Origin of the sequence: Sorangium sp. So ce836 (assembly GCF_028553905.1) — a bacterium.
Lineage (GTDB): Bacteria > Myxococcota_A > Polyangia > Polyangiales > Polyangiaceae > Sorangium > Sorangium cellulosum_D.
The window spans coordinates 7,128,529-7,186,199 of record NZ_CP102233.1 but is presented as its reverse complement, the minus strand read 5'-3'; the positions used below and the strand labels follow the sequence as shown (position 1 = coordinate 7,186,199).

Genomic DNA, 57,671 nt, shown 5'->3' with positions numbered 1-57,671 from the left:
CGATGGCTGCAGGACGGGCGCGTCGGCGAGGAGGCCTCGCTTGCCACCCTCGTACCGACCTACCCGAACGCCCACGACGTGGCGCCCTTGCACCCGATCCTGCTGGACAACGGCTTTGCGGTGGGCCTGCTGGCAACCCGGCGCGAGCCGGAGGACGACGGCACGCCCCCGCTGCCGTTCGCCGTGGAGCGGGTGCGGTGGTGGCGGGCGCCGGTTGGAAGGGTGCGGTGTGGCGGCGTGCCACTGTCGCAGGCATTCGGTGTCTCGAGCTTCGTGCTGGTCGACGAAACTGGCGAGGTGGTCGCCGAGGTGGAGGGATTTGTTTGCCGCCGGGCGCCGCGGGAGGCGTTCCTGCGGCAGGAGTCGGGCGCGTCGACGGCAGCCTTGTACCGCCTCGACTGGCCCGAAGCGCCCTTGCCCGATGCGCCCGCGGAACGGATCGAGGAGAGCTGGGTCGTGGTGGCAGCGCCTGGCTCGGAGATGGCCGCGGCGCTGGCGACACGGCTCAACCGCTGCGTCCTCGCCGAACCCAAAGGCCTCGAGACGGCCCTCGCGGGGGTGTCTCCCGCAGGTGTGATCTGCCTCTGGGAACCTGGAGCCCACGAGGAAGCTCCGGCGGCGGCGCAGCGTGTGGCGGCCGAGGGCCTCTCGGTGGTGCAGGCGCTCAGGGACCGCGCGGTGCGCCTCTGGTGGGTGACCACGGGCGCAGTGGCTGTCGAGGCCGGCGAGCGGGTGCAGGTCGCCACAGCGCCGGTGTGGGGCCTGGGCCGGACAGTGATGCAGGAGCGCCCGGAGCTCAGCTGCACTCTGGTGGATTTGGAGCCGGAGGCCGATGCCGCGCGCTCAGCTGACGTTCTGTTGCGGGAGCTCGGTCGCGCTGACGACGAGACCCAGGTGGTTTTCCGTTCCGGAAAGCGCCGCGTAGCGCGGCTGGTCAAAGCGACAACCCCCGAAGGGCTCTTGGTCCCTGACGCAGAATCCTATCGACTGGAGGCTGGGCAGAAGGGCACATTGGACCAGCTCCGCCTCGCGCCGGCACAGCGCCGGGCACCTGGCCCGGGCGAGGTCGAGATCAAGGTAACCGCCTCGGGGCTCAACTTCCGGACCGTCCTCGCTGTGCTGGGAATGTATCCGGGCGACGCTGGGCCGATGGGCGGAGATTGTGCCGGTATCGTCACGGCGGTGGGCCAGGGGGTGCACCACCTCTCGGTCGGCGATGCTGTCATGACGCTGGGGACGTTGCATCGATTCGTCACGGTCGACGCGCGGCTGGTGGTCCGGCAGCCTGCAGGGCTGACTCCCGCGCAGGCAGCTACGGTGCCGGTTGCGTTCCTGACGGCCTGGCTCGCTCTGCACGACCTGGGGAATCTGCGGCGCGGCGAGCGGGTGCTGATCCATGCTGCGGCCGGCGGCGTGGGCATGGCCGCGGTGCAAATCGCCCGATGGATAGGGGCCGAGGTGTTCGCCACGGCGAGCCCGTCCAAGTGGGCAGCGGTTCAGGCCATGGGCGTGCCGCGCACGCACATCGCCAGCTCGCGGACGCTGGAGTTTGCTGAGACCTTCCGGCAGGTCACCGGCGGCCGGGGCGTGGACGTGGTGCTCAACGCGCTGGCCGGCGAGTTCGTGGACGCGAGCCTGTCCCTGCTGTCGACGGGCGGGCGGTTCCTCGAGATGGGCAAGACCGACATACGGGATCGAGCCGCGGTCGCGGCGGCGCATCCCGGTGTTCGCTATCGGGTATTCGACATCCTGGAGCTCGCTCCGGATCGAACTCGAGAGATCCTCGAGCGCGTGGTCGAGGGCTTTGCTGCGGGACATCTGCGCGCATTGCCGGTGCATGCGTTCGCGATCACCAAGGCCGAGGCAGCGTTTCGGTTCATGGCGCAAGCGCGGCATCAGGGCAAGGTCGTGCTGCTGCCGGCGCCCTCCGCAGCGCCCTTGGCGCCGACGGGCACCGTACTGCTGACCGGTGGGCTGGGAGCGTTGGGGCTCCACGTGGCCCGCTGGCTCGCCCAGCAGGGCGTGCCGCACATGGTGCTCACAGGTCGGCGGGGCCTGGATACGCCGGGCGCTGCCAAAGCCGTCGCGGAGATCGAAGCGCTCGGCGCTCGGGTGACGATCGCGGCGTCGGATGTCGCCGATCGGAATGCGCTGGAGGCTGTGCTCCAGGCCGTTCCGGCGGAGTGGCCGTTACAGGGCGTGATCCATGCAGCCGGAGCGCTCGATGATGGTGTGCTTGATGAGCAGACCACCGACCGCTTCTCGCGGGTGCTGGCACCGAAGGTGACTGGCGCCTGGAATCTGCATGAGCTCACGGCGGGCAACGATCTCGCTTTCTTCGTGCTGTTCTCCTCCATGTCGGGGCTCTTGGGCTCGGCCGGGCAGTCCAACTATGCGGCGGCCAACACCTTCCTCGACGCGCTGGCCGCGCATCGGCGGGCCGAAGGCCTGGCGGCGCAGAGCCTCGCGTGGGGCCCATGGTCGGACGGAGGCATGGCAGCGGGGCTCAGCGCGGCGCTGCAGGCGCGGCTCGCTCGGCATGGGATGGGAGCGCTGTCGCCCGCTCAGGGCACCGCGCTGCTCGGGCAGGCGCTGGCTCGGCCGGAAACGCAGCTCGGGGCGATGTCGCTCGACGTGCGTGCGGCGAGCCAAGCTTCGGGAGCGGCAGTGCCGCCCGTGTGGCGCGCGCTGGTGCGCGCGGAGGCGCGCCATGCGGCGGCTGGGGCGCAGGGGGCATTGGCCGCGCGCCTTGGGGCGCTGCCCGAGGCGCGTCGCGCCGACGAGGTGCGCAAGGTCGTGCAGGCCGAGATCGCGCGCGTGCTTTCATGGAGCGCCGCGAGCGCCGTGCCCGTCGATCGGCCGCTGTCGGACTTGGGCCTCGACTCGCTCACGGCGGTGGAGCTGCGCAACGTGCTCGGCCAGCGGGTGGGTGCGACGCTGCCGGCGACGCTGGCATTCGATCACCCGACGGTCGACGCGCTCACGCGCTGGCTGCTCGATAAGGTCCTGGCCGTGGCCGAGCCGAGCGTATCGTCCGCAAAGTCGTCGCCGCAGGTCGCCCTCGACGAGCCCATTGCCATCATCGGCATCGGCTGCCGTTTCCCAGGCGGCGTGGCCGATCCGGAGTCGTTTTGGCGGCTGCTCGAAGAGGGCGGCGATGCCGTCGTCGAGGTGCCGCATGAGCGATGGGACATCGACGCGTTCTATGATCCGGATCCGGATGTGCGCGGCAAGATGACGACACGCTTTGGCGGCTTCCTGTCCGATATCGACCGGTTCGAACCGGCCTTCTTCGGCATCTCGCCGCGCGAAGCGACGACCATGGATCCGCAGCAGCGGCTGCTCCTGGAGACGAGCTGGGAGGCGTTCGAGCGCGCCGGGATTTTGCCCGAGCGGCTGATGGGCAGCGATACCGGCGTGTTCGTGGGGCTCTTCTACCAGGAGTACGCTGCGCTCGCCGGCGGCATCGAGGCGTTCGATGGCTACCTGGGCACCGGCACCACGGCCAGCGTCGCCTCGGGCAGGATCTCTTATGTGCTCGGGCTAAAGGGGCCGAGCCTGACGGTGGACACCGCGTGCTCCTCGTCGCTGGTCGCGGTGCACCTGGCCTGCCAGGCGCTGCGGCGGGGCGAGTGTTCGGTGGCGCTGGCCGGCGGCGTGGCGCTGATGCTCACGCCGGCGACGTTCGTGGAGTTCAGCCGGCTGCGAGGCCTGGCTCCCGACGGACGGTGCAAGAGCTTCTCGGCCGCAGCGGACGGCGTGGGGTGGAGCGAAGGCTGCGCCATGCTCCTGCTCAAACCGCTTCGCGATGCGCAGCGCGATGGGGATCCGATCCTGGCGGTGATCCGCGGCACCGCGGTGAACCAGGATGGGCGCAGCAACGGGCTGACGGCGCCCAACGGGTCGTCGCAGCAAGAGGTGATCCGTCGGGCCCTGGAGCAGGCGGGGCTGGCTCCGGCGGACGTCAGCTACGTCGAGTGCCACGGCACCGGCACGACGTTGGGCGACCCCATCGAAGTGCAGGCCCTGGGCGCCGTGCTGGCACAGGGGCGACCCTCGGACCGGCCGCTCGTGATCGGGTCGGTGAAGTCCAATATCGGACATACGCAGGCTGCGGCGGGCGTGGCCGGTGTCATCAAGGTGGCGCTGGCGCTCGAGCGCGGGCTTATCCCGAGGAGCCTGCATTTCGACGCGCCCAATCCGCACATTCCGTGGTCGGAGCTCGCCGTGCAGGTGGCCGCCAAACCCATCGAATGGACGAGAAACGGCGCGCCGCGACGAGCCGGGGTGAGCTCGTTTGGCGTCAGCGGGACCAACGCGCACGTGGTGCTGGAGGAGGCGCCAGCGGCGGCGTTCGCGCCCGCAGCGGCGCGTTCAGCGGAGCTTTTCGTGCTGTCGGCGAAGAGCGCCGCGGCGCTGGACGCGCAGGCGGCGCGGCTTTCGGCGCATGTCGTTGCGCACCCGGAGCTCGGCCTCGGCGACCTGGCGTTCAGCCTGGCGACGACCCGCAGCCCGATGACGTACCGGCTCGCGGTGGCGGCGACCTCGCGCGAGGCGCTGTCTGCGGCGCTCGACACAGCGGCGCAGGGGCAGGCGCCGCCCGCAGCGGCTCGCGGCCACGCTTCCACAGGCAGCGCCCCAAAGGTGGTTTTCGTCTTTCCTGGCCAGGGCTCCCAGTGGCTGGGCATGGGCCAAAAGCTCCTCTCGGAGGAGCCCGTCTTCCGCGACGCGCTCTCGGCGTGTGACCGAGCGATCCAGGCCGAAGCCGGCTGGTCGCTGCTCGCCGAGCTCGCGGCCGATGAGACCACCTCGCAGCTCGGCCGCATCGACGTGGTGCAGCCGGCGCTGTTCGCGATCGAGGTCGCGCTCTCGGCGCTGTGGCGGTCGTGGGGCGTCGAGCCGGATGCGGTGGTGGGCCACAGCATGGGCGAGGTGGCGGCCGCGCACGTCGCCGGCGCCCTGTCGCTCGAGGATGCTGTAGCGATCATCTGCCGGCGCAGCCTGCTGCTGCGGCGGATCAGCGGCCAAGGCGAGATGGCGGTCGTCGAGCTCTCCCTGGCCGAGGCCGAGGCAGCGCTCCTGGGCTACGAAGATCGGCTCAGCGTGGCGGTGAGCAACAGCCCGCGATCGACGGTGCTGGCGGGCGAGCCGGCAGCGCTCGCAGAGGTGCTGGCGATCCTTGCGGCAAAGGGGGTGTTCTGCCGTCGAGTCAAGGTGGACGTCGCCAGCCACAGCCCACAGATCGACCCGCTGCGCGACGAGCTATTGGCAGCATTGGGCGAGCTCGAGCCGCGACAAGCGACCGTGTCGATGCGCTCGACGGTGACGAGCACGATCGTGGCGGGCCCGGAGCTCGTGGCGAGCTACTGGGCGGACAACGTTCGACAGCCGGTGCGCTTCGCCGAAGCGGTGCAATCGTTGATGGAAGGCGGTCATGGGCTGTTCGTGGAGATGAGCCCGCATCCGATCCTGACGACATCGGTCGAGGAGATCCGACGGGCGACGAAGCGGGAGGGAGTCGCGGTGGGCTCGTTGCGGCGTGGACAGGACGAGCGCCTGTCCATGTTGGAGGCGCTGGGAGCGCTCTGGGTACACGGCCATGCGGTGGGCTGGGAGCGGCTGTTCTCCGCGGGCGGCGCGGGCCTCCGCCGCGTGCCGCTGCCGACCTATCCCTGGCAGCGAGAGCGGTACTGGGTCGAAGCGCCGACCGGCGGCGCGGCGAGCGGCAGCCGCTTTGCTCATGCGGGTAGTCACCCGCTCCTGGGTGAAATGCAGACCCTGTCGACCCAGAGGAGCACGCGCGTGTGGGAGACGACGCTGGATCTCGAACGGCTGCCGTGGCTCGGCGATCACCGGGTGCAGGGGGCGGTCGTGTTCCCGGGCGCGGCGTACCTGGAGATGGCGCTTTCGTCTGGGGCCGAGGCCTTGGGTGACGGTCCGCTCCAGGTCAGCGATGTGGTGCTCGCCGAGGCGCTGGCCTTCGCGGATGATACGCCGGTGGCGGTGCAGGTCATGGCGACCGAGGAGCGACCAGGCCGCCTGCAATTCCACGTTGCGAGCCGGGTGCCGGGCCACGGCCGTGCTGCCTTTCGAAGCCATGCCCGCGGGGTGCTGCGCCAGACCGAGCGCGCCGAGGTCCCGGCGAGGCTGGATCTGGCCGCGCTTCGTGCCCGGCTTCAGGCCAGCGCACCCGCTGCGGCTACCTATGCGGCGCTGGCCGAGATGGGGCTCGAGTACGGCCCAGCGTTCCAGGGGCTTGTCGAGCTGTGGCGGGGGGAGGGCGAGGCGCTGGGACGTGTGCGGCTCCCCGAGGCCGCCGGCTCCCCAGCCGCGTGCCGGCTCCACCCCGCGCTCTTGGATGCGTGCTTCCACGTGAGCAGCGCCTTCGCTGACCGCGGCGAGGCGACGCCATGGGTACCCGTGGAAATCGGCTCGCTGCGGTGGTTCCAGCGGCCGTCGGGGGAGCTGTGGTGTCATGCGCGGAGCGTGAGCCACGGAAAGCCAACACCCGATCGGCGGAGTACCGACTTTTGGGTGGTCGACAGCACGGGCGCGATCGTCGCCGAGATCTCCGGGCTCGTGGCGCAGCGGCTCGCGGGAGGTGTACGCCGGCGCGAAGAAGACGACTGGTTCATGGAGCCGGCTTGGGAACCGACCGCGGTCCCCGGATCCGAGGTCACGGCGGGCCGGTGGCTGCTCATCGGCTCGGGCGGCGGGCTCGGCGCTGCGCTCTACTCGGCGCTGACGGAAGCTGGCCATTCCGTCGTCCACGCGACAGGGCACGGCACGAGCGCCGCCGGGTTGCAGGCACTCTTGACGGCGTCCTTCGACGGCCAGGCCCCGACGTCGGTGGTGCACCTCGGCAGCCTCGATGAGCGTGGCGTGCTCGACGCGGACGCCCCCTTCGACGCCGATGCCCTCGAGGAGTCGCTGGTGCGCGGCTGCGACAGCGTGCTCTGGACCGTGCAGGCCGTGGCCGGGGCGGGCTTCCGAGATCCTCCGCGGTTGTGGCTCGTGACACGCGGCGCTCAGGCCATCGGCGCCGGCGACGTCTCCGTGGCGCAAGCGCCGCTCCTGGGGCTGGGCCGCGTTATCGCCTTGGAGCACGCCGAGCTGCGCTGCGCTCGGATCGACCTCGATCCAGCGCGGCGCGACGGAGAGGTCGAGGAGCTGCTTGCCGAGCTGTTGGCCGACGACGCCGAGGAGGAAGTCGCGTTTCGCGGCGGTGAGCGGCGCGTGGCCCGGCTCGTCCGAAGGCTGCCCGAGACCGACTGCCGAGAGAAAATCGAGCCCGCGGAAGGCCGGCCGTTCCGGCTGGAGATCGCTGGGTCCGGCGTGCTCGACGACCTGGTGCTCCGAGCCACGGAGCGGCGCCCTCCTGGCCCGGGCGAGGTCGAGATCGCCGTCGAGGCGGCGGGGCTCAACTTTCTCGACGTGATGAGGGCCATGGGGATCTACCCTGGGCCCGGGGACGGTCCGGTTGCGCTGGGCGCCGAGTGCTCCGGCCGAATTGTCGCGATGGGCGAAGGTGTCGAGAGCCTTCGTATCGGCCAGGACGTCGTGGCCGTCGCGCCCTTCAGTTTCGGCACCCACGTCACCATCGACGCCCGGATGGTCGCACCTCGCCCCGCGGCGCTGACGGCCGCGCAGGCAGCCGCGCTGCCCGTCGCATTCATGACGGCCTGGTACGGTCTCGTCCATCTGGGGAGGCTCCGGGCCGGCGAGCGCGTGCTCATCCACTCGGCGACGGGGGGCACCGGGCTTGCTGCTGTGCAGATCGCCCGCCACCTCGGCGCGGAGATATTTGCGACCGCTGGTACGCCGGAGAAGCGGGCGTGGCTGCGCGAGCAGGGGATCGCGCACGTGATGGACTCGCGGTCACTGGACTTCGCCGAGCAAGTGCTGGCCGCGACGAAGGGCGAGGGGGTCGACGTCGTGTTGAACTCGCTGTCTGGCGCCGCGATCGACGCGAGCCTTTCGACCCTCGTGCCGGACGGCCGCTTCATCGAGCTCGGCAAGACGGACATCTATGCAGATCGCTCGCTGGGGCTCGCTCACTTCAGGAAGAGCCTGTCCTACAGCGCCGTCGATCTTGCGGGTTTGGCCGTGCGTCGGCCCGAGCGCGTCGCAGCGCTGCTGGCGGAGGTGGTGGACCTGCTCGCACGGGGAGCGTTGCAGCCGCTTCCGGTAGAGATCTTCCCCCTCTCGCGGGCCGCGGACGCATTCCGGAAAATGGCGCAAGCGCAGCATCTTGGGAAGCTCGTGCTCGCGCTGGAGGACCCGGACGTGCGGATCCGCGTTCCGGGCGAATCCGGCGTCGCCATCCGCGCGGACGGCACCTACCTCGTGACCGGCGGTCTGGGTGGGCTCGGTCTGAGCGTGGCTGGATGGCTGGCCGAGCAGGGGGCTGGGCATCTGGTGCTGGTGGGCCGCTCCGGTGCGGTGAGCGCGGAGCAGCAGACGGCTGTCGCCGCGCTCGAGGCGCACGGCGCGCGTGTCACGGTAGCGAGGGCAGACGTCGCCGATCGGGCGCAGATCGAGCGGATCCTCCGCGAGGTTACCGCGTCGGGGATGCCGCTCCGCGGCGTCGTTCATGCGGCCGGTATCCTGGACGACGGGCTGCTGATGCAGCAAACCCCCGCGCGGTTCCGCGCGGTCATGGCGCCCAAGGTCCGAGGGGCCTTGCACCTGCATGCGTTGACACGCGAAGCGCCGCTCTCCTTCTTCGTGCTGTACGCTTCGGGAGCAGGGCTCTTGGGCTCGCCGGGCCAGGGCAACTACGCCGCGGCCAACACGTTCCTCGACGCTCTGGCACACCACCGGAGGGCGCAGGGGCTGCCAGCATTGAGCATCGACTGGGGCCTGTTCGCGGACGTGGGTTTGGCCGCCGGGCAGCAAAATCGCGGCGCACGGCTGGTCACCCGCGGGACGCGGAGCCTCACCCCCGACGAAGGGCAGTGGGCGCTCGAGCGTCTGCTCGACGGCGATCGCACCCAGGCCGGGGTCATGCCGTTCGACGTGCGGCAGTGGGTGGAGTTCTACCCGGCGGCGGCATCTTCGCGGAGGTTGTCGCGGCTGGTGACGGCACGGCGCGTGGCTTTCGGTCGGCTCGCCGGGGATCGGGACCTGCTCGAACGGCTCGCCACCGCCGAGGCGGGCGCGCGGGCAGGAATGCTGCAGGAGGTCGTGCGCGCGCAGGTCTCGCAGGTGCTGCGCCTCCCCGAAGGCAAGCTCGACGTGGATGCGCCGCTCACGAGCCTGGGAATGGACTCGCTGATGGGGCTAGAGCTGCGCAACCGCATCGAGGCCGTGCTCGGCATCACCATGCCGGCGACCCTGCTGTGGACCTACCCCACGGTGGCAGCGCTGAGTGCGCATCTGGCTTCTCATGTCGTCTCTACGGGGGATGGGGAATCCGTGCGCCCGCCGGATACAGGGAACGTGGCTCCAATGACCCACGAAGTCGCTTCGCTCGACGAAGACGGGTTGTTCGCGTTGATCGATGAGTCACTCGCGCGTGCGGGAAAGAGGTGATTGCGTGACAGACCGAGAAGGCCAGCTCCTGGAGCGCTTGCGTGAGGTTACTCTGGCCCTTCGCAAGACGCTGAACGAGCGCGATACCCTGGAGCTCGAGAAGACCGAGCCGATCGCCATCGTGGGGATCGGCTGCCGCTTCCCCGGCGGAGCGGGCACTCCGGAGGCGTTCTGGGAGCTGCTCGACGACGGGCGCGACGCGATCCGGCCGCTCGAGGAGCGCTGGGCGCTCGTAGGTGTCGACCCAGGCGACGACGTACCGCGCTGGGCGGGGCTGCTCACCGAAGCCATCGACGGCTTCGACGCCGCGTTCTTCGGTATCGCCCCCCGGGAGGCACGGTCGCTCGACCCGCAGCATCGCTTGCTGCTGGAGGTCGCCTGGGAGGGGTTCGAAGACGCCGGCATCCCGCCCAGGTCCCTCGTCGGGAGCCGCACCGGCGTGTTCGTCGGCGTCTGCGCCACGGAGTATCTCCACGCCGCCGTCGCGCACCAGCCGCGCGAAGAGCGGGACGCGTACAGCACCACCGGCAACATGCTCAGCATCGCCGCCGGACGGCTATCGTACACGCTGGGGCTGCAGGGACCTTGCCTGACCGTCGACACGGCGTGCTCGTCATCGCTGGTGGCCATTCACCTCGCCTGCCGCAGCCTGCGCGCTCGAGAGAGCGATCTCGCGCTGGCGGGAGGGGTCAACATGCTTCTCTCCCCCGACACGATGCGAGCTCTGGCGCGCACCCAGGCGCTGTCGCCCAATGGCCGTTGCCAGACCTTCGACGCGTCGGCCAACGGGTTCGTCCGTGGGGAGGGCTGCGGTCTGATCGTGCTCAAGCGATTGAGCGACGCGCGGCGGGATGGGGACCGGATCTGGGCGCTGATCCGAGGATCGGCCATCAATCAGGACGGCCGGTCGACGGGGTTGACGGCGCCAAACGTGCTCGCCCAGGGGGCGCTCTTGCGCGAGGCGCTGCGGAACGCCGGCGTCGAGGCCGAGGCCATCGGTTACATCGAGACCCACGGGGCGGCAACCTCGCTGGGCGACCCCATCGAGATCGAAGCGCTGCGCGCCGTGGTGGGGCCGGCGCGAGCCGACGGAGCGCGCTGCGTGCTGGGCGCGGTGAAGACCAACCTCGGCCACCTGGAGGGCGCTGCCGGCGTGGCGGGCCTGATCAAGGCGACGCTTTCGCTACATCACGAGCGCATCCCGAGGAACCTCAACTTTCGCACGCTCAATCCGCGGATCCGGATCGAGGGGACCGCGCTCGAGTTGGCGACCGAGCCGATGCCCTGGCCGCGGACGGGCCGGACGCGCTTCGCGGGAGTGAGCTCGTTCGGGATGAGCGGGACCAACGCGCATGTGGTGTTGGAGGAGGCGCCGGCGGTGGAGCCTGGGGCCGCGGCCCCCGAGCGCGCAGCGGAGCTGTTCGTCCTGTCGGCGAAGAGCGTGGCGGCGCTGGATGCGCAGGCAGCCCGGCTGCGGGACCACCTGGGGAAGCATGTCGAGCTTGGCCTCGGCGATGTGGCGTTCAGCCTGGCGACGACGCGCAGCGCGATGGAGCACCGGTTGGCGGTGGCCGCGAGCTCGCGCGAGGCGCTGCGAGGGGCGCTTTCGGCCGCAGCGCAGGGGCATACGCCGCCGGGAGCCGTGCGTGGGCGGGCCTCGGGCGGCAGCGCGCCGAAGGTGGTCTTCGTGTTTCCCGGCCAGGGCTCGCAGTGGGTGGGCATGGGCCGAAAGCTCATGGCCGAAGAGCCGGTCTTCCGGGCGGCGCTGGAGGGTTGCGACCGGGCCATCGAGGCGGAAGCGGGCTGGTCGCTGCTCGGGGAGCTCTCCGCCGACGAGGCCGCCTCGCAGCTCGGGCGCATCGACGTGGTTCAGCCGGTGCTCTTCGCCATGGAAGTAGCGCTTTCAGCGCTGTGGCGGTCGTGGGGAGTGGAGCCGGAAGCGGTGGTGGGCCACAGCATGGGCGAGGTTGCGGCGGCGCACGTGGCCGGCGCGCTGTCGCTCGAGGATGCGGTGGCGATCATCTGCCGGCGCAGCCGGCTGCTGCGGCGGATCAGCGGTCAGGGCGAGATGGCGCTGGTCGAGCTGTCGCTGGAGGAGGCCGAGGCGGCGCTGCGTGGCCATGAGGGTCGGCTGAGCGTGGCGGTGAGCAACAGCCCGCGCTCGACCGTGCTCGCCGGCGAGCCGGCGGCGCTCTCGGAGGTGCTGGCGGCGCTGACGGCCAAGGGGGTGTTCTGGCGGCAGGTGAAGGTGGACGTCGCCAGCCATAGCCCGCAGGTCGACCCGCTGCGCGAAGAGCTGATCGCGGCGCTGGGAGCGATCCGGCCGCGAGCGGCTGCGGTGCCGATGCGCTCGACGGTGACGGGCGGGGTGATCGCGGGTCCGGAGCTCGGTGCGAGCTACTGGGCGGACAATCTTCGGCAGCCGGTGCGCTTCGCTGCGGCGGCGCAAGCGCTGCTGGAAGGTGGCCCCACGCTGTTCATCGAGATGAGCCCGCATCCGATCCTGGTGCCGCCCCTGGACGAGATCCAGACGGCGGTCGAGCAAGGGGGCGCTGCGGTGGGCTCGCTGCGGCGAGGGCAGGACGAGCGCGCGACGCTGCTGGAGGCGCTGGGGACGCTGTGGGCGTCCGGCTATCCGGTGAGCTGGGCTCGGCTGTTCCCCGCGGGCGGCAGGCGGGTTCCGCTGCCGACCTATCCCTGGCAGCACGAGCGGTGCTGGATCGAGGTCGAGCCTGACGCCCGCCGCCTCGCCGCAGCCGACCCCACCAAGGACTGGTTCTACCGGACGGACTGGCCCGAGGTGCCCCGCGCCGCCCCGAAATCGGAGACAGCTCATGGGAGCTGGCTGCTGTTGGCCGACAGGGGTGGGGTCGGCGAGGCGGTCGCTGCAGCGCTGTCGACGCGCGGACTTTCCTGCACCGTGCTTCATGCGTCGGCTGACGCCTCCACCGTCGCCGAGCAGGTATCCGAAGCTGCCAGTCGCCGAAACGACTGGCAGGGAGTCCTCTACCTGTGGGGCCTCGACGCCGTCGTCGATGCTGGGGCATCGGCCGACGAAGTCAGCGAGGCTACCCGCCGTGCCGCCGCACCCGTCCTTGGGCTGGTTCGATTCCTGAGCGCTGCGCCCCATCCTCCTCGCTTCTGGGTGGTGACCCGCGGGGCATGCACGGTGGGCGGCGAGCCAGAGGTCTCTCTTTGCCAAGCGGCGTTGTGGGGCCTCGCGCGCGTCGTGGCGCTGGAGCATCCCGCTGCCTGGGGTGGCCTCGTGGACCTGGATCCTCAGAAGAGCCCGACGGAGATCGAGCCCCTGGTGGCCGAGCTGCTTTCGCCGGACGCCGAGGATCAACTGGCGTTCCGCAGCGGTCGCCGGCACGCAGCACGCCTTGTAGCCGCCCCGCCGGAGGGCGACGTCGCACCGATATCGCTGTCCGCGGAGGGAAGCTACCTGGTGACGGGCGGGCTGGGTGGCCTTGGTCTGCTCGTGGCTCGGTGGCTGGTGGAGCGGGGAGCTCGACATCTGGTGCTCACCAGCCGGCACGGGCTGCCAGAGCGACAGGCGTCGGGCGGAGAGCAGCCGCCGGAGGCCCGCGCGCGCATCGCAGCGGTCGAGGGGCTGGAAGCGCAGGGCGCGCGGGTGACCGTGGCAGCGGTGGATGTCGCCGAGGCCGATCCCATGACGGCGCTGCTGGCCGCCATCGAGCCCCCGTTGCGCGGGGTGGTGCACGCCGCCGGCGTCTTCCCCGTGCGTCCCCTGGCGGAGACGGACGAGGCCCTGCTGGAGTCGGTGCTCCGTCCCAAGGTGGCCGGGAGCTGGCTGCTGCACCGGCTGCTGCGCGACCGGCCTCTCGACCTGTTCGTGCTGTTCTCGTCGGGCGCGGCGGTGTGGGGTGGCAAAGGCCAAGGCGCATACGCCGCGGCCAATGCGTTCCTCGACGGGCTCGCGCACCATCGCCGCGCGCACTCGTTGCCGGCGTTGAGCCTCGCCTGGGGCTTATGGGCCGAGGGAGGCGTGGTTGATGCAAAGGCTCATGCACGTCTGAGCGACATCGGGGTCCTGCCCATGTCCACGGGGCCGGCCTTGTCGGCGCTGGAGCGCCTGGTGAAGACCAGCGCTGTCCAGCGTTCGGTCACACGGATGGACTGGGCGCGCTTCGCGCCGGTCTATGCCGCGCGAGGGCGGCGCAACTTGCTTTCGGCTCTGGTCGCGGAGGACGAGCGCACTGCGTCTCCCCCGGTGCCGACGGCAAACCGGATCTGGCGCGGCCTGTCCGTTGCGGAGAGCCGCTCAGCTCTCTACGAGCTCGTTCGCGGCATCGCCGCCCGGGTGCTGGGCTTCTCCGACCCGGGCGCGCTCGACGTCGGCCGAGGCTTCGCCGAGCAGGGGCTCGACTCCCTGATGGCTCTGGAGATCCGTAACCGCCTTCAGCGCGAGCTGGGCGAACGGCTGTCGGCGACTCTGGCCTTCGACCACCCGACGGTGGAGCGGCTGGTGGCGCATCTCCTCACCGACGTGCTGAAGCTGGAGGACCGGAGCGACACCCGGCACATCCGGTCGGTGGCGGCGGCGGATGACGACATCGCCATCGTCGGTGCCGCCTGCCGGTTCCCGGGCGGGGATGAGGGCCTGGAGACATACTGGCGGCATCTGGCCGAGGGCATGGTGGTCAGCACCGAGGTGCCAGCCGACCGGTGGCGCGCGGCGGACTGGTACGACCCCGATCCGGAGGTTCCGGGCCGGACCTATGTGGCCAAGGGTGCCTTCCTCCGCGATGTGCGCGGCTTGGATGCGGCGTTCTTCTCCATCTCCCCTCGTGAGGCGATGAGCCTGGACCCGCAACAGCGGCTGTTGCTGGAGGTGAGCTGGGAGGCGATCGAGCGCGCTGGCCAGGACCCGATGGCGCTGCGCGAGAGCGCCACGGGCGTGTTCGTGGGCATGATCGGGAGCGAGCACGCCGAGCGGGTGCAGGGCCTCGACGACGACGCGGCGTTGCTGTACGGCACCACCGGCAACCTGCTCAGCGTCGCCGCTGGACGGCTGTCGTTCTTCCTGGGTCTGCACGGCCCGACGATGACGGTGGACACCGCCTGCTCGTCGTCGCTGGTGGCGTTGCACCTCGCCTGCCAGAGCCTGCGATTGGGCGAGTGCGACCAGGCCCTGGCCGGCGGGTCCAGCGTGCTTTTGTCGCCGCGGTCATTCGTCGCGGCATCGCGCATGCGTTTGCTTTCGCCAGATGGGCGGTGCAAGACGTTCTCGGCCGCTGCAGACGGCTTTGCGCGGGCCGAGGGCTGCGCCGTGGTGGTGCTCAAGCGGCTCCGTGACGCGCAGCGCGACCGCGACCGCATCCTGGCGGTGGTCAGGAGCACGGCGATCAACCACGATGGCCCGAGCAGCGGGCTCACGGTGCCCAGCGGTCCTGCCCAGCAGGCGTTGCTAGGCCAGGCGCTGGCGCAAGCGGGCGTGGCGCCGGCCGAGGTCGATTTCGTGGAGTGCCACGGGACGGGGACAGCGCTGGGTGACCCGATCGAGGTGCAGGCGCTGGGCGCGGTGTATGGGCGGGGCCGCCCCGCGGAGCGGCCGCTCTGGCTGGGCGCTGTCAAGGCCAACCTCGGGCACCTGGAGGCCGCGGCGGGCTTGGCCGGCGTGCTCAAGGTGCTCTTGGCGCTGGAGCACGAGCAGATTCCGGCTCAACCGGAGCTCGACGAGCTCAACCCGCACATCCCGTGGGCAGAGCTGCCAGTGGCCGTTGTTCGCGCGGCGGTCCCCTGGCCGCGCGGCGCGCGCCCGCGTCGTGCAGGCGTGAGCGCTTTCGGCCTGAGCGGGACCAACGCGCATGTGGTGTTGGAGGAGGCGCCGGCGGTGGAGCCTGAGGCCGCGGCCCCCGAGCGCGCTGCGGAGCTGTTCGTCCTGTCGGCGAAGAGCGTGGCGGCGCTGGATGCGCAGGCAGCCCGGCTGCGGGACCATCTGGGGAAGCATGTCGAGCTTGGCCTCGGCGACGTGGCGTTCAGCCTGGCGACGACGCGCAGCGCGATGGAGCACCGGCTGGCGGTGGCCGCGAGCTCGCGCGAGGCGCTGCGAAGTGCGCTTTCGGCCGCAGCGCAGGGGCATACGCCGCCGGGAGCCGTGCGTGGGCGGGCCTCGGGCGGCAGCGCGCCGAAGGTGGTCTTCGTGTTTCCCGGTCAGGGCTCGCAGTGGGTGGGCATGGGCCGAAAGCTCATGGCCGAAGAGCCGGTCTTCCGGGCGGCGCTGGAGGGTTGCGACCGGGCCATCGAGGCGGAAGCGGGCTGGTCGCTGCTCGGGGAGCTCTCCGCCGACGAGGCCGCCTCGCAGCTCGGGCGCATCGACGTGGTTCAGCCGGTGCTCTTCGCCATGGAAGTAGCGCTTTCAGCGCTGTGGCGGTCGTGGGGAGTGGAGCCGGAAGCGGTGGTGGGCCACAGCATGGGCGAGGTTGCGGCGGCGCACGTGGCCGGCGCGCTGTCGCTCGAGGATGCGGTGGCGATCATCTGCCGGCGCAGCCGGCTGCTGCGGCGGATCAGCGGTCAGGGCGAGATGGCGCTGGTCGAGCTGTCGCTGGAGGAGGCCGAGGCGGCGCTGCGTGGCCATGAGGGTCGGCTGAGCGTGGCGGTGAGCAACAGCCCGCGCTCGACCGTGCTCGCCGGCGAGCCGGCGGCGCTCTCGGAGGTGCTGGCGGCGCTGACGGCCAAGGGGGTGTTCTGGCGGCAGGTGAAGGTGGACGTCGCCAGCCATAGCCCGCAGGTCGACCCGCTGCGCGAAGAGCTGGTCGCGGCGCTGGGAGCGATCCGGCCGCGAGCGGCTGCGGTGCCGATGCGCTCGACGGTGACGGGCGGGGTGATCGCGGGTCCGGAGCTCGGTGCGAGCTACTGGGCGGACAATCTTCGGCAGCCGGTGCGCTTCGCTGCGGCGGCGCAAGCGCTGCTGGAAGGTGGCCCCACGCTGTTCATCGAGATGAGCCCGCATCCGATCCTGGTGCCGCCCCTGGACGAGATCCAGACGGCGGTCGAGCAAGGGGGCGCTGCGGTGGGCTCGCTGCGGCGAGGGCAGGACGAGCGCGCGACGCTGCTGGAGGCGCTGGGGACGCTGTGGGCGTCCGGCTATCCGGTGAGCTGGGCTCGGCTGTTCCCTGCGGGCGGCAGGCGGGTTCCGCTGCCGACCTATCCCTGGCAGCACGAGCGGTACTGGATCGAGGACAGCGTGCATGGGTCGAAGCCCTCGCTGCGGCTTCGGCAGCTTCGCAACGGCACCACGGACCATCCGCTGCTCGGGGCTCCATTGCTCGTCTCGGCGCGACCCGGAGCTCACTTGTGGGAGCAAGCGCTGAGCGACGAGAGGCTATCCTATCTTTCGGAACATAGGGTCCATGGCGAAGCCGTGTTGCCCAGCGCGGCGTATGTAGAGATGGCGCTCGCCGCCGGCGTAGATCTCTATGGCACGGCGACGCTGGTGCTGGAGCAGCTGGCGATCGAGCGAGCCCTCGCCGTGCCTTCCGAAGGCGGACGCATCGTGCAAGTGGCCCTCAGCGAAGAAGGTTCCGGTCGGGCCTCATTCCAGGTATCGAGTCGTGAGGAGGCAGGTAGGAGCTGGGTGCGGCACGCCACGGGGCACGTGTGTAGCGACCAGAGCTCAGCAGTGGGAGTGTTGAAGGAAGCTCCGTGGGAGATTCAGCAGCGATGTCCGAGCGTCCTGTCGTCGGAGGCGCTCTATCCGCTGCTCAACGAGCACGCCCTCGACTATGGTCCCTGCTTCCAGGGTGTGGAGCAGGTGTGGCTCGGCACGGGGGAGGTGCTCGGCCGGGTACGCTTGCCAGAAGACATGGCATCCTCAAGTGGCGCCTATCGGATTCATCCCGCCTTGTTGGATGCATGTTTTCAAGTGCTGACCGCGCTGCTCACCACGCCGGAATCCATCGAGATTCGGAGGCGGCTGACGGATCTCCACGAACCGGATCTCCCGCGGTCCAGGGCTCCGGTGAATCAAGCGGTGAGTGACACCTGGCTGTGGGACGCCGCGCTGGACGGTGGACGGCGCCAGAGCGCGAGCGTGCCCGTCGACCTGGTGCTCGGCAGCTTCCACGCGAAGTGGGAGGTCATGGATCGCCTCGCGCAGGCGTACATCATCCGCACCCTCCGCACATGGAACGTCTTCTGCGCTGCTGGAGAGCGTCACACGATAGACGAGTTGCTCGTCAGGCTCCAAATCTCTGCTGTCTACAGGAAGGTCATCAAGCGATGGATGGATCACCTTGTCGCGATCGGCGTCCTTGTAGGGGACGGAGAGCATCTTGTGAGCTCTCAGCCGCTGCCGGAGCCTGATTTGGCGGCGGTGCTCGAGGAGGCCGGGAGGGTGTTCGCCGACCTCCCAGTCCTACTTGAGTGGTGCAAGTTTGCCGGGGAACGGCTCGCGGACGTATTGACCGGTAAGACGCTGGCGCTCGAGATCCTCTTCCCTGGTGGCTCGTTCGATATGGCGGAGCGAATCTATCAAGATTCGCCCATCGCCCGTTACTCGAACGGCATCGTGCGCGGTATCGTCGAGTCGGCGGCGCGGGTGGTAGCACCGTCGGGAACGTTCAGCATCTTGGAGATCGGAGCAGGGACGGGCGCGACCACCGCCGCCGTCCTCCCGGTGTTGCTGCCTGACCGGACAGAGTACCATTTCACCGATGTTTCTCCTCTATTCCTTGCTCGTGCGCAGCAGAGATTTCGAGACCATCCATTCCTGAAGTATGGCATCCTGGATATTGACCAGGAGCCAGCTGGCCAGGGATACGCACATCAGAAGTTCGACGTCATCGTCGCGGCCAACGTCATCCATGCGACCCGCGATATAAGAGCCACGGCGAAGCGTCTCCTGTCGTTGCTCGCGCCCGGAGGCCTTCTGGTGCTGGTCGAGGGCACAGGGCATCCGATCTGGTTCGATATCACCACGGGATTGATCGAGGGGTGGCAGAAGTACGAAGATGATCTTCGTACCGACCATCCGCTCCTGCCTGCTCGGACCTGGTGTGACGTCCTGCGCCGGGTAGGCTTTGCGGACGCCGTGAGTCTGCCAGGCGACGGATCTCCGGCGGGGATCCTCGGACAGCACGTGATCCTCTCGCGCGCGCCGGGCATAGCAGGAGCCGCTTGTGACAGCTCCGGTGAGTCGGCGACCGAATCGCCGGCCGCGCGTGCAGTACGGCAGGAATGGGCCGATGGCTCCGCTGACGTCGTCCATCGGATGGCGTTGGAGAGAATGTACTTCCACCGCCGGCCGGGCCGGCAGGTTTGGGTCCACGGTCGATTGCGTACCGGTGGAGGCGCGTTCACGAAGGCGCTCGCTGGAGATCTGCTCCTGTTCGAAGACACCGGGCAGGTCGTGGCAGAGGTTCAGGGGCTCCGCCTGCCGCAGCTCGAGGCTTCTGCTTTCGCGCCGCGGGACCCGCGGGAAGAGTGGTTGTACGCGTTGGAATGGCAGCGCAAAGACCCTATACCAGAGGCTCCGGCAGCCGCGTCTTCTTCCACCGCGGGGGCTTGGCTCGTGCTGATGGACCAGGGCGGGACAGGCGCTGCGCTCGTATCGCTGCTGGAAGGGCGAGGCGAGGCGTGCGTGCGCGTCATCGCGGGTACGGCATACGCCTGCCTCGCGCCGGGGCTGTATCAAGTCGATCCGGCGCAGCCAGATGGCTTTCATACCCTGCTCCGCGATGCATTCGGCGAGGACCGGATTTGTCGCGCGGTAGTGCAGATGTGGAGCCTTGATGCGACGGCAGCAGGGGAGAGGGCGACAGCGGAGTCGCTTCAGGCCGATCAACTCCTGGGGAGCCTGAGCGCGCTTTCTCTGGTGCAGGCGCTGGTGCGCCGGAGGTGGCGCAACATGCCGCGACTTTGGCTCTTGACCCGTGCCGTGCATGCGGTGGGCGCGGAGGACGCAGCGGCCTCGGTGGCGCAGGCGCCGGTGTGGGGCCTCGGTCGGACGCTCGCGCTCGAGCATCCAGAGCTGCGATGCACGCTCGTGGACGTGAACCCGGCGCCGTCTCCAGAGGACGCAGCTGCACTGGCGGTGGAGCTCGGGGCGAGCGACAGAGAGGACCAGGTCGCATTGCGCTCGGATGGCCGCTACGTGGCGCGCCTCGTGCGGAGCTCCTTTTCCGGCAAGCCTGCTACGGATTGCGGCATCCGGGCGGACGGCAGTTATGTGATCACCGATGGCATGGGGAGAGTGGGGCTCTCGGTTGCGCAATGGATGGTGATGCAGGGGGCCCGCCATGTGGTGCTCGTGGATCGCGGCGGCGCTTCCGAGGCCTCCCGGGATGCCCTCCGGTCCATGGCCGAGGCTGGCGCGGAGGTGCAGATCGTGGAGGCCGACGTGGCTCGGCGCGACGATGTCGCTCGGCTCCTCTCGAAGATCGAACCGTCGATGCCGCCGCTTCGGGGGATCGTGTACGTGGACGGGACCTTCCAGGGCGACTCCTCGATGCTGGAGCTGGATGCCCATCGCTTCAAGGAGTGGATGTATCCCAAGGTGCTCGGAGCGTGGAACCTGCACGCGCTGACCAGGGATAGATCGCTGGACTTTTTCGTCCTGTACTCCTCGGGCACCTCGCTTCTGGGCTTGCCCGGACAGGGGAGCCGCGCCGCCGGTGACGCCTTCTTGGACGCCATCGCGCATCACCGGTGTAGGCTGGGCCTTACAGCGATGAGCATCAACTGGGGATTGCTCTCCGAAGCATCATCGCCGGCGACCCCGAACGACGGCGGAGCACGGCTCCAATACCGGGGGATGGAAGGTCTCACGCTGGAGCAGGGAGCGGAGGCGCTCGGGCGCTTGCTCGCACAACCCAGGGCGCAGGTAGGGGTAATGCGGCTGAATCTGCGCCAGTGGTTGGAGTTCTATCCAAATGCGGCCCGATTGGCGCTGTGGGCGGAGTTGCTGAAGGAGCGTGACCGCGCCGACCGAGGCGCGTCGAACGCGTCGAACCTGCGCGAGGCGCTGCAGAGCGCCAGGCCCGAAGATCGTCAGTTGATTCTGGAGAAGCACTTGAGCGAGCTGTTGGGGCGGGGGCTGCGCCTTCCGCCGGCGAGGATCGAGCGGCACGTGCCGTTCAGCAATCTCGGCATGGACTCGCTGATAGGCCTGGAGCTCCGCAACCGCATCGAGGCCGCGCTCGGCATCACCGTGCCGGCGACCCTGCTATGGACCTACCCTACCGTAGCAGCTCTGAGCGGGAACTTGCTAGACATTTTGTTTCCGAATGCCGGCGCGACCCACGCTCCGGCCACCGAGCGGGAGAAGAGCTTCGAGAACGATGCCGCAGATCTCGAGGCTCTGCGGGGTATGACGGACGAGCAGAAGGACGCGTTGCTCGCCGAAAAGCTGGCGCAGCTCGCGCAGATCGTTGGTGAGTAAGGGACTGAGGGAGTATGGCGACCACGAATGCCGGGAAGCTTGAGCATGCCCTTCTGCTCATGGACAAGCTTGCGAAAAAGAACGCGTCTTTGGAGCAAGAGCGGACCGAGCCGATCGCCATCATAGGCATTGGCTGCCGCTTCCCCGGCGGAGCGGACACTCCGGAGGCATTCTGGGAGCTGCTCGACTCAGGCCGAGACGCGGTCCAGCCGCTCGACCGGCGCTGGGCGCTGGTCGGCGTCCATCCCAGCGAGGAGGTGCCGCGCTGGGCCGGACTGCTCACCGAGGCGGTGGACGGCTTCGACGCCGCGTTCTTTGGCACCTCGCCTCGGGAGGCGCGGTCGCTCGATCCTCAGCAACGTCTGCTGCTGGAGGTCACCTGGGAAGGGCTCGAGGACGCCGGCATCGCACCCCAGTCCCTCGACGGCAGCCGCACCGGGGTATTCCTGGGCGCATGCAGCAGCGACTACTCGCATACCGTTGCGCAACAGCGGCGCGAGGAGCAGGACGCGTACGACATCACCGGCAATACGCTCAGCGTCGCCGCCGGACGGTTGTCTTATACGCTAGGGCTGCAGGGACCCTGCCTGACCGTCGACACGGCCTGCTCGTCGTCGCTCGTGGCCATCCACCTTGCCTGCCGCAGCCTGCGCGCTCGCGAGAGCGATCTCGCGCTGGCGGGGGGCGTCAACATGCTCCTTTCGTCCAAGACGATGATAATGCTGGGGCGCATCCAGGCGCTGTCGCCCGATGGCCACTGCCGGACATTCGACGCCTCGGCCAACGGGTTCGTCCGTGGGGAGGGCTGCGGTATGGTCGTGCTCAAACGGCTCTCCGACGCCCAGCGACACGGCGATCGGATCTGGGCTCTGATCCGGGGTTCGGCCATGAATCAGGATGGCCGGTCGACAGGGTTGATGGCACCCAATGTGCTCGCTCAGGAGGCGCTCTTGCGCCAGGCGCTGCAGAGCGCTCGCGTCGACGCCGGGGCCATCGGTTATGTCGAGACCCACGGAACGGGGACCTCGCTCGGCGACCCGATCGAGGTCGATGCGCTGCGTGCCGTGTTGGGGCCGGCGCGGGCCGATGGGAGCCGCTGCGTGCTGGGCGCAGTGAAGACAAACCTCGGCCACCTGGAGGGCGCTGCAGGCGTGGCGGGTTTGATCAAGGCGGCGCTGGCTCTGCACCACGAATCGATCCCGCAAAACCTCCATTTCCACACGCTCAATCCGCGGATCCGGATCGAGGGGACCGCGCTCGCGCTGGCGACGGAGCCGGTGCCGTGGCCGCGGGCGGGCCGACCGCGCTTCGCGGGGGTGAGCGCGTTCGGCCTCAGCGGCACCAACGTCCATGTCGTGCTGGAGGAGGCGCCGGCCACGGCGCTCGCACCGGCGACGCCGGGGCGCTCAGCAGAGCTTTTGGTGCTGTCGGCGAAGAGCACCGCCGCGCTGGACGCACAGGCGGCGCGGCTCTCAGCGCACATCGCCGCGTACCCGGAGCAGGGCCTCGGAGACGTCGCGTTCAGCCTGGTAGCGACGCGTAGCCCGATGGAGCACCGGCTCGCGGTGGCGGCGACCTCGCGCGAGGCGCTGCGAAGCGCGCTGGAGGTTGCGGCGCAGGGGCAGACCCCGGCAGGCGCGGCGCGCGGCAGGGCCGCTTCCTCGCCCGGCAAGCTCGCCTTCCTGTTCGCCGGGCAGGGCGCGCAGGTGCCGGGCATGGGCCGTGGGTTGTGGGAGGCGTGGCCGGCGTTCCGCGAGACCTTCGACCGGTGCGTCACGCTCTTCGACCGGGAGCTCCATCAGCCGCTCTGCGAGGTGATGTGGGCCGAGCCGGGCAGCAGCAGGTCGTCGTTGCTGGACCAGACGGCATTCACCCAGCCGGCGCTCTTTGCGCTGGAGTACGCGCTGGCCGCGCTCTTCCGGTCGTGGGGCGTGGAGCCGGAGCTCGTCGCTGGCCATAGCCTCGGCGAGCTGGTGGCCGCCTGCGTGGCGGGTGTGTTCTCCCTCGAGGACGCCGTGCGCTTGGTGGTCGCGCGCGGCCGGTTGATGCAGGCGCTGCCGGCCGGCGGTGCGATGGTATCGATCGCCGCGCCGGAGGCCGACGTGGCTGCCGCGGTGGCGCCGCACGCAGCGTCGGTGTCGATCGCGGCAGTCAATGGGCCGGAGCAGGTGGTGATCGCGGGCGCCGAGAAATTCGTGCAGCAGATCGCGGCGGCGTTCGCGGCGCAGGGGGCGCGAACCAAACCGCTGCATGTCTCGCACGCGTTCCACTCGCCGCTCATGGATCCGATGCTGGAGGCGTTCCGGCGGGTGACCGAGTCGGTGACGTATCGGCGGCCTTCGATGGCGCTGGTGAGCAACCTGAGCGGGAAGCCCTGCACGGATGAGGTGTGCGCGCCGGGTTACTGGGTGCGTCACGCGCGAGAGGCGGTGCGCTTCGCGGACGGCGTGAAGGCGCTGCACGCGGCCGGTGCGGGCATCTTCGTCGAGGTGGGCCCGAAGCCGGCGCTGCTCGGCCTTTTGCCGGCCTGCCTGCCGGATGCCAGGCCGGTGCTGCTCCCAGCGTCGCGCGCCGGGCGTGACGAGGCTGCGAGCGCGCTGGAGGCGCTGGGTGGGTTCTGGGTCGTCGGTGGATCGGTCACCTGGTCGGGTGTCTTCCCTTCGGGCGGACGGCGGGTACCGCTGCCAACCTATCCCTGGCAGCGCGAGCGTTACTGGATCGAAGCGCCGGTCGATGGTGAGGCGGACGGCATCGGCCGTGCTCAGGCGGGGGACCACCCCCTTCTGGGTGAAGCCTTTTCCGTGTCGACCCATGCCGGTCTGCGCCTGTGGGAGACGACGCTGGACCGAAAGCGGCTGCCGTGGCTCGGCGAGCATCGGGCGCAGGGGGAGGTCGTGTTTCCTGGCGCCGGGTACCTGGAGATGGCGCTGTCGTCGGGGGCCGAGATCTTGGGCGATGGACCGATCCAGGTCACGGATGTGGTGCTCATCGAGACGCTGACCTTCGCGGGCGATACGGCGGTACCGGTCCAGGTGGTGACGACCGAGGAGCGACCGGGACGGCTGCGGTTCCAGGTAGCGAGTCGGGAGCCGGGGGAACGTCGCGCGCCCTTCCGGATCCACGCCCGCGGCGTGCTGCGCCGGGTCGGGCGCGCCGAGACCCCGGCGAGGTTGAACCTCGCCGCCCTGCGCGCCCGGCTTCATGCCGCCGTGCCCGCTGCGGCCATCTATGGGGCGCTCGCCGAGATGGGGCTTCAATACGGCCCGGCGTTGCGGGGGCTCGCCGAGCTGTGGCGGGGTGAGGGCGAGGCGCTGGGCAGGGTGAGACTGCCTGAGGCCGCCGGCTACGCGACAGCCTACCAGCTGCATCCGGTGCTGCTGGACGCGTGCGTCCAAATGATTGTTGGCGCGTTCGCCGATCGCGATGAGGCGACGCGGTGGGCGCCGGTGGAGGTGGGGTCGGTGCGGCTGTTCCAGCGGTCTCCTGGGGAGCTATGGTGCCATGCGCGCGTCGTGAGCGATGGTCAACAGGCCCCCAGCCGGTGGAGCGCCGACTTTGAGTTGATGGACGGTACGGGCGCGGTGGTCGCCGAGATCTCCCGGCTGGTGGTGGAGCGGCTTGCGAGCGGTGTACACCGGCGCGACGCAGACGACTGGTTCCTGGAGCTGGATTGGGAGCCCGCGGCGCTCGGTGGGCCCAAGATCACAGCCGGCCGGTGGCTGCTGCTCGGCGAGGGTGGTGGGCTCGGGCGCTCGTTGTGCTCAGCGCTGAAGGCCGCCGGCCATGTCGTCGTCCACGCCACGGGGGACGACACGAGCGCTGCAGGAATGCGCGCGCTCCTGGCCAACGCGTTCGACGGCCAGGCCCCGACGGCGGTGGTGCACCTCAGCAGCCTCGACGGGGGCGGCCAGCTCGACCCGGGGCTCGGGGCGCAGGGCGCGCTCGACGCGCCCCGGAGCCCAGATGTCGATGCCGATGCCCTCGAGTCGGCGCTGATGCGTGGTTGCGACAGCGTGCTCTCCCTGGTGCAAGCGCTGGTCGGCATGGACCTCCGAAATGCGCCGCGGCTGTGGCTCTTGACCCGCGGGGCTCAGGCGGCCGCCGCCGGCGATGTCTCCGTGGTGCAAGCGCCGCTGTTGGGGCTGGGTCGCACCGTCGCCTTGGAGCACGCCGAGCTGCGCTGTATCAGCGTCGACCTCGATCCAGCCCAGCCTGAAGGGGAAGCCGATGCTTTGCTGGCCGAGCTACTTGCAGATGATGCCGAGGAGGAGGTCGCGCTGCGCGGTGGCGACCGGCTCGTTGCGCGGCTCGTCCACCGGCTGCCCGACGCTCAGCGCCGGGAGAAGGTCGAGCCCGCCGGTGACAGGCCGTTCCGGCTAGAGATCGATGAACCCGGCGCGCTGGACCAACTGGTGCTTCGAGCCACGGGGCGGCGCGCTCCTGGTCCGGGCGAGGTCGAGATCGCCGTCGAAGCGGCGGGGCTCGACTCCGTCGACATCCAGCTGGCGTTGGGCGTTGCTCCCAATGACCTGCCTGGAGAAGAAATCGAGCCGTCGGTGCTCGGAAGCGAGTGCGCCGGGCGCATCGTCGCTGTGGGCGAGGGCGTGAACGGCCTTGTGGTGGGCCAGCCGGTGATCGCCCTCGCGGCGGGAGTATTTGCTACCCATGTCACCACGTCGGCCACGCTGGTGTTGCCTCGGCCTCCGGGGCTCTCGGCGACCGAGGCGGCCGCGATGCCCCTCGCGCATTTGACGGCCTGGTACGCCCTCGACAAGGTCGCCCACCTGCAGGCGGGGGAGCGGGTGCTGATCCATGCGGAGGCCGGTGGTGTCGGTCTTTGCGCGGTGCGATGGGCGCAGCGCGTGGGCGCCGAGGTGTATGCGACCGCCGACACGCCCGAGAAACGTGCCTACCTGGCGTCGCTGGGCGTGCGGTACGTGAGCGATTCCCGCTCGGGCCGGTTCGCCGCAGACGTGCATGCATGGACGGACGGCGAGGGTGTGGACGTCGTGCTCGACTCGCTTTCGGGAGAGCACATCGACAAGAGCCTCATGCTCCTGCGCGCCTGTGGTCGCCTTGTGAAGCTGGGCAGGCGCGACGACTGCGCCGACACGCAGCCTGGTCTGCCGCCGCTCCTACGGAATTTTTCCTTCTCGCAGGTGGACTTGCGGGGAATGATGCTCGATCAACCGGCGAGGATCCGTGCGCTCCTCGACGAGCTGTTCGGGTTGGTCGCAGCCGGTGCCATCAGCCCACTGGGGTCGGGGTTGCGCGTCGGCGGATCCCTCACGCCACCGCCGGTCGAGACCTTCCCGATCTCTCGCGCAGCCGAGGCATTCCGGAGGATGGCGCAAGGACAGCATCTCGGGAAGCTCGTGCTCACGCTGGACGACCCGGAGGTGCGGATCCGCGCTCCGGCCGAATCCAGCGTCGCCGTCCGCGCGGACGGCACCTACCTTGTGACCGGCGGTCTGGGTGGGCTCGGTCTGCGCGTGGCCGGATGGCTGGCCGAGCGGGGCGCGGGGCAACTGGTGCTGGTGGGCCGCTCCGGTGCGGCGAGCGCAGAGCAGCGAGCCGCCGTGGCGGCGCTGGAGGCCCAAGGCGCGCGCGTCACGGTGGCGAAAGCGGATGTCGCCGATCGGTCACAGATCGAGCGGGTCCTCCGCGAGGTTACCGCGTCGGGGATGCCGCTGCGGGGTGTCGTGCATGCGGCAGGTCTTGTGGATGACGGGCTGCTGATGCAGCAGACTCCGGCGCGGCTCCGCACGGTGATGGGACCTAAGGTCCAGGGAGCCTTGCACTTGCACACGCTGACACGCGAAGCGCCTCTTTCCTTCTTCGTGCTGTACGCTTCTGCAGCTGGGCTGTTCGGCTCGCCAGGCCAGGGCAACTATGCCGCAGCCAACGCGTTCCTCGACGCCCTTTCGCATCACCGAAGGGCGCAGGGCCTGCCGGCGCTGAGCATCGACTGGGGCATGTTCACGGAGGTGGGGATGGCCGTTGCGCAAGAAAACCGTGGCGCGCGGCTGATCTCTCGCGGGATGCGGGGCATCACCCCCGATGAGGGTCTGTCAGCTCTGGCGCGCTTGCTCGAGGGGGATCGCGTGCAGACGGGGGTGATACCGATCACTCCGCGGCAGTGGGTGGAGTTCTACCCGGCAACAGCGGCCTCACGGAGGTTGTCGCGGCTGGTGACCACGCAGCGCGCGGTCGCTGATCGGACCGCCGGGGATCGGGATCTGCTCGAACAGCTTGCCTCGGCTGAGCCGAGCGCGCGGGCGGGGCTGCTGCAGGACGTCGTGCGCGTGCAGGTCTCGCATGTGCTGCGTCTCCCTGAACACAAGATCGAGGTGGATGCCCCGCTCTCGAGCATGGGCATGGACTCGCTGATGAGCCTGGAGCTGCGCAACCGCATCGAGGCTGCGCTGGGCGTCGCCGCGCCTGCAGCCTTGGGGTGGACGTACCCAACGGTAGCAGCGATAACGCGCTGGCTGCTCGACGACGCCCTCGCCGTCCGGCTTGGCGGCGGGTCGGACACGGACGAATCGACGGCAAGCGCCGGATCGTTCGTCCACGTCCTCCGCTTTCGTCCTGTCGTCAAGCCGCGGGCTCGTCTCTTCTGTTTTCACGGTTCTGGCGGCTCGCCCGAGGGCTTCCGTTCCTGGTCGGAGAAGCCTGAGTGGAGCGATCTGGAAATCGTGGCCATGTGGCACGATCGCAGCCTCGCCTCCGAGGACACGCCTGGTAAGAAGTACGTCCAAGAGGCGGCCTCGCTGATTCAGCACTATGCAGACGCACCGTTTGCGTTAGTAGGGTTCAGCCTGGGTGTCCGGTTCGTCATGGGGACAGCCGTGGAGCTCGCTAGTCGTTCCGGCGCACCGGCTCCGCTGGCCGTTTTCACGTTGGGCGGCAGCTTGATCTCTTCTTCAGAGATCACCCCGGAGATGGAGACCGATATAATAGCCAAGCTCTTCTTCCGAAATGCCGCGGGTTTCGTGCGATCCACCCAACAAGTTCAGGCCGATGCTCGCGCAGACAAGGTCATCACAGACACCATGGTGGCTCCGGCCCCCGGGGACTCGAAGGAGCCGCCCTCGAAGATCGCGGTCCCTATCGTCGCCATCGCCGGCTCGGACGATGTGATCGTGCCTCCAAGCGACGTTCAGGATCTACAATCTCGCACCACGGAGCGCTTCTATATGCATCTCCTTCCAGGAGATCACGAGTTTCTCGTCGATCGAGGGCGCGAGATCATGCACATCGTCGACTCGCATCTCAATCCGCTGCTCGCCGCGAGGACGACGTCGTCAGGCCCCGCGTTCGAGGCAAAATGATGGCAGCCTCCCTTGGGCGCGCGAGATGGTTGGGAGCAGCGTGGGTGCTGGCGGCCGGCGGCAGGCAGCGGAGGCTCATGAGCCTTCCTGGAAGTTTGCAGCATAGGAGATTTTATGACACAGGAGCAATCGAATCAGAGTGAGACGAAGCCTGCTTTCGACTTCAAGCCGTTCGCGCCTGGGTACGCGGAGGACCCGTTTCCCGCGATCGAGCGCCTGAGAGAGGCAACCCCCATCTTCTACTGGGATGAAGGCCGCTCCTGGGTCATCACCCGATACCACGACGTGTCGGCGGTGTTCCGCGACGAACGCTTCGCGGTCAGTCGAGAAGAATGGGAATCGAGCGCGGAGTACTCGTCGGCCATCCCCGAGCTCAGCGATATGAAGAAGTACGGATTGTTCGGGCTGCCGCCGGAGGATCACGCTCGGGTCCGCAAGCTCGTCAACCCATCGTTTACGTCACGCGCGATCGACCTGCTGCGCGCCGAAATACAGCGCACCGTCGACCAGCTGCTCGATGCTCGCTCCGGACAAGAGGAGTTCGACGTTGTGCGGGATTACGCGGAGGGAATCCCGATGCGTGCGATCAGCGCTCTGTTGAAGGTTCCGGCCGAGTGTGACGAGAAGTTCCGTCGCTTCGGCTCGGCGACTGCGCGCGCGCTCGGCGTGGGTTTGGTGCCCCAGGTCGATGAGGAGACCAAGACCCTGGTCGCGTCCGTCACCGAGGGGCTCGCGCTGCTCCATGGCGTCCTCGATGAGCGGCGCAGGAACCCGCTCGAAAATGACGTCTTGACGATGCTGCTTCAGGCCGAGGCCGACGGCAGCAGGCTGAGCACGAAGGAGCTGGTCGCGCTCGTGGGTGCGATTATCGCTGCTGGCACCGATACCACGATCTACCTTATCGCGTTCGCTGTGCTCAACCTGCTGCGGTCGCCCGAGGCGCTCGAGCTGGTGAAGGCCGAGCCCGGGCTCATGAGGAACGCGCTCGATGAGGTGCTCCGCTTCGACAATATCCTCAGAATAGGAACTGTGCGTTTCGCCAGGCAGGACCTGGAGTACTGCGGGGCATCGATCAAGAAAGGGGAGATGGTCTTTCTCCTGATCCCGAGCGCCCTGAGAGATGGGACTGTATTCTCCAGGCCAGACGTGTTTGATGTGCGACGGGACACGAGCGCGAGCCTCGCGTACGGTAGAGGCCCCCATGTCTGCCCCGGGGTGTCCCTTGCTCGCCTCGAGGCGGAGATCGCCGTGGGCACCATCTTCCGTAGGTTCCCCGAGATGAAGCTGAAAGAAACTCCCGTGTTTGGATACCACCCCGCGTTCCGGAACATCGAATCACTCAACGTCATCTTGAAGCCCTCCAAAGCTGGATAACTCGCGGGGGTATCGCTTCCCGAACCTCATTCCTTCACGATACAACTCGCGCGCGGGTGCTGTCTGCCGCGGGTGCGATTCGATCCAGCGGACGAGCCCATTGTCAGCGCGCGAAGATCGAATCCACGGCCCGGAGAAGAGCCCGATGGCGAGCCCGTCCGGGTAACGTCGGAAGAAGTGCCGGGCGCCGCCCTGGGAGCGCAAAGCTCGCTCGCTCGCGCTCAGCGCGCCGCTTGCCATGTCCGGCCCTGCACCCGCACCGAGGAGCCACCCGCCCTGATGCACGGCGTCACCGAGCGGCAGGTTCTGCTCTCGCTCGTCGCCCTCGCGCTCGTCCTCCTGACCGCGCGCGCCTTCGGCGAGCTCGCGCGGCGGCTGCGCCAGCCCGAGGTGCTCGGCGAGCTCTTCGGCGGCGTGGTGCTGGGCCCGTCCGTCGTCGGCGCGCTCGCTCCTGGGTTCCATCGAGTCCTCTTCCAGGATCCGGCGGTCGGGGTCGTGCTCTCCGGCATCTCCTGGATAGGCGCGCTCGTCCTGCTGCTCATGGCGGGTGTCGAGGTCGATGTGAGCATCCTGCGCAAGGAGGCGCGCCCCGGGGCGCTCTCGGCGCTCGGCGCGATCGCGCCCCCGCTGCGCACGCCGGGGCCGCTGGTGCAGCGCATGCAGGGCGCGTTCACGTGGGATCTCGACGTCTCGCCGCGACGCTCTGCGCAAGCCTGAGCCTCGGCGCCTGCTCGTACACCTCGCCGGTGCTCGCTCCGCCCGCGGACATCCGGCCGCCCCCCGCGGCCCAGCTCGATCCGGACTCGCCGGATGACGAGGCCGACGAGGCCGACGAGGCGCTCCGCCCGTTCCGCGACGCGATCGCCGCGTACTCGGAGGCCGTTCGGTGGGCGGAGGCGGCGCAGCGGCCGCGGCTGGAGAGCCTCGTGCGGCTCGCGATCGTGCGGCTGGGCAAGGCGCTCGACAAGGCACCTTTCGCGCACACGACGGCCGGCGTCTCCCAGATCGCCGGCAGACTCCAGAACGATGCGGTCTGGTTCGATGTCGCCGCCCGGTACGCGAGCTTCCGCGCGGCGACGGAGCACGCGCTCCGCGACGCGGCGTCGGGCATGGAGGCGCTCGCGGTCGGCCCGTACCGCGGATCGAGCGGCGTGTCCGCTGCCGTAGGGGAGTTTCGGGGGGAGGCGGCGCGCCTTCACCCCGCGGACCGCGTACCCGCGTCCGACCAGCAGATCCTGACCGCGCTGCGCGCAGCCGAGCGGGCGCTCATCGCGCTCTACACCGCGTTCGCCCGTGAGGAGTGAGCCTCTCTCGGGCGCAGCCGAGCGGCGGCGTGCCGGTGGTTCCCTCTTCGCAACCATGACCGGAGCCGCGCCCGGTCCGCGCAGCGGCTAGCGCGCGTCGCGGCAGAGATCGCTGGAGCGACAGGCGACGACCCGCCCGAGGGTGTCGAACGGATTGCCGCAGCCCTCATTGCGGATCCCCTCCAGACACTCGTTCAGCGCCTTGGCGTCGATGCCGCCTGGGCACTCGCCGAAGGTCAGCTCGTCGCGCCACTCGGATCGGATTTTGTTCGAGCACGCGTCCTTGCTCGAATACTCCCGGTCTTGTCCGATGTTGTTGCACCGCGCCTCGCGGTCGCACCGCGCCGCCACGATGCTATCGACGGCGCTGCCGACTGGCACCGGCGCCTCGCCCTGCGCGCCACCCGGGGTTTGCGCCTCCCCGCCTGACCGCTTTTCGCCGCCGCACGCCGCCGCGAGCAGGCTCATTCCCGACACCGAGATCAGGCCCACGACCAGTTTCCCAGCAATCTTTTGCATGGCTTCCCCTCCCTCACGACACGTCACATCAGAGATTCTCCGCTCGGCTCGTCGGTTCGACAGCCGGCGACGGTCACGAGCAAAACCGTCCCCGACCAGAACAGCCGCATGCGGGTTTCTCGCAACATGCCCCGACATCCTTGCGACTAGCGTGCCTCCGCTCGTGCCGAGATCGGCTGTCCTGTGCGACGGCAATGTCCTGCGATCGGCCGGGCAGGATCGACCGACACGGGCGCCGGGCTGGAGGTGCCGCCACGGGCTCGAAATGCGCTGCAGCAGGCGCCTCCATGCCCGCAGCCGGGAACGCAGCGCCCGGCCAGCCTCGGGGTGACGCTGCAAACGGGAGATGCTCCCGGAGAGGCGCCGGGCACAGCCGAGCGCCGTCACCACCGTGCGCACTCGTGAGCGCCAGCTCTTCGGCATAGAAGAGACCGTCACTCCCGGTCCGTGTAGGCGATCGTGCTGAGCAGCGCGTTCTCCGCCTGACGCGAGTCGAGCCGGGTATGCTGCACGACGATGGGAACGTCCGATTCGATCACGCTGGCATAGTCCGTATCGCGCGGGATCGGCTCAGGGTCGGTCAGATCGTTGAACCGGACGTGCCGGGTGCGCCTCGCTGGAACGGTCACCCGGTACGGCCCGGCGGGGTCGCGGTCGCTGAAGTAGACGGTGATGGCGACCTGCGCGTCCCGGTCCGACGCATTCAACAGGCAGGCCGTCTCATGGCTCGTCATCTGCGGCTCGGGTCCGTTGCTCCGGCCTGGGATGTAGCCCTCTGCGATTGCCCAGCGCGTCCGCCCGATCGGCTTGTCCATGTGTCCTCCCTCCTGGCTCCTCTTTGGCAGCCTCCCTCTGCTGTCCAGGAGCGACGGCCTCTTCGTTCGACGCGCTCGTGGCTCCATGGCCGAGAATCCTCGCCGAGCGCTCCTCGCCGACCGGCGCGCCGAGCGCCGACGGGCTTTGAAAGCACGCGACCGGACACGGGATGCCGGCGCGACGAGGCCGCCCCGCGTCTGATCCCGATCGTGGCATCACGACGTCCGCCGACGCCTCGGCAGGCCGGCGTGAGCGCTGCGCGGTCATGGTCGTCCTCGCGTCACCGCCACCCGCCGATTCACATCCCACCGCGGCACGACGCTTGCTCAAACCGCGACGACACGGCCGGGCGGCTGTGGTACCGGCCAGCCCGGACGCGAGGCCCGAGAGGGACAGTGGGTCCGCCGTGAAGCAGAGAGGCGATCGAGGTGGTGAGATGAAACACGTTGACACGGGCCGACGAGCCGGCCGCCAGATAGGGCTCACGCTCGGTCTTCTCGCGAGCATGGCGCTCGCCGGCTGCGGCGGCCCGAGCGAGAAGACCGTGCAGGGCACGCGGCTCGCGCCCGGCGCCGATGCGCACGTCACCGCCGACGTCGACTCCGACGCCGCGACCACGCGGCTGGCGGTGGAGGTCGTTCACCTCTCGCCGCCCGAGCGGATCGAGGCCGGCAGCGAGCGGTTCGTCGTCTGGCAGCGTCCGAGCTCCGAGTCCCCGTGGCTACGGGTCGGAGTGCTCGACTACAACGCTGCCAGCCGAAGAGGCAGGCTGGCCGAGACGACCGTGCCGCACGCCAACTTCGAGCTCCTCATCACCGTCGAGAAGCAGAGCAGCCCTCAGTCGCCATCGTCTGCCGCCGTCATCGGGCCGACGTCCGTCGGGTAACATCGCGCTATCAGCAGCGCTGAGCCCGCCAGCAGGCCCCAGAGCCCTGCCTCGATCGCTTTCCCCATCATCCCTGCGCACTCCTCCAGCGACGGCCGCGTCAAGGCAACCGCCGTGCCGGCGCGGCTCTACGTGCGCGACAGGAGAGCGTCCTGGCGCGGCCTGCGCATCGCTGGAAGGATCGGCGGAGCATGGAGAAAGAATCGAGGATCGCGATCTACGGCGCCGTCGCCGCCAACGTGGCGATCGCGGCGGTCAAGTTCATCGCCGCCGCCGTGACCGGCAGCTCGGCGATGCTCTCCGAGGGCGTGCACTCCCTCGTCGATACCGCAGACGGGCTCCTCCTCCTGCTCGGCAAGCACCGGAGCGCCCGCCCGCCCGACGCCGAGCATCCGTTCGGCCACGGCAAGGAGCTCTATTTCTGGACGCTGATCGTCGCCATCATGATCTTCGCCGCGGGCGGCGGCGTCTCGATCTACGAAGGGATCTTGCACCTCTTGCACCCGCGCCCGATCGAGGATCCGACGTGGAACTATGTTGTCCTCGGCGCAGCGGCCGTCTTCGAGGGGACGTCGCTCGCCATCTCGATCCACGAGTTCAAGAAGAAAGACGGACAGGGCTACGTCGCGGCGATGCGGTCCAGCAAGGACCCGACGACGTTCACGATCGTCCTGGAGGATTCCGCGGCGCTCGCCGGGCTCGCCATCGCCTTCCTCGGCGTCTGGCTCGGGCACCGCCTGGGAAACCCCTACCTCGACGGCGCGGCGTCGATCGGCATCGGCCTCGTGCTCGCCGCGGTCGCGGTCTTCCTCGCCAGCCAGAGCCGTGGACTCCTCGTAGGGGAGAGCGCGGACAGGGAGCTCCTCGCCGCGATCCGCGCGCTCGCCGGCGCAGATCCTGGCGTGTCGGCGGTGGGGCGGCCCCTGACGATGCACTTCGGTCCGCACGAAGTCCTGGTCGTGCTGCGCATCGAGTTCGACGCCGCGCTCACGGCGTCCGGGGTCGCGGAGGCGATCGAGCGCATCGAGACCCGGATACGGAGCGAGCGACCCGACGTGAAGCACATCTACGTCGAGGCCAGGTCGCTCCACCAGCGCGCGAGGGCGTGACGCGCCGTGGAGAGACCGCTCGCGGCCTCCGCCATCCTCCGCGGCGCCCGGGCTCGGGTAGCCCTCGCAGCAGGGCGCGCCTGGCGGGCAAACCGTGCAGACGTCGTCCTTCGACGCGAGGTACGCTGGTTGCAAGTCGTCACGCCGTATCGCGAGGTCCGGCAGCGCCGGAGCCCGGGCGTGCCGGGCGCACGAAGGCCCGGCGAGCGCGGGCTTCGAGGGGGCGACGTCATGAGGAAGGGCAGGGCGCATGGGGCGATGCTCGGCGGGCGAGAGGACGGCTGGCGTCGCGGCCTCCCCGGCGCCGGCGCGCTTCGCGCCGCGCTCCAGCGCGGTCGCTCGCGCGATCTCGCCCGGCGCCGGCTCATCGCCGCCGTGTCCCTCACCGGCGGCGCCAGCATGGCGGTCGTCTCGCTGTTCCAGCTCGGGATCATCGAGCACCTGCCCGATCCTCCGCTTCCAGGGTTCGATTCGGCCAAGGTGACGAGCTCCGATATCGCGTTCGGGCTCACGATGCCGGACGCGCCGCTCGCGCTCACCAGCTTCGCGTCCAACCTGGCGCTGGCTGGCTGGGGAGGCGCCGAGCGCGCCAGGAACACCCCCTGGATCCCCGTCGCCGTGGCGGCCAAGGCGGCCGTCGAGGCGGCCGTGTCCGGATGGCTCCTCGTCCAGATGCGACGGCGGGAGAGGGCCTGGTGCGCGTACTGCCTGGTCGCCATGGCGGCCAACATGGCCGTGTTCGCGCTCTCGCTCCCGGAAGGGTGGGCGGCGCTGGGGAAGGCGCGAGCGCGCTCGTGACAGGGCCGCGCGGGCGCCCCGGCCATCGGAGGCCGGCGTGCCCCCGCTCCGTCACGCCCCGGCCCGCGCCGCGGTGAGCTGCCGCGGACAGGGCGCGTACCGTGGACCCCGCACGCGCCGCGTCGACGGACATCCCCGGCGGCTCGCGCGGCGCGGCCGGCGCAACTCCGGCCCGCCGCCGGGCATCGACATCTCCCGCGAGCAAGGTCACTCCGCTCCTGCCCGCGTCCGCGAACGATGGCTGCGCTGTTTCCACCCTGGAGCAACTCCGTTTACCGCGTCGCGCTCGTCGGGCTCGTCGCCTCGGCGGGCGGCGCCATCCTCGCGCTCATGATCTACGTCCGCACGCCGTGGAAGCGATACCAGTTCGAGCCCGTCGATCAGCCGGTGCAGTTCGATCACCGCCATCACGTGCAGGACGACGCCATCGATTGCGTCTACTGCCACACCACGGTGACCCGCTCGCCGACGGCGGGGATGCCGCCGACGGCCACGTGCATGGGGTGCCACAGCCAGATCTGGAATCAGAGCGTCATGCTCGAGCCCGTGCGGCGGAGCTGGTTCTCCGGCATGCCGATCCCGTGGAACCGGGTGAACTCCGTGCCCGACTTCGTCTATTTCAACCACGCGATTCACGTGAACAAGGGCGTTGGCTGCGTGAGCTGCCACGGGCGCGTGGACGAGATGGCGGCCGTCTACAAGGTGGCGCCGATGACGATGGGCTGGTGCCTGGAGTGCCATCGCCTGCCGGAGCCGCACCTGCGCCCGCTCTCCGCGATCACCGACATGCGCTGGGACCCGGGGGAGCGGAGGGACGAGCTCGGGGCGCAGCTCGCGAAGGAGTACGGGGTCCGGCGGCTCACGCACTGCACAGCGTGCCATCGATGAACGATGAACAGGGGATCTCCGTGAAAGACGCAGATGAGATGAAGGAATGGTGGCTAGAGGCGCTCGGGCCGGCGGGAGAGCGCGCGTCCTACAGGCTGCTGGCGCCGCTCATCGAGAGCCCGGAGCTCCGCGCGCTCGCCGCGGGCGAACCGCCCCGGGGCGTGGACGAGCCGGCGGGCGTCAGCCGCCGCGCGCTGCTCAAGCTGCTCGGCGCGAGCATGGCGCTCGCCGGCGTCGCGGGCTGCACCCCGCATGAGCCCGAGAAGATCCTGCCGTACAACGAGACCCCGCCCGGCGTCGTGCCGGGTCTCTCCCAGTCCTACGCGACGAGCATGGTGCTCGACGGGTATGCCATGGGCCTCCTCGCCAAGAGCTATGCGGGGCGGCCCATCAAGATCGAGGGCAACCCCGCGCACCCGGCGAGCCTCGGCGCGACCGGCGTCCACGAGCAGGCCTCGATCCTCTCGCTGTACGACCCGTACCGCGCGCGCGCGCCGACGCGCGGCGGCCAGGTCGCGTCGTGGGAGGCGTTCTCCGCGCGCTTCGGCGGCGACCGCGAGGACGGCGGCGCTGGCCTCCGCTTCGTCCTCCAGCCCACGAGCTCGCCCCTCATCGCCGCGCTGATCGAGCGCGTCCGGCGCAGGTTCCCCGGCGCGCGGTTCACCTTCTGGTCGCCGGTCCACGCCGAGCACGCGCTCGAAGGCGCGCGGGCGGCGCTCGGCCTCAGGCTCCTGCCTCAGCTCGACGTCGACCAGGCCGAGGTGATCCTCGCGCTGGACGCGGACTTCCTCGCGGACATGCCGTTCAGCGTGCGCTATGCGCGCGACTTCGCCTCGCGCCGCCGCCCCGCGAGCCCGGCGGCGGCCATGAGCCGCCTCTACGTCGCGGAGGCGATGTTCACGCCCACGGGGACGCTCGCCGACCACCGGCTCCGCGTGCGGCCCGCCGAGGTCGCGCGCGTCGCGGCCGGCGTCGCGGCGGAGCTCGTGCACGGCCTCGGCCTGCGCCCGCGCGGGATCACGGACGCCGACGCCGCCGCGCTGCGCGCGCTCCGCCCCCCGGACGGCGAGGGGCACGGCGCCTTCGTCCGGGCGCTCGCGCGCGATCTCGCGCGCGCGCGGGGCGCCGGCGTCGCCGTCGTCGGCGACGGCCAGCCACCCATCGTCCACGCCCTCGGGCACGTCATCAACGCCGCGCTCCGCAGCCGGGCGGCCTGGATGGTCGATCCTGTGCTGATCGACGCGGGCCCCTCCACGCAGAGCTTCTCCGAGCTCGTCGGCGAGCTCGGGCGCGGCGCGGTCGACACCTTGATCCTCCTCGACGTGAACCCCGTGTACGCCGCGCCGGCCGACGTCGATTTCGCGGGCCTCCTCGCGCGCGTGCCCACGAGCTTGAAGGCCGGGCTCTACGACGACGAGACCGCCCGCGCTTGCACGTGGTTCGTGCCGACCCGGCATTACCTCGAGTCGTGGGGGGACGCGCGGGCGTACGACGGGACGGTCTCGTTCGTGCAACCCCTCGTCCGGCCGCTGTTCGACGGCCGGGCGGTGCCCGAGCTGCTCGCCGTCTTCGCGGGGGACGAGCGCCCGGATCCCCGGCTGCTGCTTCGCGAGCACTGGCGCGGCGAGCGCGGAGAGGCGGATTTCGAGGCCTTCTGGGGCGAGGCATTGAAGCGCGGCTTCCTCCCTGACAGCGCCCGGCCGAGGCAGACACCCGATCTCGCGCCGGCCGACCTCGCCCAGGAGCTCGCGCGGCTCGCCGCCGCGCCGCGGCCGGCCGGCGGCGCGCTCGACGTGGCGTTCCTCAGGTCGCCGTCGCTCCACGACGGCAGGTTCGCCAACAACCCCTGGCTGCAAGAGCTCCCGCGGCCGATCACCAGGCTCACCTGGGGCAACGCCGCCATGATGAGCGCGGCGACCGCGGCGCGGCTCGGCGTCGAGCGCGGCGATGTCGTCGAGCTCGCGCTGCGCGGCCGCACGATCGAGATCCCGGCCGTCGTCGTCCGCGGGCACGCCGACGACGTGATCAGCGTCGACCTCGGCTACGGGCGCGACGCCGGCGAGGAGGTCGCGCGCGGGGTGGGCGTGTCGGCGTATCGGATCCGCCCGTCCGACGCGCGGTGGTTCGCGGGGGGCCTCTCCGTGAGGAAGACCGGCGCCACGGCCGCGCTCGCGCTGGCTCAGCTCGAGCTCTCCCAGCACGACCGTCCCATCGCGCTCCGGAGGACGCTGCCGCAGTACCGTGAACAGCCCGGTTTCGCGGAGGAGCACAAGGGGCCGGTCCGCTCGATCCTGCCGGAGGTCGAGTACACCGGCGCGCAATGGGCGATGTCCATCGACATGTCGATCTGCACCGGGTGCTCCTCGTGCGTCGTGGCCTGTCAGGCCGAGAACAACGTCCTCGTCGTCGGCAAGGAGGAGGTGATGCACGGCCGCGAGATGCAGTGGTTGCGGATCGATCAGTACTTCGAGGGTGGAGGCGACGAGGTGAGCGTCGTCAACCAGCCGATGCTCTGCCAGCACTGCGAGAAGGCGCCGTGCGAGTACGTCTGTCCGGTGAACGCGACGGTCCACAGCCCCGACGGCCTCAACGAGATGATCTACAACCGATGCATCGGGACGCGCTTTTGCTCCAACAACTGCCCGTACAAGATCCGGCGGTTCAATTTCTTCGACTACAATGCCCACGTCCCGTACAACGCCGGCCTCCGCAGGCTCCAGCGCAACCCGGACGTCACCGTCCGCGCCCGCGGCGTCATGGAGAAATGCACGTACTGCGTGCAGCGGATCCGCGAGGCGGACATCCGCGCGCAGATCGAGCGGCGGCCGCTCCGGCCGGGCGAGGTGGTCACCGCTTGCCAGCAGGCCTGTCCGACCGGCGCGATCCAGTTCGGATCGCTGGATCACGCGGACACAAAGATGGTCGCGTGGCGCAGGGAGCCGCGCGCGTACGCCGTGCTCCACGACCTCGGCACCCGGCCGCGGACGGAGTACCTCGCCAAGATCGAGAACCCGAACCCGGGGTTCGGGGCGGAGGGCGCCGAGAGGCGACCCGGAGCCCCGAACGTCAAACCCGCGCTCGGGGCGGAGGGCGCCGAGAGGCGACCCGGAGCCCCGAACGTCAAACCCGAGATTGAATGAGCCATGGCGGGCCCGCTCATCCTGGACGCACCGACCGACGATCAGCTGTCGAAGCAGCTCCTCGAGCCGGTATGGAAGCCGCGCTCCCGGCTCGGCTGGATGCTCGCGTTCGGGCTCGCGCTCGGCGGCACGGGCCTGCTCTTCCTCGCGATCACCTACACCGTCCTCACCGGGATCGGCGTGTGGGGCAACAACATCCCGGTCGCCTGGGCCTTCGCGATCACCAACTTCGTCTGGTGGATCGGGATCGGCCACGCCGGGACGTTCATCTCCGCGATCCTCCTCCTGCTCGAGCAGAAGTGGCGGACGAGCATCAACCGCTTCGCCGAGGCGATGACGCTCTTCGCGGTCGTCCAGGCCGGCCTCTTTCCGGTCCTCCACCTCGGCCGCCCCTGGTTCGCCTACTGGATCTTCCCGTACCCCGCGACGATGCAGGTGTGGCCGCAGTTCCGGAGCGCGCTGCCGTGGGACGCCGCCGCGATCGCGACCTACTTCACGGTGTCGCTCCTGTTCTGGTACATGGGCCTCGTCCCGGATCTGGCGGCGCTGCGCGATCACGCCCCGGGCCGCGTCCGGCGGGTGATCTACGGGCTCATGTCGTTCGGCTGGCACGGCGCGGCCGACCACTTCCGGCATTACCGGGTGCTGTACGGGCTGCTCGCGGGGCTCGCGACGCCCCTCGTCGTCTCGGTGCACTCGATCGTGAGCAGCGATTTCGCGATCGCCCTGGTCCCCGGCTGGCACTCGACGCTCTTCCCGCCGTTCTTCGTCGCGGGCGCGATCTTCTCCGGGTTCGCGATGGTGCTCACGCTGCTCATCCCGGTGCGGCGGATCTACGGGCTCCATAACGTCGTGACCGCGCGCCACCTCGACGATCTCGCGAAGATGACGCTCGTGACCGGCTGGATCGTCATCCTCTCGTACATCATCGAGAACTTCCTCGCCTGGTACAGCGGCTCGGCGTACGAGATGCACCAGTATTTCCACACGCGCCTGCGCGGCCCGAACAGCGGCGCCTACTGGGCCCAGCACGTCTGCAACGTGCTCGTCATCCAGCTCCTCTGGAGCGAGCGGATCCGGACGAGCCCCGTCGCGCTCTGGCTCATCTCCCTCCTGGTCAACGTCGGGATGTGGAGCGAGCGGTTCACGCTCATCGTGATGTCGCTCGAGCAAGAGTTCCTCCCGTCCAAGTGGCACGGCTACAGCCCGACGTGGGTGGACTGGAGCCTCTTCATCGGGTCAGGCGGCTTCTTCATGCTCCTGTTCCTGAGCTTCCTGCGCGTCTTTCCGTTCGTCCCCGTCGCGGAGCTCAAGGAGCTCAACCATGAAGAGCTGGAGAAGGCTCGGGGCAAGGGGGGGCGCTGATGGAGACCGGAATGCTCGGCGAGTTCGACGACCCGGAGGCGATGCTCCATGCGATCCGGGAGCTCAAGCGGCGCGGCTACCGCCGGGTGGAAGCGTTCACACCCTATCCGGTGAAGGGGCTCGACGAGGCGCTCGGCCTCGAGCGCTCGAACCTCAACCGGATGGTGCTGCCCTTCGCGATCCTGGGCGTCGTGGGCGGCTACTTCATCCAGTGGTTCTGCAATGCGTTCCACTATCCGCTGAACGTGGGGGGGCGCCCGCTGAACTCGGCGCCGGCGTTCATCCCGATCACGTTCGAGATGGGCGTGCTCTCCACCTCGCTCTTCGGCGTGCTCATCGGCTTTTACCTGATGAGGCTGCCGAGGCTCTACATCCCCCTCTTCGACGCCCCGGGCTTCGAGCGCGTCACGCTGGATCGGTTCCTCGTCGGGCTCGACGACACGGAACCTTCCTTCTCGAGCGTCCAGGCGGAGCGCGACCTCCTCGCGCTCGGCGCGAGGCGCGTCGTCGTGGCGAGGAGGCGCGAGGAGCCATGAGGGCCGGCGCCCCGGCTCGCCCCCTCGGGCGCGCGCTCGCGCCGTTCGCCCTCGTCCTGCTCGCCGGGTGCCGCGAGAAGGTGCTGCCCGAGCCGGACTTCGAGCGGATGATCCGCCAGGAGAAATACGGACTCTGGGAGCCGTGCGAGCACTTCGACGACGGCCGCGCGATGCAGCACCCGCCCGAGGGGACCGTCGCGCGCGGGCGCGTCACCGGGCCGCCCGGCTATCTCCAGGGCGTCCTCGACGGGGAGTACGTCGCGGAGGTGCCGCTCTCGCTGACGGTCGATCTCGTGCAGCGCGGCCGGCAGCGCTTCGAGACCTTCTGCGCGCCGTGCCACGGGATCCTCGGCGACGGCAGCTCGCGCGTGGCGACGAACATGACGCTGCGCCCGCCGCCGTCGCTCGTCGGACCCGAGGCGCGGAGCTTCCCGCCGGGCAGGATCTACCAGGTCATCATCGAGGGCTACGGCCTGATGCCGCGCTACTCGGACGATCTGCCCGACATCGAAGAGCGCTGGGCCGTGGTCGCCTACGTGAAGGCGCTTCAGCTGAGCCGCGGAGTGGCGGCGGGCGCCCTCCCGCCAGCGCTCCGCGGCCGGGCAGAGCAGGAGCTGCGATGAACAGGGATGCCATCGAGTACAAGGGCGGCGCGACGATCGCGGCCTCGCTCGCGATCGCGGCGCTCGGCGCGGTCGCCGCGATCGTCGGCGGCTTCGTCGATCTCCGCCGGTTCTTCTTCTCGTACCTCGCCGCGTGGTCGTTCGCGGTGTTCCTGTCCGTGGGCGCGCTCGTCACGCTCCTCACCTGCAACGCCATGCGCGCGGGCTGGCCCACGGCGGTGCGCCGCCTCCTCGAGACGATGGTGGCGCCGCTGCCTCTGCTCGCGGCGCTCTCCGCGCCGATCCTGGTCGGCCTGGACACGCTGTACCCGTGGATGCACCCCGAGCGGATCGCCGGCGAGCACGCGCGGCGCATCCTCGAGCACAGGGCGCCCTACTTCAATCCAGGCTTCTTCGTCGTGCGCTCGGCGATCTACTTCGCGATCTGGATCGCCGTCGCCCTCGTGCTCCGCCGGCGATCGTTCGCGCAGGACCGTGAGCCGAGGGCCGACGTCAAGGACGCGATGTATGGCCTGAGCGGCGCCATGCTGCCGGTCGTGGCGATCACGATCGTCTTCTCGTCGTTCGACTGGCTCATGTCCCTCGATCCGACCTGGTACTCGACGATGTTCCCGGTCTACGTGTTCGCGAGCGCCTTCGTGACCGCCGTCGGCGCGCTCACGGTCCTCTCGTATGCCGCGCAGACGTCCGGCTACCTCGCGAGGCTGAACGACTCGCACTATTACGCGCTCGGGCGGCTGCTCCTCGCGTTCACGATATTCTGGGCCTATGCGGCCTATTTCCAGTTCATGTTGATCTGGATCGCGAACAAGCCCGATGAGGTCGCCTTCTTCCTCGACCGCTGGGAAGGGCCCTGGCGGCCGACCTCCATCCTCGTCGTCCTCACGCGGTTCGTCGTCCCGTTCCTGATCCTGATGTCGTACGCGATCAAGCGGCGCCCGCGCCAGCTCTCGTGGATGGCGCTCTGGGTCGTCGTCTCCGGCTACATCGACTTTCACTGGCTCGTGGTGCCGGCGACAGGGCGCCACGGGTTCGCCTATCACTGGCTCGACCTCGCGACCCTGTGCGTCGTGGGCGGCCTCTCGACCGCGTTCGCCGCGTGGCGGCTGCGAGGGCGGCCGGTGGTCCCGGTCCACGACCCGCGGCTCGAAGAGGCCTTTGCGTACCGGAGCATATGATGTTCCGTTCCCGTCACAGCGAGGTTCGCCAGGAGGAGGACACGCTCCCGTGGGGGCGCGTGATCCTCGCGTTCGCCGTCGTGCTCGCGATCGGCGGCGCGCTGACGCTCTGGGCCTGGCTCGCGATGCGGGCCCGCGAGGCGGATCTGCGGCCCTCCCTCGCGTTCCCCGAGAAGGAGCTCGGGCCGCGGCGCGAGGTCGGCATGGTCCAGCAGTCGCTGTTCGACGAGGCGCGCCTGGGCCAGCAGCTCGTCGACGCGCAGCGCGCGGAGCTCCGCCGCTTCGGCGTCGTCGATCGGGAGAGGGGCATCGTGAGCATCCCGATCGACGACGCGATCGAGCTCATGGTGGCGGGGGGCGCGCGATGAGCCGGGCCGTCGCCGTGGCCCTCCTGCTGGCGGCCGGCCTCGTGTCGCGCCCGGGCGCCGCGTCCGAGCCCGAGCGCGCGCGCCCCGCGCTGGGCCCGTCCGCGGCCGACGCCGCGCCGGCGAGCGACGGCTCCGGCGCGGAGGAGCCGCCCGAAGGCGCCTTCCTGGAGCCCACGCGCGGGGTGGACATCGAGGAGCGCCTCGGCCGCCCGGTGGACCGCGAGCTCGCCTTCACCGACATGGACGGGCGGCGGGTGCGCCTCGGCGACTACTTCGCCGACGGCAAGCCCCTCCTCCTCGTCCTCGCGTACTACCGGTGCCCCGCGCTGTGCGGCCTCGTGCTGCGCGGCGCCGTCGAGGGGCTGAAGCTCCTCCCGTACCGGCTCGGCGAGCAGTTCCACGCGCTCACGGTCAGCTTCGACCCGCGCGAGCGCCCGGCGGCCGCCTCGCAGAAGCGCGCGGTCACGCTGTCCGAGCTCGGCGCGGACGCGCGGGCGCCGGAGTGGCCATTCCTCGTCGGCGACGAGGCGGCGACCCGCGCGCTCGCCGCGGACCTCGGGTTCCGCTACGCCTACGATCCGACGACCGATCAGTACGCCCACCCGGCGGCCGTCTTCGTCCTGACGCCGGACGGGCGGATCTCCCGGTACCTGTACGGGACGGAGTTCTCGGCGCGCGATCTCCGGCTCGCGCTCCTGGAGGCGAGCCGCGGCGGTATCGGCACGATCGTCGATCGGGTGATCATGACCTGCTATCGCTTCGACCCGGCGAGCCGGAGATACGGTCCGTTCCTCCTCGGCTTCCTCCGGCTCGGAGCGGCGGCCATCCTGATCACGGTCGGCGGGCTGCTCGCCGTCCTGTGGCGGCGCGAGCGCCGGCGGCCACGCGCTCGCACGAGCTTCGCCGTCGGACGCGATGCCGCGGCCGACCGCCAGGGGAGGTCACCATGATCAACGAGCTCCTGCGCAAGCTCCTCTTTCTGCCCGGCCAGTGGTCGACGATCGCGTTCGACATCGACAAGCTGCATTACTTCGTGATCTCGGTGACGATGGCCGGCGCGACGCTCGTCGCCCTGTTCGCGGCCTACCTGATGATCCGGTACCGGCGGCGCGAGCGCGATGTTCAAGGCCCGTTCCCCGGAGCGACCGCGAGGCCTCCGCTCCTCCTCGAGGTCGGCATGGTGCTGGGCCTCATCGTCCTGTTCCTCGTCTGGTGGGTCATTGGAATGCGGCAGTATGCAGAGCTCCGCGTCGCCCCCGCGGACCCGGTCGTGGTGTACGTGACCGGGAAGCAGTGGATGTGGAAGTTCGCCTACCCGGAGGGCCCGAGCTCGGTGGCGACGCTCTATGTGCCGGCGCGTCGGCCGGTGAAGCTCGTCATGACGTCCCGGGACGTGATCCACAGCTTCTTCGTCCCCGATTTTCGCGTCAAGTACGATGTCGTCCCCGGCCGCTACACCACGCTGTGGTTCGAGGCGACCGCGCCGGGCGCCTATCAGATCCTGTGCACCGAGTACTGCGGGACGAACCACTCCACCATGCGCGGCGAGGTGATCGCGCTCGAGCCCTCCGATTTCGCGCGGTGGCTCTCCGACCGCGGGCGGGGCGCCGGTATCGCCGGACAGGAGTACACGCCGCCGTCGACGCCGGGCGAGGGGATCCCGCGCGAGCCGCTCAGCCTCGTCCGGCTGGGCGAGAACATCGCGGCCGAGGAGGGCTGCCTGCGCTGCCACACGCCGGACGGGACACCGCACATCGGGCCGACCTGGGCCGGCCTCTACATGTCGGTCGTCCCGCTGGAGAGCGGCGGCGCCGCGGTGGCCGACGACGCGTACATCACCGAGTCGATGATGGATCCGCTCGCCCGGATCCATCGCGGCTACCAGCGGGTCATGCCCTCGTTCCTCGGCCGGCTCCAGCCGGCGCAGGTCGCCGCCATCGTCGAGTACATCCGGTCGTTGAGGGGCGTCGCGCCGGAGCCGGGCGCCCGGACGCCGCTGCCCGAAGGCCCGCCCTTCCTGCGCTCCGGCCCGGAGCGCCCCGCCCCGCTCCGCGGGGGCGCGCCGGTCGGCCCGATCGAGGGCGGCAAGCCCGGGGAGGAGCTCCGATGAGCACGGAAGCGTACGAATCTCTGCCCGACGCGCCGGCCGAGAGGCCCGAGCCCGACTACCTCCATGTCGACCGCGGGGTGACGGAGTGGCTCACGACCACGGATCACAAGCGGATCGGCCTCATGTTCTACGCCGTCATCGTCGTGATGCTCTTCCTCGGAGGCATATTCGCCCTCATCCTGCGGACCGAGCTCCTCACGCCCGAGCGGACCATCGTCGACGCGGCGACCTACAACCGGATGTTCACGCTGCACGGCGTGATCATGGTCTGGCTGTTCATGATCCCGTCGATCCCCAACGCGTTCGGCAACTTCGTCCTGCCGATCATGCTCGGCGCCAAGGACCTCGCGTTCCCCCGGATCAACCTCGCGAGCTTCTACATCTACCTCCTCGGGGCGGCGATCGCGATGGGCGGCATGATCGCGGGCGGCACGGACACCGGCTGGACGTTCTACCCGACGTACAGCCTGAAGACCCCGATGACGGTGTTCCCGGTCGTCTTCGGCATCTTCATCGTCGGCGTCTCGTCCATCATGACGGCGGTCAACTTCATCGTGACCACGCACACGATGCGCGCCGAGGGGCTCACGTGGAGCCGCCTGCCGCTCTTCGTCTGGAGCACGTACGCGACGAGCATCATCCTGCTCTTCGCGACCCCGGTCCTCGGGCTCTCGATCCTGCTCGTCGGCATCGACCACGTGACCGCGCTCGGGATGTTCGACCCGCGGTTCGGCGGCGATCCGGTCCTCTTCCAGCACCTCTTCTGGTTCTACTCCCACCCCGCCGTCTACATCATGATCCTGCCGGCGTTCGGCGTGGTGAGCGAGGTCGTCTGCACGTTCGCGCACAAGCGCCCCGCGTCCTACTGGGCGATCGCCATCTCGTCGCTCGGGATCGCGTTCGTGGGGTTCTGGACGTGGGGCCACCACATGTTCGTGGCGGGGATGAGCGAGTACGCCGCGGACGTCTTCGGCGTGCTCTCGATGTTCGTGGCCATCTTCTCGGCCATCAAGGTCTACACGTGGGTCGCGACGCTGTACAGGGGCTCGATCCACTTCAATACGCCGCTGCTCTACTTCATCGCCTTCCTCTTCCTGTTCGTCTTCGGGGGGATGACGGGCGTGGCGGTCGCCACGCAGTCGCTGGACGTGCACTGGCACGACACGTACTTCGTGGTGGCGCACTTCCACTTCATCATGGTGGGCGGGACGCTCACCATGTTCCTCGCGGCGGCGCACTACTGGTTTCCGAAGATGTTCGGGCGCCTCTACTCGGAGCGCGTCGGGCTCCTCTCGGCCGCGTCGGTGTTCCTCGGCTTCTTCTTGACCTTCTTCCCGCAGTTCCTCCTCGGGAACATGGGGATGCCCCGCCGCTATTACAGCTACCCGCCGCGCTACCAGTGGCTCCACGTGCTCTCGACCGGCGGCGCCTACCTGCTCGCCGCGGCGCTCGTGATCTCGCTCCTGAACCTCGTCATCGCGCTCAAGTGGGGCCGGAAGGCCGGGAGGAACCCCTGGGGCGGGCGCACGCTCGAGTGGATGACCGGCGAGCCCTTGCCGCCCAAGCACAACTTCCCGGTCGCGCCGCTCGTCCGCCGCGGCCCGTACGAGTTCCAGCTCTCCGAGGAGGACGCCCGTGCGACAACCACGCCCGCTGCGTGAGCAGTTCGAAGATCTCGAGAAGCAGACGCACGCGGCCCGCCTCGGGATGTGGTTGTTCCTCGGGAGCGAGGTGCTCCTCTTCACCGGGCTCTTCGCCCTGTACGCGGCGTATCGCGAGCTCTACCCGCGCGATTTCGCCGAGGCCATCGCGCACAACAACGTCGCGATCGGCACCACCATGACGCTCATCCTGATCGGCAGCAGCTTCACCGTCGCCATGGCGGTGCACGCCGTCCGCGCCTCCCACCCGCGGCGCGCCGCGCTGTTCCTCGCGGTGAGCGTGGCGATCGGGATCGTGTTCCTCGTGCTGAAAGGGATCGAGTACGCGCAGCACTTCCGCGAGGGCATCTTCCCGGCCGGCGCCTACCGCTTCGCGGAGCTCCCGACGTTCGGCGCGCAGATGGCGTTCACGCTGTACTTCGCCATGACGGCGCTCCACGCCCTGCACGTCGTGGGCGGGGCCGGCCTCCTCACGGGGGTCGCGTGGGGGTGCTGGAAGGGCCGGTACTGGGCGTACGACCAGACGCCGGTGGAGCTCAGCGGCCTCTACTGGCACCTCGTGGACATCATGTGGATCTTCATCTGGCCGCTCCTCTACCTGACGCGCAAGTGACGGCACAGCCCGGAGACGACCATGCCGCAAGAGCACGTCGCGGAAAGCACGCCCTGGACCCGCTACCTCTGGACGCTGATGGCCCTCGTCGCCCTCACGCTCCTGTCGTTCGCGCTCTCGTTCCTGCGCACGGGGGCGTGGGAGATACCGATCGCGCTGCTCATCGCCGTGGTGAAGAGCGTGCTCGTGCTGCTCTTCTTCATGCACCTCGTGGAGCAGAAGTTCATCAACGCCTTCGCGATCATCGTGGCGGTGAGCTTCCTGGCGTTGCTCCTGTCGCTCGTTGTCGCCGACGTCGCGACGCGGCACACGTTCCCGCCCGCGCCGCTGCCGGCCCTGTCGCCGCCGGCGCCGGCGCTGAGCCCGCCGGCGCCGGGCGGCTCCGCGGGGCCGCCGCCGGAGCCGCTGCCGGGCGGCCGGTGACGGTCGCGCGGGCGCGGCGCCTCGGGCTTCCTACCCCCTCGCGCGGGTGGGGATGTGGCCGGGGATGAGGGAGGCGATGAAGATCGCGATCGCCACGAGCGCGTTGTTCCAGATCGTCCCCAGGCTGACCGTCGGGAGCGCCCAGCACGAGATGAAGAGCCACACCGCGAGGACCGTGTTGAGGTACCGCACCGCAGGGGCGAGCATGGCGGTGATCGCGAAGATCATGCAGAGCAGCCCGAGCACCCATGTGTTCGTCCGCTGCGCGTGGCTGTGCGGCCAGATGACGGCCGAGATGAGGAGCCAGAACCCGAGGACGACGTTCACGATGCGCGCCATGAGATTGCCAGCTCGAACCATGCTCCCTCCCGCCTCCGATCGTGGGACCGATCGGGTCGCCACGGATCGATAACGGGCGTGAGGAGACCGTCAACGGACGTGGCGGAGACGAGCGCGCCCGCCAGCCCGGCTGCGGCTCGCGCGAGGCGCGCGAGCGCTCCGCTGGCATGTGCGTCGCACCCGCGCGTCGGAGATGCAGATCGAACGGAAGGCGTGGCCGGCGCTCGTGCTCAACGGGGTCGCCCGGGAACAGGCGTTGCACGTGCGGCCCGCCGTGCCCACCTGGCTGACCGCCATCGCCTCCATCTCGCTCGCCGCCGCGGCAGCGTCGGCCTCGATCATCGCCGCCGATATCCTGTCCGGGCGCCGCCAGGCCATGTGGATCATGGATGTCGTCTGGCCGGTGACGGCGCTGTGGTCGGGCCCGCTGGGCCTCTGGGCCTACCTCCGCTGGGGCCGCGCAGGAACCGCGCAGGCGGCGAGCGAGGCGCGGCGGCGCGGCGAGGAGCCGCCGAGCAGGCGGCAGCCCTTTCCCGTGCTCGTCGCCAAGGGAACGACCCATTGCGGGAGCGGCTGCACGCTGGGCGACATCGTCGCCGAGGGCCTCGCGGCGGCGGTGCCGTTCACCCTCCTCGGCCACCGGTTGTTCGGCCGCTGGGTCTACGCTTATGTCGCTGCGTACGTCCTCGGCATCGCCTTCCAGTACTTCACGATCGCGCCGATGCGGGGGCTCTCCGTGAAGGACGGGCTCATCGCCGCGATCAAGGCGGACACGCTCTCGCTCACGGCGTGGCAGGTCGGCATGTACGGGTGGATGGCGCTCGTGCGCTTCGCCCTCTTCGGACGCGAGATCCCGAGGTCGAGCCCCGTGTTCTGGTTCATGATGCAGATCGCGATGTTCCTCGGCTTCGCGACCAGCTATCCGGTGAACTGGTGGCTCCTCCGGAGAGGCATCAAAGAGAAGATGTGAGGATGGAGCGCGCGGCGCTCCGTGCGAAGCTGGAGACGCGGGACATCGCTCCCTCGCCCCGCGCCCGGCCGAGCGGCGCGCGCCGCTTCTCGACGGCCGAGCGGGCACTAAGCTTCCGTCATGAGGCTCGGCGCACGGCTCACCACGCACGCGTTCTCGGCCGGCGCCGCCGGCATCAGCTTCGTCGTCCAGCCGGTCCCGGGCTCGGACCAGCTGTTCGTCATTCCGATCCAGTACCTGCTCGCGGCGTCGCTCGCGAAGGAGCGAGGCGCGCCGCTCTCGAAGGCGGCGTGGTCCCAAGTCCACCAGCTCATCTGGGGCGGCGGCGCCCTTCGCCTCATGCTCGGCTTGACCCTGGGGCTGATCCCGCTGGCCGGCGCGTTCACGAACGCGATGACGGCGTTCCTCACGACCGAATATCTCGGGTACTACGTGGATAGAGCCCTCGACAACCCGGACAATCCGCCTCCGGCCCTGTCGATCCAGGATGTCTTGGACGCCATCACCTCCCTCTTCACCGGGCGAGCGCGGTAGGCGAGCGGCCCCTGGGTCGAGCCCACCCTGCGGCTCTCGGAGCCGAAGGGCGAGCTCCCCGGGAGCGGCGCGGCGTCACCACCAGATTCGCCGGCGCTTGCGGCCGGAGCGTATCGCCACCGCCGCCACGGCCCCCACGGCGAGCACGGTGACCGCGGCGGCCGCCGCGATGGCGACGCTCCGGGCCGTGTGCTCTGCCTCACCCTTGATGCCGCCCCACCTCGCCTTGACCGTGACCAGGTCGCGCGCGAGCCGCTCCTTGCTGTGCTCGATCTGCTCGGCAGGCCCCGCGGGCGCTGCGGCACCTGCGCCGGCGCTGACGTGACCTCGCTCGCTGAGGGGGCGGGCGACCCTCTCCGTGTCGAACCGGATTGCGCTGGATGGATCCATATGTCCCGCGCTGCAATCGCTGTTCCCCGCCGGCACATCGGCGTGCTCGCCGGCTCGCGCGGCGGCGCCGACGCCGTACTTCCATCGGATAGCCCACCCCATCGGGCAGGCCGCCTCCTGACGGCGGGCGCCGTCGGCTCGCCGCACGGACACGAGGCGCGCGCCGCGGACGGCTCGGCCGCGCTGGCGCTCCGGTGCGCTCGGCGGCTGGCGTCGGATGTGCAATGAGGCGCCCGCACGAAGCGAATGTCCCGATACGCGAGAATCTATGGATCGGCGTGTTCGTTTGGGGCGTCGTCCGGGCGTCCGCCGATCTCCGAGGCGACGCGCGCGCGGCATTCCCTGGGAGGGAATCATGACGATCCTCGCTCCGTTGGCTGACCCGCCCCGCGCAGATCGATTGCGGGAGCGGCTCAGGGGCTTGCTGCCCGTCGCGACGCTCCTCGCTCTCGCGCTCGGCCTGCTCGTGTCCGGCCGAGAGACCAGCGTCACGCGGTGGTCGACCCGCGCCATGGACGGTCTCCTGCATTGGTACACCACGCTGGCGCCGGTCGTCATCTTCGTCGTCCTCGTGCCGACCTTCGTGAGCCTGCACCGGCAAGGGCGCCCGGGGCGGCTGCTCGCGTACATCATGGGCTGGCTCGCCCTCAAGCGTCTGGCAGCGTGCCTGTTCGGGGTCGTCGTCACCTGGCTCGTGTTCGGGCTGCCGCTGCTCCCCAGCCACAGCACGGGCGCGCCGTTCGAGGCCGCGCGCACCCTCTATAGCGCCTCGGGCCTGGTCATCTCGAGCCCGTGCTTCCTCGCCCTCTACGCCGGCATCGTGACGTCGTTCGCGGCCGTACGCGCGCCGCGGGTCGCCCGCGCGCTGGAGCGCGCCGCGGACGCCCTGGAGCGCGCGGGAGGCGCCGTGCAGTGCCTCGTCCCGCTCTTCATGTTCGGGCTCGGCGCCTATCTCCGCGGGCTGCCCGCGCAGCTCGCCGCGCAGGTGCACGAGGGGCCCCTCGCGCGCGCCTCGGCGGGGGCGCCCTCGCTCGGCGCCGGAGAACTCATGCTCTCCTACCTGCTCGTGTCCGGGGTCGTCGGCGCTGCCTGCCTCGTCTTCCATGCGGCGAGCCTGCTGAGGATGAAGGCCGCCGCCCCGGAGTTCTCGCTGCGCGACTATTTCGTCAACTACTGGCTCAAGGTCTATCCGCTGCTGTGGGCCTCGTGCAGCGAGGCGCTGGCGACGCCGCTCAACCTGCACCTCGTCCGCAAATGTTATCCGGCGGTGCCGCAGGAGCTCAGGCTCTTCGTGGTGGGACTCGGCGGCTGGCTCAACGTCAACGGCACGTTGATCTGCGTGTTCGTCATGGCGGGCGCCGCCGCCCGCGCGGTCGGTCATGAGATCTCGCTGATCGAGCTCACGCTCGTGGTGCCGATCGTGTTTCTGCTCGGGTATGTCGTGCCCGGCATGCCGGGCGAGCTCGTCCTGTTCGCGACGCCGATCGGCGCCGCGCTGCACATCCCCGCGCGCCTGCTCCCGTCGTTCATCGCGCTCTACATCGGGTTCAACTTCGGCCTCCCGGACTCCTTCCGGTCGGGCCAGAACTCGACCGACAGCTGCGTGAGCGCCCTCCAGCTGCTCCGCAGGCTGACGCGCCGCCGCGCGCGGGCCGCGGCATCGAGCGGCGCCCGCCCGCCCGGCGTTGTCGTGAAGGCAGCCGCGGGGCGCTGACCCCGGAGCGCGCGCCGGCCTTGCCGGTGCCGTGGGATGCCGTCGCAGTGTGCGCGGCCGCCGGCGCGGGCCCGATGCTCGCAGGCGGCCGGGCATGGTGCTGGTCCTGGCCTTCGCGGCCACGCTGCTGCTCGCCGTGCTCGTCTCGGCGCGCGCCGAGCGGACGATCCTGTCGACCTCCGTGCTCTTCCTCGTCGCCGGATTCCTCCTCGGCCAGAGCCGCCTCGGCGGCCAGGTCGCGGACTCACCCGGCCGCAGCCTCGTCGAGCGCACGGCGGAGCTCGCGCTCTTCACCATCCTGTTCACCGACGGGATGCGCTGCGGCATCCGCGATCTCAGCTCGGCCTGGCGGCTCCCCGGCCGCGCCTTGCTGCTCGGCCTCCCGCTCACGCTCGCCGGGACCGCCGTGCTCGCGCACCTGCTCGTCGGCGCCCCATGGATGGGCGCCTTCCTGCTGGGCGCGGCGCTGAGCCCGACCGATCCGGTCTTCGCCGCCGCGATCGTCGGCCGGGAGGAGGTCCCGGCGCGGCTCCGGCACCTGCTCAACGTGGAGAGCGGCCTCAACGACGGCCTCGCGCTTCCCATCGTGATGATGCTGCTCGCCCTGCTGAGATCCCATGACGTGGCGGTCCCCGTTCTGCTGGCCGAGGTGGGCGCGGGCGTCGCCCTCGGCGTCGCGGTCCCGTGGATCGCCGTTGCGCTCGAGAAGAGCCGCCTGTTCGGGGCGGCGCCCCTCTACAAGCCGCTCGGCGTCGTGGCCATCGCGATGCTGCTGCTCTCGATCTCCTCGCTCACGCACGCCAACGAGTTCCTCGCCGCGTTCGCCGGCGGCGTGACGCTGGTGAGCGTGGCGCCGCGCGCGCGCGAGGTCTTCCAGGAGGTCGGCGAGGCCGCCGGCGAGATCTTCAAGCTCGCCGCGCTGTTCCTCTTCGGCGCCCTCGTCTCTCACGATCTGCTCGCGGGCGTCGGCGCGCGCGGCCTGGCCTTCGCGGCGCTCGCGCTCGTCGCGGTGCGCCCCGCGGCGCTCGCGATCGCGCTCATCGGCGGGGGCCTCGACCGGCGGGAGTGGGTGGCCGCGGCGTGGTTCGGCCCGAAGGGGTTCGCCTCGGTGGTGTACGGGCTCCTCATCCTGCGCTCCGGCGCCCCGCGCGCCGACGAGATGTTTCACCTCATCGCGCTGGTGGTCGCCGGCTCGATCGTGGCGCACTCATCGACCGACGTGCTCGTCGCGCGGTGGTTCCGGCGGGAGGAGCCGGAGTGACGCGCCTGCCGCCCCGCGGAGCGCCCGCGCAGCCCGCGCCTCGCGGAAGCGCCCTCTTACGGCTCCAAGGATTTCGACCGTGTCCGGTCATCGGAGGGCAGCTCGGCTGCCTCAACCCGACCGTGTCCGGTCATCGGAGGGCAGCTCGGCTGCCTCAACCCGACCGTGTCCGGTTGCCGGAGGGCAGCTCGGCTGCCTCAACCCGACCGTGTCCGGTTGCCGGAGGGCAGCTCGGCTGCCTCCCCCCGACCATGTCCGGTTGCCGGAGGGCAGCTCGGCTGCCTCTGCCAGACCGTGTCCGGTTGCCGGAGGGCAGCTCGGCTGCCTCCCCCCGACCGTGTCCGGTTGTCGGAGGGCAGCTCGGCTGCCTCTGCCAGACCGTGTCCGGTTGCCGGAGGGCAGCTCGGCTGCCTCTGCCAGACCGCCTCCGGTGCGCCCAGGGCAGCGCAGCTGCCTCCGCCGGCCACCCAGGCGCTCACGGGCGCGGCGCTAGGTCGACCCCGCCTGCCGCGCCTGCTTCCGGTGGCGGAGGGCGATCCAGAGCCCGACGCCGTTGTTGATCACCAACGCAGCGTTCAGGGCGGTGAACACCCAGTTCTTCACGAGCAGGCTGTAGATGAAGTTCCCGGCCGTCCCGGCGATCGCGGCGACGAAGAAGATCAGCGTGTACTTCTCCGATTTGCCCTCCTCGCCCTTCCACTGCTTGTACGTCTGTGACCCGAAGGTCACGAGGAGCAGCAGCGAGCTGATCCAGCCCACGACATGCTTCATCGGCGCTTCCCCATCGGTTACCTGGCGAGCCCCGATCGGCGCCGTGCCGGCGCCCTCACGCGCCGCGCCGGCGCTCGCCACCGCGCGCCCGCGCGCCCGCGCGATCCGCCCGAGCAGGCCGGCCGCCGCGAGCGCCGCCGCGGCCACGCCCGCCGCCGGGAGCCACCGGCCGCGCCGCGCGGGATCCCACGCGGCCTTGAACCGGCGGAACGCCTCGATGAGCTCCTCGCCGTACATCTTCGGCAGGAACTGCGCGCGCGCCTGGCCGTCGCCGCGCTCGCCGGAGAACGAGCCGTCGTCGCGGACCCGCCGTGCGACATCCGTGCCGCTCGACGCGCAGCGCGCGGCGTGCGCGGTACGTGCCACGGCTGCGCGTGCGAGCGACCGGTGCCCGCGCGGGCGCAGGCGATGCATTCATGGGCGCGCCGGGCGCGCGCTCGCGCCGGCAGGGGGCGCTCGAATGCAATACCAGGCATCCACGGATCCATCACAGGCCGATCGCAGCTCGCAGGACCTCGCCGCCGATGCGATCCACGAGGCGAAGGAGCTCCTCGCCGCGGAGATCGCGCTCGCCAAGCGCGATCTCCGCCGGACGGCCGCGGCCCTCTCGCGCTCGGCGATCGCGTTCGGGGTCGCGGGCGTCGCGGCGCTCGCCGGCATCGACGCGCTGATGGTGTCGCTCGCCGTGGGGCAGCGCCGCAATCACCCGGCGCGCGGGGCGGCCGTGGGGCTCGGGCTGCTCGCGCTCGCGGCCGGCGCGGCGCTCGTCGGGCGGTCGGCGCTGCCCCGCAGCCCGCTGCCGATCGCCGCGCGCGTCGCGTCGGACATCGAGGATGTCGCCCGGCGCGTGGTGGGGTGAGGGATCTCGTGGGGGCGAGCGTCGCCCGGCTCAGCGCCGGAGCGCCGCCGCCGCCCGCCCGGAGACGGCGGAGCCGCTCACGACGACGACCGACCCCAGCGCGAGGAGGGCGACGAACGTGAGCACCATGGGATAGATGCCGACCAGCGCGAGGATGCCGAGCACGATCGCGCCGGCGCCGACGAGCGACTGCAAGCCGGCCGCGGCCATCGACGCCTGACGAGCGAGGTGGGCGAGGTGCTGGTGCGCGCCGTGCGTGTCGAGCGCGCCCAGGTCCGCCGTCGCGCCGCCGCCGAGCAGCAACGCGCCGCCGAAGACGATCACCGCGATCGAGGTCAGCGTCGCGGGGGCGAGGCCGAGGAGCGCGAGGATGCCGAGCACGACGCCGGCCGCGCCGCAGACGAGCTCGGCGCCCATGCCGCCTCCGAGCTCGGTGCGCGTGTCCCACTCGACGGGCGGCGCGGCGTGGCTCAGCGCGCCGAAGCGCGAGGCGATCGCGCCGCCCTGCGCGATCAGCGCGGCGCCGAAGACGATCGTGGCGATCGAGGTGAGCTCTCCTGGCAAGATCCCCGTCAGCCCGAGGATGGCGAGGACGATCGTCGCCGCGCCGCACAGCACCTCGGCGAGCGAGCCGCCGAGCACGACCTTCGGCGTCGCCTTCTCCTCCTCTGGTCTGCGCCGCGCGCCCGACAGCGGCGTTATGTGGCTCTCCGGCTGTGCAAACCGTTCACGTTCTTCCGGTCCTGGTGTCTGCATCTGCATGATTCCCCCGTCCTGCGGTGAGGCCTCGTCGCGCTCACGCGCGCTCCGACTTGCACGTGCTGCGCCGGGCTCACGCGAGGAGGCGCCGCCAGGGGGCGCTGCGCCGGGCCGCTGCCCGCCGCGCGGCGGCCCCGACCAGGGCCGCCGCGCCCAGCGCCACGGCGCCGAGCGACCAGCGGTGGAGGTCGAACCAGAGCTCCAGGCTCGAGGCCTTGGAGCGCCGGTCGAACGGGCCGTGCGCGCCGAAGTCCCGCGGCACGGGCGCCCACAGGTTGTCGACGCGATTCGGGTCCACGGGCTCATCGGTCATCTGCCGCGTGTACCCGACCTTCGCGAGCCAGTGATCGAGCAGCCCCGGGATCACGCGGTTGCCCCAGATCGCCTTGACCGTCGGGAAGCCGACCTTGATGTCGCGGCGGTCGTGGTGCGCGGCCCAGTAGAGCGCGTCGGCCGCCACCTCGGGCTGGAAGATCGGCGGGACCGGCTGTGGACTGTACGGGAGGCGCGACTTCGACCAGAGGAACTGCGGCGTGTTCATCGCCGGCAGGTGCACCATGCTCAGGCGCACGCGGCTCCCGTCGTGGATCAGCTCGCTCCGCAGCGACTCGGTGAAGCCCACGATGGCGTGCTTGGACGCGCAGTAGGCCGACTGCAGCGGGATGCTCCGGTAGGCCAGCGCGGAGCTCGCCTGCACGATGATCCCGCGGTCGCGGGGGAGCATCCGCGCGAGCGCCGCGAGCGTTCCGTGCACATACCCGAGGAAGTTGACCTTGAGGACGCGCTCGTACTCTTCGGGCCGCATCTCCTTCACGGGCGAGAAGACCGAGGTCATCGCGACGTTGATCCAGGCGTCGATCGGGCCGAAGCGCTGCTCGACCGCCGCGGCCGCGGCCTCGACCTGCGCGGGATCGGCGACGTCGGTCGGCAGGACGAGCGCGCTCGCCCCGGCGTCCTCCGCCTCGCGCCGCGCCTCCTCGAGCCCGTCGCGCCCGCGCGCGACCAGCCCGATGCGGGCGCCTTCGCGCGCGAACCGCCGCACCGTCGCGCGCCCCACGCCCGCTGACGCCCCCGTGATCACCACGACCTCCGGCCGCCTGGAATCGCCCATGCCCGTCGCCTCCCGCCTCGCCCGCGGCGTCAAGCAACGTGAATGCCACCTGGGCGTGTCACTTCCTCAAGCTCGACAGCACGTCCTTGATCCGCTCGGCCGGACCCGCCGTGAGCGACCAGGGGCTCGGCTGCCGCACGACGTGCAGGTCGCCTCGACGCTCGAGCACCTCGAACCGCGTCGTTCCCTGCTCGGTCCGGACGAACCGGAGCGCCACCACGGCCGTGCCCACATGCAGGTTCGAGAGGGTGATCTCGGGCAGCCACGCCGGCAGCGCCGGGTCGACCAGCAGGAGATCGAGCGGCGCGAACGGGTACAGCCCGAGCATCGCCTGGAGCATCGCGAACACGCTCGAGCAGGACCAGGCCTGCGGCCAGTTCGCCTTCGGGTACAGCGCGGGGAACGGGTGCTCCGCGTCGCGCGGGTGGCCGCTCCAGCACTCGGGCAGCCGGTGGTGCTCGAACAGCGCCGCCGCCTCGAACACGGCGCGGCACAGGAGCGCCACGTGCCCGTGCAGGCCGTACCGCGCGAGCCCGAGCGCGATCGCGCCCTGGTCGACGGGCCAGACCGTCCCCCGGTGATAGCTGTACGGATCGAACGCGGGGTGATCGGCCGAGAGCGTGCGGATACCCCAGCCGGAGAACATGTCCGCCGCGAACATGCGGATGGCGGTGGGCTCGGCGAGGGCCTGGTCCACGATCCCCGTCGCGAGGCAGAGCCCCGGATCCGAGCCGATCGAGCGGATCTGGCGCTTGTCCGGGCCGAGGCCCATCGCGAAGGTGCGCGCGTCGGGCATCCAGAAGGCGTCGTTGAACCGCCTCTGCAGATCGAGCGCCTCGGCGAACAGCCGTCGCGCGTCGTCCTTGCGGCCGAACCAGAAGAGCAGCTCGGAGAGGCGCAGCTTCGACAGGAACACGAAGCCCTGCATCTCGCACGTCCCGATCGGCGGCCGCACCTGAGAGCCGTCGGCGTGGACGATG

At 70.3% G+C, this 57,671-nt stretch carries 34 protein-coding genes (2 of these 34 only partly in view); 26 read left to right on the top strand and 8 right to left on the bottom strand.

Annotated features, from left to right (window positions below; translation table 11 throughout):
* The 6 genes from NQZ70_RS25865 to NQZ70_RS25840 all read left to right on the top strand — a co-directional run.
* Positions 1-9,534: the 3' end of a type I polyketide synthase gene (locus tag NQZ70_RS25865; protein WP_165374165.1), read on the top strand. It extends 12,240 nt beyond the left edge of the window; only the last 9,534 of its 21,774 coding nucleotides appear in the window; the start codon falls outside the window, past its left edge; the stop codon is at positions 9,532-9,534.
* 4 nt (positions 9,535-9,538) lie between these two features.
* Positions 9,539-20,938: a type I polyketide synthase gene (locus NQZ70_RS25860; protein WP_165374164.1), complete on the top strand. Its 11,400-nt coding sequence runs from the start codon at positions 9,539-9,541 to the stop codon at positions 20,936-20,938.
* 14 nt (positions 20,939-20,952) lie between these two features.
* Positions 20,953-28,272 (top strand): type I polyketide synthase, encoded by a 7,320-nt coding sequence (locus tag NQZ70_RS25855; RefSeq protein WP_129576577.1) that lies wholly within the window; start codon positions 20,953-20,955, stop codon positions 28,270-28,272.
* Positions 28,273-28,386: 114 nt separating this feature from the next.
* Positions 28,387-29,646 (top strand): cytochrome P450, encoded by a 1,260-nt coding sequence (locus tag NQZ70_RS25850; RefSeq protein WP_129576576.1) that lies wholly within the window; start codon positions 28,387-28,389, stop codon positions 29,644-29,646.
* 279 nt (positions 29,647-29,925) lie between these two features.
* A complete protein-coding gene (locus tag NQZ70_RS25845; protein WP_129576575.1) occupies positions 29,926-30,363 on the top strand; it encodes a cation:proton antiporter in 438 nt (145 codons plus the stop codon).
* Complete coding sequence (locus NQZ70_RS25840) at positions 30,321-30,950, top strand: hypothetical protein (RefSeq protein WP_129576574.1); 630 nt, start codon at positions 30,321-30,323, stop codon at positions 30,948-30,950. The genes NQZ70_RS25845 and NQZ70_RS25840 overlap by 43 nt, the downstream gene beginning before the upstream one ends.
* An 87-nt stretch (positions 30,951-31,037) precedes the next feature.
* On the opposite strand, the gene NQZ70_RS25835 is transcribed toward NQZ70_RS25840, so the two are convergent.
* Both NQZ70_RS25835 and NQZ70_RS25830 read right to left on the bottom strand, forming a co-directional pair.
* On the bottom strand, positions 31,038-31,469 hold the full coding sequence (locus NQZ70_RS25835; RefSeq protein WP_129576573.1) for a DUF6184 family natural product biosynthesis lipoprotein: 432 nt from the start codon (positions 31,467-31,469) through the stop codon (positions 31,038-31,040).
* Positions 31,470-31,903: 434 nt separating this feature from the next.
* A complete protein-coding gene (locus NQZ70_RS25830; protein WP_129576572.1) occupies positions 31,904-32,284 on the bottom strand; it encodes a sensory rhodopsin transducer in 381 nt (126 codons plus the stop codon).
* 437 nt (positions 32,285-32,721) lie between these two features.
* Here NQZ70_RS25830 and NQZ70_RS25825 point away from each other — a divergent pair, with 437 nt between their 5' ends.
* The 15 genes from NQZ70_RS25825 (at position 32,722) to NQZ70_RS25755 (ending at position 47,983) form a co-directional block, all read left to right on the top strand.
* A complete protein-coding gene (locus tag NQZ70_RS25825) occupies positions 32,722-33,171 on the top strand; it encodes a hypothetical protein (protein WP_129576571.1) in 450 nt (149 codons plus the stop codon).
* A 191-nt stretch (positions 33,172-33,362) separates the two neighbouring features.
* A complete protein-coding gene (locus tag NQZ70_RS25820; protein WP_129576570.1) occupies positions 33,363-34,280 on the top strand; it encodes a cation diffusion facilitator family transporter in 918 nt (305 codons plus the stop codon).
* 129 nt (positions 34,281-34,409) lie between these two features.
* The gene (locus tag NQZ70_RS25815; protein ID WP_237245608.1) at positions 34,410-35,078 is read left to right on the top strand and encodes a vitamin K epoxide reductase family protein; all 669 of its coding nucleotides are present in this window, start codon (positions 34,410-34,412) and stop codon (positions 35,076-35,078) included.
* 237 nt (positions 35,079-35,315) lie between these two features.
* The gene (locus tag NQZ70_RS25810; protein ID WP_129576569.1) at positions 35,316-35,966 is read left to right on the top strand and encodes a cytochrome c3 family protein; all 651 of its coding nucleotides are present in this window, start codon (positions 35,316-35,318) and stop codon (positions 35,964-35,966) included.
* 20 nt (positions 35,967-35,986) lie between these two features.
* Positions 35,987-39,106 (top strand): 4Fe-4S dicluster domain-containing protein, encoded by a 3,120-nt coding sequence (locus NQZ70_RS25805; protein WP_237245607.1) that lies wholly within the window; start codon positions 35,987-35,989, stop codon positions 39,104-39,106.
* Positions 39,107-39,109: 3 nt separating this feature from the next.
* Positions 39,110-40,471: an NrfD/PsrC family molybdoenzyme membrane anchor subunit gene (nrfD, locus tag NQZ70_RS25800; RefSeq protein ID WP_129576568.1), complete on the top strand. Its 1,362-nt coding sequence runs from the start codon at positions 39,110-39,112 to the stop codon at positions 40,469-40,471.
* A complete protein-coding gene (locus tag NQZ70_RS25795) occupies positions 40,471-41,007 on the top strand; it encodes a DUF3341 domain-containing protein (protein ID WP_129576567.1) in 537 nt (178 codons plus the stop codon). Before nrfD ends, NQZ70_RS25795 begins: the two co-directional genes overlap by 1 nt.
* Positions 41,004-41,630: a cytochrome c gene (locus NQZ70_RS25790; RefSeq protein WP_129576566.1), complete on the top strand. Its 627-nt coding sequence runs from the start codon at positions 41,004-41,006 to the stop codon at positions 41,628-41,630. Before NQZ70_RS25795 ends, NQZ70_RS25790 begins: the two co-directional genes overlap by 4 nt.
* On the top strand, positions 41,627-42,808 hold the full coding sequence (locus NQZ70_RS25785) for a hypothetical protein (protein ID WP_129576565.1): 1,182 nt from the start codon (positions 41,627-41,629) through the stop codon (positions 42,806-42,808). The genes NQZ70_RS25790 and NQZ70_RS25785 overlap by 4 nt, the downstream gene beginning before the upstream one ends.
* Positions 42,808-43,176 (top strand): hypothetical protein, encoded by a 369-nt coding sequence (locus NQZ70_RS25780; protein ID WP_237245606.1) that lies wholly within the window; start codon positions 42,808-42,810, stop codon positions 43,174-43,176. The genes NQZ70_RS25785 and NQZ70_RS25780 overlap by 1 nt, the downstream gene beginning before the upstream one ends.
* A 14-nt stretch (positions 43,177-43,190) precedes the next feature.
* On the top strand, positions 43,191-44,126 hold the full coding sequence (locus NQZ70_RS25775; RefSeq protein ID WP_237245605.1) for an SCO family protein: 936 nt from the start codon (positions 43,191-43,193) through the stop codon (positions 44,124-44,126).
* A complete protein-coding gene (gene coxB / locus NQZ70_RS25770) occupies positions 44,123-45,286 on the top strand; it encodes a cytochrome c oxidase subunit II (protein WP_275938224.1) in 1,164 nt (387 codons plus the stop codon). The genes NQZ70_RS25775 and coxB overlap by 4 nt, the downstream gene beginning before the upstream one ends.
* The gene (locus NQZ70_RS25765; protein ID WP_129576563.1) at positions 45,283-46,947 is read left to right on the top strand and encodes a cbb3-type cytochrome c oxidase subunit I; all 1,665 of its coding nucleotides are present in this window, start codon (positions 45,283-45,285) and stop codon (positions 46,945-46,947) included. Before coxB ends, NQZ70_RS25765 begins: the two co-directional genes overlap by 4 nt.
* Entirely contained in the window at positions 46,922-47,560 is a 639-nt protein-coding gene (locus NQZ70_RS25760) for a cytochrome c oxidase subunit 3 family protein (protein WP_061622245.1), read from the top strand. The genes NQZ70_RS25765 and NQZ70_RS25760 overlap by 26 nt, the downstream gene beginning before the upstream one ends.
* A 21-nt stretch (positions 47,561-47,581) precedes the next feature.
* Positions 47,582-47,983 carry a cytochrome C oxidase subunit IV family protein gene (locus NQZ70_RS25755; RefSeq protein WP_129576562.1) on the top strand — a complete coding sequence of 134 codons (402 nt, stop codon included), beginning with the start codon at positions 47,582-47,584 and terminating at the stop codon, positions 47,981-47,983.
* A gap of 30 nt (positions 47,984-48,013) precedes the next feature.
* Here the strand turns inward: NQZ70_RS25755 and NQZ70_RS25750 are convergent, their stop codons facing one another.
* Entirely contained in the window at positions 48,014-48,343 is a 330-nt protein-coding gene (locus NQZ70_RS25750; RefSeq protein WP_129576561.1) for a hypothetical protein, read from the bottom strand.
* A gap of 172 nt (positions 48,344-48,515) precedes the next feature.
* On the opposite strand from NQZ70_RS25750, the gene NQZ70_RS25745 reads away from it, so the two are divergent.
* A complete protein-coding gene (locus NQZ70_RS25745) occupies positions 48,516-49,292 on the top strand; it encodes a DUF4396 domain-containing protein (protein ID WP_129576560.1) in 777 nt (258 codons plus the stop codon).
* 120 nt (positions 49,293-49,412) lie between these two features.
* Positions 49,413-49,826, top strand: a complete 414-nt coding sequence (locus tag NQZ70_RS25740; RefSeq protein ID WP_063823731.1) for a hypothetical protein — start codon at positions 49,413-49,415, stop codon at positions 49,824-49,826.
* A 75-nt stretch (positions 49,827-49,901) separates the two neighbouring features.
* Here NQZ70_RS25740 and NQZ70_RS25735 read toward each other — a convergent pair whose 3' ends face one another.
* On the bottom strand, positions 49,902-50,318 hold the full coding sequence (locus NQZ70_RS25735; RefSeq protein ID WP_129576559.1) for a hypothetical protein: 417 nt from the start codon (positions 50,316-50,318) through the stop codon (positions 49,902-49,904).
* A gap of 253 nt (positions 50,319-50,571) precedes the next feature.
* On the opposite strand from NQZ70_RS25735, the gene NQZ70_RS25730 reads away from it, so the two are divergent.
* The gene (locus tag NQZ70_RS25730) at positions 50,572-51,930 is read left to right on the top strand and encodes a cation:dicarboxylate symporter family transporter (protein ID WP_129576558.1); all 1,359 of its coding nucleotides are present in this window, start codon (positions 50,572-50,574) and stop codon (positions 51,928-51,930) included.
* 94 nt (positions 51,931-52,024) lie between these two features.
* Complete coding sequence (locus tag NQZ70_RS25725; protein WP_207217950.1) at positions 52,025-53,191, top strand: cation:proton antiporter; 1,167 nt, start codon at positions 52,025-52,027, stop codon at positions 53,189-53,191.
* 489 nt (positions 53,192-53,680) lie between these two features.
* Here the strand turns inward: NQZ70_RS25725 and NQZ70_RS25720 are convergent, their stop codons facing one another.
* Entirely contained in the window at positions 53,681-54,328 is a 648-nt protein-coding gene (locus NQZ70_RS25720; RefSeq protein ID WP_237245604.1) for an FAD-linked oxidase C-terminal domain-containing protein, read from the bottom strand.
* A 94-nt stretch (positions 54,329-54,422) separates the two neighbouring features.
* On the opposite strand from NQZ70_RS25720, the gene NQZ70_RS25715 reads away from it, so the two are divergent.
* Positions 54,423-54,821 carry a phage holin family protein gene (locus NQZ70_RS25715; protein ID WP_165374162.1) on the top strand — a complete coding sequence of 133 codons (399 nt, stop codon included), beginning with the start codon at positions 54,423-54,425 and terminating at the stop codon, positions 54,819-54,821.
* Positions 54,822-54,851: 30 nt separating this feature from the next.
* On the opposite strand, the gene NQZ70_RS25710 is transcribed toward NQZ70_RS25715, so the two are convergent.
* The 3 genes from NQZ70_RS25710 to NQZ70_RS25700 form a co-directional block, all read right to left on the bottom strand.
* Positions 54,852-55,583, bottom strand: coding sequence for a hypothetical protein (locus NQZ70_RS25710; RefSeq protein WP_129576556.1), 732 nt, complete (start codon positions 55,581-55,583; stop codon positions 54,852-54,854).
* Positions 55,584-55,653: 70 nt separating this feature from the next.
* A complete protein-coding gene (locus tag NQZ70_RS25705) occupies positions 55,654-56,691 on the bottom strand; it encodes an SDR family oxidoreductase (RefSeq protein WP_129576555.1) in 1,038 nt (345 codons plus the stop codon).
* A 58-nt stretch (positions 56,692-56,749) separates the two neighbouring features.
* Positions 56,750-57,671: the end of a glycogen debranching N-terminal domain-containing protein gene (locus NQZ70_RS25700; RefSeq protein ID WP_129576554.1), read on the bottom strand. 1,361 nt of this gene lie beyond the right edge of the window; 922 of the gene's 2,283 nt are visible here — the last part of the coding sequence; the start codon falls outside the window, past its right edge; the stop codon is at positions 56,750-56,752.

What these genes read in the sequence shown, in the direction of transcription:
- NQZ70_RS25750 (WP_129576561.1), bottom strand. Translation starts at nt 48,343, where the DNA reads ATGGTTCGAGCTGGCAATCTCATGGCGCGCATCGTGAACGTCGTCCTC.
- NQZ70_RS25830 (WP_129576572.1), bottom strand. Translation starts at nt 32,284, where the DNA reads ATGGACAAGCCGATCGGGCGGACGCGCTGGGCAATCGCAGAGGGCTAC.
- NQZ70_RS25785 (WP_129576565.1), top strand. Translation starts at nt 41,627, where the DNA reads ATGAACAGGGATGCCATCGAGTACAAGGGCGGCGCGACGATCGCGGCC.
- NQZ70_RS25730 (WP_129576558.1), top strand. Translation starts at nt 50,572, where the DNA reads ATGACGATCCTCGCTCCGTTGGCTGACCCGCCCCGCGCAGATCGATTG.
- NQZ70_RS25735 (WP_129576559.1), bottom strand. Translation starts at nt 50,318, where the DNA reads ATGGGGTGGGCTATCCGATGGAAGTACGGCGTCGGCGCCGCCGCGCGA.
- NQZ70_RS25780 (WP_237245606.1), top strand. Translation starts at nt 42,808, where the DNA reads ATGTTCCGTTCCCGTCACAGCGAGGTTCGCCAGGAGGAGGACACGCTC.
- NQZ70_RS25845 (WP_129576575.1), top strand. Translation starts at nt 29,926, where the DNA reads ATGCACGGCGTCACCGAGCGGCAGGTTCTGCTCTCGCTCGTCGCCCTC.
- NQZ70_RS25710 (WP_129576556.1), bottom strand. Translation starts at nt 55,583, where the DNA reads ATGCAGATGCAGACACCAGGACCGGAAGAACGTGAACGGTTTGCACAG.
- nrfD (WP_129576568.1), top strand. Translation starts at nt 39,110, where the DNA reads ATGGCGGGCCCGCTCATCCTGGACGCACCGACCGACGATCAGCTGTCG.
- coxB (WP_275938224.1), top strand. Translation starts at nt 44,123, where the DNA reads ATGATCAACGAGCTCCTGCGCAAGCTCCTCTTTCTGCCCGGCCAGTGG.
- NQZ70_RS25755 (WP_129576562.1), top strand. Translation starts at nt 47,582, where the DNA reads ATGCCGCAAGAGCACGTCGCGGAAAGCACGCCCTGGACCCGCTACCTC.
- NQZ70_RS25765 (WP_129576563.1), top strand. Translation starts at nt 45,283, where the DNA reads ATGAGCACGGAAGCGTACGAATCTCTGCCCGACGCGCCGGCCGAGAGG.
- NQZ70_RS25715 (WP_165374162.1), top strand. Translation starts at nt 54,423, where the DNA reads ATGCAATACCAGGCATCCACGGATCCATCACAGGCCGATCGCAGCTCG.
- NQZ70_RS25835 (WP_129576573.1), bottom strand. Translation starts at nt 31,469, where the DNA reads ATGCAAAAGATTGCTGGGAAACTGGTCGTGGGCCTGATCTCGGTGTCG.
- NQZ70_RS25795 (WP_129576567.1), top strand. Translation starts at nt 40,471, where the DNA reads ATGGAGACCGGAATGCTCGGCGAGTTCGACGACCCGGAGGCGATGCTC.
- NQZ70_RS25855 (WP_129576577.1), top strand. Translation starts at nt 20,953, where the DNA reads ATGGCGACCACGAATGCCGGGAAGCTTGAGCATGCCCTTCTGCTCATG.
- NQZ70_RS25790 (WP_129576566.1), top strand. Translation starts at nt 41,004, where the DNA reads ATGAGGGCCGGCGCCCCGGCTCGCCCCCTCGGGCGCGCGCTCGCGCCG.
- NQZ70_RS25725 (WP_207217950.1), top strand. Translation starts at nt 52,025, where the DNA reads ATGGTGCTGGTCCTGGCCTTCGCGGCCACGCTGCTGCTCGCCGTGCTC.
- NQZ70_RS25705 (WP_129576555.1), bottom strand. Translation starts at nt 56,691, where the DNA reads ATGGGCGATTCCAGGCGGCCGGAGGTCGTGGTGATCACGGGGGCGTCA.
- NQZ70_RS25825 (WP_129576571.1), top strand. Translation starts at nt 32,722, where the DNA reads ATGAAACACGTTGACACGGGCCGACGAGCCGGCCGCCAGATAGGGCTC.
- NQZ70_RS25810 (WP_129576569.1), top strand. Translation starts at nt 35,316, where the DNA reads ATGGCTGCGCTGTTTCCACCCTGGAGCAACTCCGTTTACCGCGTCGCG.
- NQZ70_RS25820 (WP_129576570.1), top strand. Translation starts at nt 33,363, where the DNA reads ATGGAGAAAGAATCGAGGATCGCGATCTACGGCGCCGTCGCCGCCAAC.
- NQZ70_RS25745 (WP_129576560.1), top strand. Translation starts at nt 48,516, where the DNA reads ATGCAGATCGAACGGAAGGCGTGGCCGGCGCTCGTGCTCAACGGGGTC.
- NQZ70_RS25850 (WP_129576576.1), top strand. Translation starts at nt 28,387, where the DNA reads ATGACACAGGAGCAATCGAATCAGAGTGAGACGAAGCCTGCTTTCGAC.
- NQZ70_RS25740 (WP_063823731.1), top strand. Translation starts at nt 49,413, where the DNA reads ATGAGGCTCGGCGCACGGCTCACCACGCACGCGTTCTCGGCCGGCGCC.